49 protein-coding genes and 1 pseudogene (1 of these 50 running past the window's edge) are annotated in these 56,327 nt (G+C 67.5%); 29 read left to right on the forward strand and 21 right to left on the reverse strand.

What is annotated here, in order from left to right; all coding sequences use genetic code 11:
- From AC1DGD_RS17630 to AC1DGD_RS17645, 4 genes and pseudogenes are all read left to right on the forward strand, one after another.
- Nucleotides 1-282 (forward strand): annotated as a pseudogene (locus AC1DGD_RS17630) (3-oxoadipyl-CoA thiolase); the annotation flags it as partial.
- 18 nt (nucleotides 283-300) lie between these two features.
- Complete coding sequence (locus AC1DGD_RS17635) at nucleotides 301-960, forward strand: 3-oxoacid CoA-transferase subunit A (protein ID WP_476851417.1); 660 nt, start codon at nucleotides 301-303, stop codon at nucleotides 958-960.
- Nucleotide 961: 1 nt separating this feature from the next.
- A complete protein-coding gene (locus AC1DGD_RS17640) occupies nucleotides 962-1,669 on the forward strand; it encodes a 3-oxoacid CoA-transferase subunit B (RefSeq protein WP_230007404.1) in 708 nt (235 codons plus the stop codon).
- 62 nt (nucleotides 1,670-1,731) lie between these two features.
- Nucleotides 1,732-2,538: an IclR family transcriptional regulator domain-containing protein gene (locus tag AC1DGD_RS17645; protein ID WP_079555075.1), complete on the forward strand. Its 807-nt coding sequence runs from the start codon at nucleotides 1,732-1,734 to the stop codon at nucleotides 2,536-2,538.
- A gap of 84 nt (nucleotides 2,539-2,622) precedes the next feature.
- On the opposite strand, the gene AC1DGD_RS17650 is transcribed toward AC1DGD_RS17645, so the two are convergent.
- Nucleotides 2,623-2,859, reverse strand: coding sequence for a hypothetical protein (locus AC1DGD_RS17650; protein WP_476851420.1), 237 nt, complete (start codon nucleotides 2,857-2,859; stop codon nucleotides 2,623-2,625).
- 172 nt (nucleotides 2,860-3,031) lie between these two features.
- Between AC1DGD_RS17650 and AC1DGD_RS17655 the strand changes: the two genes are divergently transcribed.
- On the forward strand, nucleotides 3,032-3,991 hold the full coding sequence (locus tag AC1DGD_RS17655; RefSeq protein ID WP_476857682.1) for a diacylglycerol/lipid kinase family protein: 960 nt from the start codon (nucleotides 3,032-3,034) through the stop codon (nucleotides 3,989-3,991).
- Nucleotides 3,992-4,054: 63 nt separating this feature from the next.
- Here the strand turns inward: AC1DGD_RS17655 and AC1DGD_RS17660 are convergent, their stop codons facing one another.
- The 3 genes from AC1DGD_RS17660 to mscL form a co-directional block, all read right to left on the reverse strand.
- The gene (locus tag AC1DGD_RS17660) at nucleotides 4,055-4,936 is read right to left on the reverse strand and encodes an ACT domain-containing protein (protein ID WP_476857683.1); all 882 of its coding nucleotides are present in this window, start codon (nucleotides 4,934-4,936) and stop codon (nucleotides 4,055-4,057) included.
- Between the two features lie 90 nt (nucleotides 4,937-5,026).
- Entirely contained in the window at nucleotides 5,027-5,620 is a 594-nt protein-coding gene (locus AC1DGD_RS17665; protein WP_476857684.1) for a DinB family protein, read from the reverse strand.
- 94 nt (nucleotides 5,621-5,714) lie between these two features.
- Entirely contained in the window at nucleotides 5,715-6,245 is a 531-nt protein-coding gene (mscL, locus tag AC1DGD_RS17670) for a large conductance mechanosensitive channel protein MscL (RefSeq protein WP_476857685.1), read from the reverse strand.
- Between the two features lie 243 nt (nucleotides 6,246-6,488).
- On the opposite strand from mscL, the gene AC1DGD_RS17675 reads away from it, so the two are divergent.
- Nucleotides 6,489-7,571 (forward strand): FUSC family protein, encoded by a 1,083-nt coding sequence (locus AC1DGD_RS17675; protein WP_476857686.1) that lies wholly within the window; start codon nucleotides 6,489-6,491, stop codon nucleotides 7,569-7,571.
- A gap of 13 nt (nucleotides 7,572-7,584) precedes the next feature.
- On the opposite strand, the gene AC1DGD_RS17680 is transcribed toward AC1DGD_RS17675, so the two are convergent.
- Nucleotides 7,585-8,886 (reverse strand): MFS transporter, encoded by a 1,302-nt coding sequence (locus tag AC1DGD_RS17680; protein ID WP_476857687.1) that lies wholly within the window; start codon nucleotides 8,884-8,886, stop codon nucleotides 7,585-7,587.
- A gap of 133 nt (nucleotides 8,887-9,019) precedes the next feature.
- On the opposite strand from AC1DGD_RS17680, the gene AC1DGD_RS17685 reads away from it, so the two are divergent.
- From AC1DGD_RS17685 to AC1DGD_RS17700, 4 genes are all read left to right on the forward strand, one after another.
- Nucleotides 9,020-9,799, forward strand: a complete 780-nt coding sequence (locus AC1DGD_RS17685; RefSeq protein WP_476857688.1) for an IclR family transcriptional regulator — start codon at nucleotides 9,020-9,022, stop codon at nucleotides 9,797-9,799.
- A gap of 93 nt (nucleotides 9,800-9,892) precedes the next feature.
- Nucleotides 9,893-11,083, forward strand: coding sequence for a 4-hydroxybenzoate 3-monooxygenase (locus AC1DGD_RS17690; protein WP_476857689.1), 1,191 nt, complete (start codon nucleotides 9,893-9,895; stop codon nucleotides 11,081-11,083).
- Between the two features lie 109 nt (nucleotides 11,084-11,192).
- Nucleotides 11,193-11,585: a nuclear transport factor 2 family protein gene (locus AC1DGD_RS17695; RefSeq protein ID WP_230008143.1), complete on the forward strand. Its 393-nt coding sequence runs from the start codon at nucleotides 11,193-11,195 to the stop codon at nucleotides 11,583-11,585.
- A 44-nt stretch (nucleotides 11,586-11,629) separates the two neighbouring features.
- On the forward strand, nucleotides 11,630-12,682 hold the full coding sequence (locus AC1DGD_RS17700; RefSeq protein WP_476857716.1) for an FAD-dependent monooxygenase: 1,053 nt from the start codon (nucleotides 11,630-11,632) through the stop codon (nucleotides 12,680-12,682).
- Here the strand turns inward: AC1DGD_RS17700 and AC1DGD_RS17705 are convergent.
- The 5 genes from AC1DGD_RS17705 to purB form a co-directional block, all read right to left on the reverse strand.
- The gene (locus tag AC1DGD_RS17705; RefSeq protein ID WP_079555099.1) at nucleotides 12,621-13,055 is read right to left on the reverse strand and encodes an acyl-CoA thioesterase; all 435 of its coding nucleotides are present in this window, start codon (nucleotides 13,053-13,055) and stop codon (nucleotides 12,621-12,623) included. The genes AC1DGD_RS17700 and AC1DGD_RS17705 overlap by 62 nt on opposite strands.
- Nucleotides 13,056-13,125: 70 nt before the next feature.
- A complete protein-coding gene (locus AC1DGD_RS17710; RefSeq protein ID WP_043436378.1) occupies nucleotides 13,126-13,629 on the reverse strand; it encodes a GNAT family N-acetyltransferase in 504 nt (167 codons plus the stop codon).
- A 160-nt stretch (nucleotides 13,630-13,789) separates the two neighbouring features.
- Nucleotides 13,790-18,646 (reverse strand): NAD-glutamate dehydrogenase, encoded by a 4,857-nt coding sequence (locus AC1DGD_RS17715; protein ID WP_476857690.1) that lies wholly within the window; start codon nucleotides 18,644-18,646, stop codon nucleotides 13,790-13,792.
- A gap of 156 nt (nucleotides 18,647-18,802) precedes the next feature.
- A complete protein-coding gene (locus AC1DGD_RS17720) occupies nucleotides 18,803-19,474 on the reverse strand; it encodes a histidine phosphatase family protein (RefSeq protein WP_476857691.1) in 672 nt (223 codons plus the stop codon).
- Nucleotides 19,471-20,913, reverse strand: coding sequence for an adenylosuccinate lyase (gene purB, locus AC1DGD_RS17725; RefSeq protein WP_476857692.1), 1,443 nt, complete (start codon nucleotides 20,911-20,913; stop codon nucleotides 19,471-19,473). The genes AC1DGD_RS17720 and purB overlap by 4 nt, the downstream gene beginning before the upstream one ends.
- Before the next feature lie 272 nt (nucleotides 20,914-21,185).
- Here purB and AC1DGD_RS17730 point away from each other — a divergent pair, with 272 nt between their 5' ends.
- Together AC1DGD_RS17730 and AC1DGD_RS17735 are read left to right on the forward strand one after the other, a co-directional pair.
- The gene (locus AC1DGD_RS17730) at nucleotides 21,186-21,485 is read left to right on the forward strand and encodes a hypothetical protein (protein WP_476857693.1); all 300 of its coding nucleotides are present in this window, start codon (nucleotides 21,186-21,188) and stop codon (nucleotides 21,483-21,485) included.
- Nucleotides 21,485-22,939, forward strand: coding sequence for a hypothetical protein (locus AC1DGD_RS17735; RefSeq protein ID WP_476857694.1), 1,455 nt, complete (start codon nucleotides 21,485-21,487; stop codon nucleotides 22,937-22,939). Before AC1DGD_RS17730 ends, AC1DGD_RS17735 begins: the two co-directional genes overlap by 1 nt.
- On the opposite strand, the gene AC1DGD_RS17740 is transcribed toward AC1DGD_RS17735, so the two are convergent.
- Nucleotides 22,890-23,276, reverse strand: a complete 387-nt coding sequence (locus tag AC1DGD_RS17740) for a phage holin family protein (protein ID WP_028277592.1) — start codon at nucleotides 23,274-23,276, stop codon at nucleotides 22,890-22,892. The two genes, AC1DGD_RS17735 and AC1DGD_RS17740, sit on opposite strands and share 50 nt — an antisense overlap.
- 128 nt (nucleotides 23,277-23,404) lie before the next feature.
- On the opposite strand from AC1DGD_RS17740, the gene AC1DGD_RS17745 reads away from it, so the two are divergent.
- From AC1DGD_RS17745 to AC1DGD_RS17760, 4 genes are all read left to right on the forward strand, one after another.
- Nucleotides 23,405-24,523 carry a histidinol-phosphate transaminase gene (locus AC1DGD_RS17745; RefSeq protein ID WP_476857695.1) on the forward strand — a complete coding sequence of 373 codons (1,119 nt, stop codon included), beginning with the start codon at nucleotides 23,405-23,407 and terminating at the stop codon, nucleotides 24,521-24,523.
- Between the two features lie 147 nt (nucleotides 24,524-24,670).
- Nucleotides 24,671-25,936: a pyruvate dehydrogenase (acetyl-transferring) E1 component subunit alpha gene (gene pdhA / locus AC1DGD_RS17750; RefSeq protein WP_476857696.1), complete on the forward strand. Its 1,266-nt coding sequence runs from the start codon at nucleotides 24,671-24,673 to the stop codon at nucleotides 25,934-25,936.
- Nucleotides 25,936-26,916 carry an alpha-ketoacid dehydrogenase subunit beta gene (locus tag AC1DGD_RS17755; protein ID WP_090582226.1) on the forward strand — a complete coding sequence of 327 codons (981 nt, stop codon included), beginning with the start codon at nucleotides 25,936-25,938 and terminating at the stop codon, nucleotides 26,914-26,916. Before pdhA ends, AC1DGD_RS17755 begins: the two co-directional genes overlap by 1 nt.
- A gap of 9 nt (nucleotides 26,917-26,925) precedes the next feature.
- Entirely contained in the window at nucleotides 26,926-28,467 is a 1,542-nt protein-coding gene (locus tag AC1DGD_RS17760) for a dihydrolipoamide acetyltransferase family protein (protein WP_476857697.1), read from the forward strand.
- Nucleotides 28,468-28,583: 116 nt separating this feature from the next.
- Here AC1DGD_RS17760 and AC1DGD_RS17765 read toward each other — a convergent pair whose 3' ends face one another.
- Entirely contained in the window at nucleotides 28,584-28,922 is a 339-nt protein-coding gene (locus AC1DGD_RS17765) for a hypothetical protein (protein ID WP_476851437.1), read from the reverse strand.
- 256 nt (nucleotides 28,923-29,178) lie between these two features.
- Here AC1DGD_RS17765 and AC1DGD_RS17770 point away from each other — a divergent pair, with 256 nt between their 5' ends.
- On the forward strand, nucleotides 29,179-30,822 hold the full coding sequence (locus AC1DGD_RS17770) for an AMP-binding protein (RefSeq protein WP_476857698.1): 1,644 nt from the start codon (nucleotides 29,179-29,181) through the stop codon (nucleotides 30,820-30,822).
- Nucleotides 30,823-30,826: 4 nt separating this feature from the next.
- Here the strand turns inward: AC1DGD_RS17770 and AC1DGD_RS17775 are convergent, their stop codons facing one another.
- From AC1DGD_RS17775 to AC1DGD_RS17785, 3 genes are all read right to left on the reverse strand, one after another.
- Nucleotides 30,827-31,255 carry a universal stress protein gene (locus AC1DGD_RS17775; RefSeq protein ID WP_223914942.1) on the reverse strand — a complete coding sequence of 143 codons (429 nt, stop codon included), beginning with the start codon at nucleotides 31,253-31,255 and terminating at the stop codon, nucleotides 30,827-30,829.
- 106 nt (nucleotides 31,256-31,361) lie between these two features.
- Nucleotides 31,362-32,654: an aminotransferase-like domain-containing protein gene (locus AC1DGD_RS17780; RefSeq protein ID WP_476857699.1), complete on the reverse strand. Its 1,293-nt coding sequence runs from the start codon at nucleotides 32,652-32,654 to the stop codon at nucleotides 31,362-31,364.
- A 163-nt stretch (nucleotides 32,655-32,817) separates the two neighbouring features.
- The gene (locus tag AC1DGD_RS17785; RefSeq protein ID WP_018775397.1) at nucleotides 32,818-33,381 is read right to left on the reverse strand and encodes an NAD(P)H-dependent oxidoreductase; all 564 of its coding nucleotides are present in this window, start codon (nucleotides 33,379-33,381) and stop codon (nucleotides 32,818-32,820) included.
- Nucleotides 33,382-33,507: 126 nt separating this feature from the next.
- On the opposite strand from AC1DGD_RS17785, the gene AC1DGD_RS17790 reads away from it, so the two are divergent.
- The 6 genes from AC1DGD_RS17790 to AC1DGD_RS17815 all read left to right on the forward strand — a co-directional run bounded on the left by AC1DGD_RS17790 (nucleotide 33,508) and on the right by AC1DGD_RS17815 (nucleotide 41,623).
- Nucleotides 33,508-34,140 carry a TetR/AcrR family transcriptional regulator gene (locus AC1DGD_RS17790; protein WP_476851440.1) on the forward strand — a complete coding sequence of 211 codons (633 nt, stop codon included), beginning with the start codon at nucleotides 33,508-33,510 and terminating at the stop codon, nucleotides 34,138-34,140.
- A gap of 357 nt (nucleotides 34,141-34,497) precedes the next feature.
- Nucleotides 34,498-35,484 carry an ABC transporter permease gene (locus AC1DGD_RS17795; protein WP_028277582.1) on the forward strand — a complete coding sequence of 329 codons (987 nt, stop codon included), beginning with the start codon at nucleotides 34,498-34,500 and terminating at the stop codon, nucleotides 35,482-35,484.
- Between the two features lie 2 nt (nucleotides 35,485-35,486).
- Entirely contained in the window at nucleotides 35,487-36,497 is a 1,011-nt protein-coding gene (locus tag AC1DGD_RS17800; RefSeq protein WP_476857700.1) for an ABC transporter permease, read from the forward strand.
- Nucleotides 36,494-38,662: a dipeptide ABC transporter ATP-binding protein gene (locus AC1DGD_RS17805; protein WP_476857701.1), complete on the forward strand. Its 2,169-nt coding sequence runs from the start codon at nucleotides 36,494-36,496 to the stop codon at nucleotides 38,660-38,662. The genes AC1DGD_RS17800 and AC1DGD_RS17805 overlap by 4 nt, the downstream gene beginning before the upstream one ends.
- Before the next feature lie 68 nt (nucleotides 38,663-38,730).
- Entirely contained in the window at nucleotides 38,731-40,428 is a 1,698-nt protein-coding gene (locus tag AC1DGD_RS17810) for an ABC transporter family substrate-binding protein (protein WP_230006921.1), read from the forward strand.
- 139 nt (nucleotides 40,429-40,567) lie between these two features.
- The gene (locus AC1DGD_RS17815) at nucleotides 40,568-41,623 is read left to right on the forward strand and encodes a Gfo/Idh/MocA family protein (RefSeq protein WP_476857702.1); all 1,056 of its coding nucleotides are present in this window, start codon (nucleotides 40,568-40,570) and stop codon (nucleotides 41,621-41,623) included.
- Nucleotides 41,624-41,801: 178 nt separating this feature from the next.
- On the opposite strand, the gene ald is transcribed toward AC1DGD_RS17815, so the two are convergent.
- Entirely contained in the window at nucleotides 41,802-42,920 is a 1,119-nt protein-coding gene (ald, locus tag AC1DGD_RS17820; RefSeq protein ID WP_476857703.1) for an alanine dehydrogenase, read from the reverse strand.
- A 244-nt stretch (nucleotides 42,921-43,164) separates the two neighbouring features.
- On the opposite strand from ald, the gene AC1DGD_RS17825 reads away from it, so the two are divergent.
- On the forward strand, nucleotides 43,165-44,385 hold the full coding sequence (locus tag AC1DGD_RS17825) for a PucR family transcriptional regulator (RefSeq protein ID WP_223914951.1): 1,221 nt from the start codon (nucleotides 43,165-43,167) through the stop codon (nucleotides 44,383-44,385).
- An 8-nt stretch (nucleotides 44,386-44,393) separates the two neighbouring features.
- Here the strand turns inward: AC1DGD_RS17825 and AC1DGD_RS17830 are convergent, their stop codons facing one another.
- The 3 genes from AC1DGD_RS17830 to ptsP all read right to left on the reverse strand — a co-directional run bounded on the left by AC1DGD_RS17830 (nucleotide 44,394) and on the right by ptsP (nucleotide 46,880).
- On the reverse strand, nucleotides 44,394-44,675 hold the full coding sequence (locus tag AC1DGD_RS17830) for a hypothetical protein (RefSeq protein WP_476857704.1): 282 nt from the start codon (nucleotides 44,673-44,675) through the stop codon (nucleotides 44,394-44,396).
- Nucleotides 44,676-44,749: 74 nt separating this feature from the next.
- Nucleotides 44,750-45,172, reverse strand: coding sequence for a helix-turn-helix domain-containing protein (locus AC1DGD_RS17835; RefSeq protein ID WP_476857705.1), 423 nt, complete (start codon nucleotides 45,170-45,172; stop codon nucleotides 44,750-44,752).
- A gap of 22 nt (nucleotides 45,173-45,194) precedes the next feature.
- Nucleotides 45,195-46,880: a phosphoenolpyruvate--protein phosphotransferase gene (gene ptsP / locus AC1DGD_RS17840; RefSeq protein WP_476857706.1), complete on the reverse strand. Its 1,686-nt coding sequence runs from the start codon at nucleotides 46,878-46,880 to the stop codon at nucleotides 45,195-45,197.
- A gap of 184 nt (nucleotides 46,881-47,064) precedes the next feature.
- Between ptsP and AC1DGD_RS17845 the strand changes: the two genes are divergently transcribed.
- The 5 genes from AC1DGD_RS17845 to AC1DGD_RS17865 all read left to right on the forward strand — a co-directional run bounded on the left by AC1DGD_RS17845 (nucleotide 47,065) and on the right by AC1DGD_RS17865 (nucleotide 52,885).
- Nucleotides 47,065-47,793, forward strand: coding sequence for a TetR/AcrR family transcriptional regulator (locus tag AC1DGD_RS17845; protein ID WP_028277575.1), 729 nt, complete (start codon nucleotides 47,065-47,067; stop codon nucleotides 47,791-47,793).
- Between the two features lie 58 nt (nucleotides 47,794-47,851).
- A complete protein-coding gene (locus tag AC1DGD_RS17850) occupies nucleotides 47,852-49,822 on the forward strand; it encodes a PTS mannitol transporter subunit IICBA (RefSeq protein WP_476857707.1) in 1,971 nt (656 codons plus the stop codon).
- The gene (locus tag AC1DGD_RS17855; protein WP_476857708.1) at nucleotides 49,822-50,970 is read left to right on the forward strand and encodes a mannitol-1-phosphate 5-dehydrogenase; all 1,149 of its coding nucleotides are present in this window, start codon (nucleotides 49,822-49,824) and stop codon (nucleotides 50,968-50,970) included. The genes AC1DGD_RS17850 and AC1DGD_RS17855 overlap by 1 nt, the downstream gene beginning before the upstream one ends.
- A 184-nt stretch (nucleotides 50,971-51,154) precedes the next feature.
- A complete protein-coding gene (locus tag AC1DGD_RS17860) occupies nucleotides 51,155-51,619 on the forward strand; it encodes a MarR family winged helix-turn-helix transcriptional regulator (RefSeq protein ID WP_223914957.1) in 465 nt (154 codons plus the stop codon).
- Nucleotides 51,620-51,658: 39 nt separating this feature from the next.
- Complete coding sequence (locus tag AC1DGD_RS17865) at nucleotides 51,659-52,885, forward strand: MFS transporter (protein ID WP_476857709.1); 1,227 nt, start codon at nucleotides 51,659-51,661, stop codon at nucleotides 52,883-52,885.
- Between the two features lie 119 nt (nucleotides 52,886-53,004).
- Here the strand turns inward: AC1DGD_RS17865 and AC1DGD_RS17870 are convergent, their stop codons facing one another.
- Nucleotides 53,005-54,480, reverse strand: a complete 1,476-nt coding sequence (locus AC1DGD_RS17870; RefSeq protein WP_223914958.1) for a sugar porter family MFS transporter — start codon at nucleotides 54,478-54,480, stop codon at nucleotides 53,005-53,007.
- Nucleotides 54,481-54,681: 201 nt separating this feature from the next.
- A protein-coding gene (locus AC1DGD_RS17875) for an MDR family MFS transporter (RefSeq protein WP_476851446.1) crosses the window boundary here: on the reverse strand, nucleotides 54,682-56,327 show its 3' portion. It continues 13 nt past the right edge of the window; the window shows 1,646 of its 1,659 coding nt (coding positions 14-1,659); its start codon lies off the right edge, out of view — the gene reads right to left on this strand; its stop codon occupies nucleotides 54,682-54,684.

Consider the following 56,327-nt stretch of genomic DNA (forward strand, 5'->3'; position numbering starts at 1 on the left):
GGCTGGGACCAGGTCGGCGCCGTCGAACTGAACGAGGCGTTCGCCGCGCAGTCCCTGGCCTGCATCAACGCCTGGGACATCGACGCGGGAATCGTGAACCGGCACGGCGGCGCGATCGCCATGGGCCACCCGCTCGGCGCCTCCGGCGGCCGCATCCTCGGCACCCTGGCCCGTTCCCTGCAGGCCTCCGGGCAGCGCTGGGGCGTCGCCGCGATCTGCATCGGCGTCGGCCAGGGCCTCGCCGTCGTGCTCGAAAACGTAACTTCCCGCGATGCGGCATAGAGGACAGGGCTAAGACAGATGCTGAATTTCATCGACACCGTCGGCGAGGCCGTCGCCGGCATCAAGGATGGTTCCACCGTGATGATCGGCGGCTTCGGCAACGCCGGGCAGCCGTTCGAGCTCATCGACGCGCTGCTGGAGTGCGGCGCCACCGGCCTGACCGTGGTGAACAACAACGCCGGCCAGGGCGACCAGGGCCTGGCCCTGCTGATCAAGGAAGGCCGGGTGAAGAAGATGATCTGCTCCTTCCCGCGGCAGTCCGACTCCTGGCATTTCGACGCCAGGTACCGCGCCGGCGAGGTTGAGCTCGAACTGGTCCCGCAGGGAAACCTCGCCGAGCGGATCCGTGCCGCCGGCGCCGGGATCGGCGGTTTCTTCACGCCCACCGGCTACGGCACCATGCTCGCCGAAGGCAAAGAAACCCGCTTCCTGGACGGCAAGTGGCAGGTGTTCGAGACCCCCATCCACGCCGACGTCGCCCTGATCAAGGCCCTCACGGCGGACGGCCGGGGCAATCTGGTCTACCGTAAAACCGCGCGGAACTTCGGCCCCATCATGGCCGCCGCCGCGAAACACACCATCGCCCAGGTGTCCGGGATCGTCCCCACCGGCGGCCTGGACCCGGAAAACATCGTGACCCCCGGCATCTACGTCAACAGCATTGTGAAGGTGGCCTGAGATGAGCATCCCAACCAATGACCAGAGTCTGCGGACCGGCAACCAGGCTGATCTCCAGACGTCCGGCAAGCCGCTGGGCCGTGACGATCTCGCGCGCCTCGTGGCCCGCGACATCGTCCCCGGATCGTTCGTGAACCTCGGCATCGGCCAGCCCACCCTGGTCTCGAACTACCTCGAGCCGGAGCAGAACATTACGCTCCACACCGAGAACGGCATGCTCGGCATGGGCCCGGAGGCCACCGGGGACCAGATCGACGGCGACCTCATCAACGCAGGGAAGATCCCCGTGACCGAACTGCCGGGGGCGTCCTACTTCCACCACGCTGACTCCTTCGCGATCATGCGCGGCGGACACCTGGACATCTGCGTCCTGGGCGCCTTCCAGGTTTCCGCCACCGGCGACCTCGCCAACTGGCACACCGGGGCCCCGGACGCGATCCCCGCCGTCGGCGGCGCCATGGACCTCGCCACCGGCGCCAAGGACGTCTTCGTCATGATGACGCTCCTGACCCGCGACGGCGTGTCCAAACTCGTGGAGACCTGCACGTACCCGCTCACCGGGATCGGCTGCGTGACCCGCGTCTACACCGACAAGGCCGTCTTCCTGACCGGACCCGACGGCGTCCAGGTGCGGGAGACCTTCGGCTGCACGCTCGAGGAACTCCAGGCCATGGTCCCGATGCCGCTCCGGGCGGCGGACCCAAGCTGACGGGCCTGCGGCCGGACAAGCTGTGGGCACCGCTAAAGTGATGCGGGACCGAGAGGCGGAAAATGACTGAGCCAGCCAAGAGCGGCGGCGCGCCCGCGGCCAGCGACCAGTACGTGCAGTCGCTGGCGCGCGGGCTCGCAGTGATCCGTGCCTTCGACACGGAACACCCCAAGATGACGCTGACCGAGGTGGCGGCCCGGACCGAGCTGACCCGGGCCACCGCCCGGCGGTTCCTGCACACGCTCGCGGAGCTGGGCTATGTCCGCACGGACGGCAAGATCTTCGCCCTGACTGCCAAAGTGCTGCAGCTCGGCTACGCCTACCTGTCCGGGCTCTCCCTGCCGCAGCTCGCCCAGCCGCACCTGGAAGAGCTCTCCCTCGAACTGGGGGAGTCGACGTCGGCCGCGGTGCTCGAAGGCACCGACATCGCCTACATCGCCCGGGTGTCCACCCGGCGGATCATGACGGTCGGCATCACGGTGGGCACCCGCTTCCCCGCCTACGCCACCTCCATGGGCAGGGTGCTGCTCGCGGCCCTCCCGCCGGCGAAGCTGGAAGAGTACCTCGCGGCCGCCGAGATCCGGCCCCTCACTCCCGGAGCCATCGGAACGCGGGCCGCCCTCCTGGCGGAGCTGGATACTGTTCGCGCCCAGGGCTGGTGCCTGCTGAACCAGGAGCTGGAGCTGGGCCTGATGTCCATCGCGGCGCCCGTCCACGACGGGCCGAAAGTGGTGGCGGCCATCAACGTCTCGCTGCAGGCCCAGACGGTGTCCGCGCAGCCCGACCCGGACGCCTACCTCAAGGCCGTGCGTGAGGCGGCGCTGGCCACGGCGGAAATTATCTCCGAGGACCTGACCTCGGGCCGGTGAACCGCGTCTCAGACGGGACGTCTGGGAAGGCGTACGTCTGGAAAGAAGTACGTCCGGGAAGGGGTACGTCTGGAAAGAGAACCGTCAGGCAGCGGGATCCGGGATGGGCTCTGTTGAAACCGTGATCGTCACGCCACCGGGTTCGTCACCGATTTTCAAGTGCAGGTCCCTGCCCACCAGCAGGGCATGGATGTCTTCGCTGCCTCCGGGCGCGATCTGCTCGGCCAGCCGTGTGAGCGCCAGCGCCATCGCCCGGCCCCAGTCGTGCGGATCGACGCTGGACGATTCTGCCGTCGCTGAGTAATTCTCTGTTTCAGTCATCTGCCCCCGCTTTCGGCGTCCGGAGCGCAGCCTCCGGCACATCACGAAACCCAGTCTAGTGAGCCTGCGGAGCGCGCGTCCACGATTCGCGCCGGCCCTGCGCAGGTTACGCGGGCACTGCGGCTAGGATTTTAGTTCGGGAACCCTCCGCCGAATTGCCCCTAAGGACGCCATGACAGAGAACAGCACCGCGACGTCGGAGACCCTGGAAACCGGGGACAATACAGCGTCCCGGCGCGCCGCCGTGGTTATCAACCCCATGAAGTCTCCCGGTGAGAGCTTCCGCGCCTCCTTCTTCCGCCTGTGCGAGACCCAGGGCTGGGCGGAGCCGCTGTGGCTGGAAACCACGAAGGAGGACACCGGGCTGGGCCAGGCCCGCGAGGCACTGGAGGCCGGAGTCGACGTTGTGATCGCCGCAGGCGGCGACGGAACGGTCCGCTGCGTGGCGGAAGTCCTCGCAGGCACCGGAACGCCGATGGGCCTGGTGCCCCTGGGGACCGGGAACCTGCTGGCCCGCAATCTCGGCATCGACATCACCGACCCCGTGGCGGCCAGCTACGACGTCCTGAGCGGCACGGACACCAAGGTGGACGTGGTGAAGGCCACGCTGGACCACGCCGAGACGGAATCCACCTTCCTGGTGATGGCCGGACTTGGCTACGACGCCGCCATCATGGCCAACACCGTCGACGAACTCAAGGACCGCGTGGGCTGGCTCGCGTACGTTGAGGCGGGCATCCGGCACCTGCCGGGCAAGCCCATCAGGGCGAAAATCAGCATTGACGGTGAGCACCCGGTACGGCGCCGCATCCGCAGCGTGATGGTGGGTAACTGCGGCAAGATCATGGGTGGCGTGGAGATCTTTCCCGACGCCAAGATCGACGACGGCATCCTGGACGTCGTGATTTTGGCCCCCATCGGCCGGTTCGGCTGGCTGGATGTGCTGGCCGGCGTCTTCGGCCGGAGGAACTCCAAGAACGCGTCGGTGGAATATTTCGCCGGAAAGTCAGCCGAGATCGAACTCGCCCACGAGCAGGAATTCCAGCTCGACGGCGACCCGCTCGGCAAGGCCAAGCACCTCAAGGTCACGGTCGAGCAGGATGCCCTCACCATCCGGATGACAGGCATCTGACCCCGCGCCAACCATCGGGCGGCTATTTCACCGGCCAGCCGGGCCACCGGCCAGCCGGGCCGGCTAACGCGCCGCCGGCCGGTGCGCCAGGATCTCCGCGAGTTCGGCCAAACGGTGTGCGCGGGCGGACTCGGCTGGCGTAAACGGCTCGCCGGGCCGGGAAAACGTAATGGGCCCGTGCCACGCCGTAGGGATTTTCAGGACCGTCCCGTCACCGCCCGTGGAGGGCGGGCCCTCGGTGATGCCGGCGGCCGTTCCGGGGATGATCCGTGCCCGCAGCAGTTCCGCGACCGCCAGCGGCAGCTCCTCCGGGCTGGCGGCGATCCGGGCGGCCAGGCTCAGTGCGCCGGTTTGCCCGTCGGCCATGGCAAGGGCGGTGGTCGGCCAGACGTGCGGGTCCGCTCCGCCGCCGGCCCGCAGCGCCCGGAGCAGCTCGGCTTCGCGGACTTCGCCCGGGGCCGAGAGCACAAACTCGTCCAGCACACCGCCGGCCACGGGATGAACATGAATGCTGAGGATGTTCGTGTTCAGGCCGGCCAGGGCCTGCGTCAGTTTCTGCAGCGACCCGGGCTTGTCTTTCAGGACGGTCCGCGCCCGCCACAGGGCGGGTGCGGCGCCGAGCCGTTTGCGGTGCCGCAGGGCCGGGGCATGCAGCCAGCCCCTGAGCATCCGGGCCGCCGAGGGTTCGGCCACCCAGATCACCAGGATGGTCGCGGTCATGGTCAGCACCAGGACCTTGGCAACGTATGGCAGGTGGGTTTGCACCACCGCCGCGTGCACCAGCAGTTCGATCGGGAGCATCACGGCGACATTGGCCAGGGTCAGCCGTGCCTTGGTCGGTTCGGGCATCTGGCCGCACACTTCGCAGCTCAACTCGGAGGTGGCCGGGGACTGGGCTTTGCCGGTGGTTTTGGCAGGGTTTTTGCCTGTAGCGTTGCGCGTCATGCTCCCATGATTCCGGCCGGCTGTTTCGGCCGGGTTGCCGCCGGGTGACGGTTTCGCGCCGGGACCGGGCCAGGCCGAGTGATCGTGCTGTTACAGGTCCGGTCCACCCTCCGGGCCGCGCTGGAGCAGGTGGCGGTGGGCGTAAAGGTCGCGGAGCAGGGCGACCTCGGCCAGGTGGTGGATCATCTCACGGTTGATGTGCAGGACCAGTGCTGCCATGGGGGCATCGGCGTACGGGCCCTCGGCCGGCCCGCAGGGTGCCGCCAATCCCGATTCGTGGAGGCCCTTCACGCCGTGGACCCACCGGCCGTAGTACTCGTCCAGCTGGGCCAGTGCCCCGGCCGCGGTGCCGGGGTAGGCGAAGCTCTGGTAGTCCAACGGTGGGCCGCCAAAGTGCCATGCCGTGCGTGCGCCGAGGACGCCGACCAGAATGTGGCACAGGCGCCACGCAATGGTTGTCACCGGAGCAGGAACGGGCTCCGGGTAGCTGAAATCTATGGTGAATTCGCCCGAACCCGGCGCGGCCGGCGGCGTTGAGGCGTCTTTGCGGCGGACATTCCAGCCCGGTACCGGCTCCCAAAAGTACTCGTGGTCAGTCAAGCCCTCCAGCCGCGGCCGGGCCTGATTGGCAAAATGCCAGTCCAGTTGGTCCACCAGCTCGTGGTTCCAACTAAGGTCCGGCATGGTGTTCCTCCTTGGCAGCCAGGCTCGCGCGGCGGGGCCCCTACATCAAAGCACCCGGGTCCGGCCGCCCGCCAGAGGGCCCGGCAAGGACGGGTCAGACGTGAGTTCGGCTTGCGGTTCCGGCCGGCTCGGACGAGTGTGCCTTCCCGTCTGGGTACTCCCCGTCCCGGTGTTCCCCGTCCGGGTGTTCCCCGACGCGGGCACGGGTGGCCGCGGAGTCCGGGCCGGCCAGATTGGCCAGCAGGTCGCGGATCTCGGCCAGCAGCGCGGTGTCGGCCGGGATCGGTTTCTCCTCGGGCTCGGCTGCCTTGAGCCGGTTCTTGACCATTCGGTTGATCCGGTTCATGGGGGCCACGAAAATGAAGTACACCACCGCGGCGGTGATGAGGAAGGTCAGGAAGGCCGTCACCACGGCGCCGATGTTGACGAAGGTCTTGTCGTTGCCAGGCCAGACGTAGAAGCCCAGGCCGTGGGTCTCGACTCCGCCGGCGGCAGCCAGGATCGGGTTGACGATGTTTGCGGTGAACGCGCTGACCAGGGCGGTGAAAGCGGTGCCGACCACGACGGCGATGGACAGTTCGATCACGTTGCCACGCAGGATGAAATCCTTGAATCCTTTGAGCATGGGGAACCTCCGGTGTGCGTTGCGGGCTTGATTCAACCGATAGACGCTACCACTTCGCGGTGCAGCCGGCCGATCCCGATCAACGGATTCCGATGCCGCCGCCGCGCCGTTCCGGCGTAAACTCCCTCTTGGATGCCAGCGCCGCCGTCGTAACACTCCGGCTGCAACGAAAGGCGCCTGAACTCATGAACAAATGCGTGAGAACCCGCCCATGAAGAGCTTTTTCGCTGTGAGGCCGGCGCTATGAAGGTGTTCGCCGAGATGTTCACCATCGCGCCGGGCAACAAGGACCACCAGGTTGCCTTCCGCTGCGCCGTGGGAGTCTTTGTTCCGCTGATCACGCTGGTGCTGCTGGACCGCCTGGATCTGGCAATCTTCGCTTCCTTCGGCGCCTTCACCGGCATCTACGGCCGCAACGAGCCGCACGCCAGGCGTCTGACCCTGCAGGTCCGCGGCGGCGGGCTGATGCTGCTGGTGATGTTCCTGGCCGCCCTCACCGCGCGGGTGGACACCCTGGCCGGGCTGTCGGCGGCAGGCACCACCTGGGTCCTGGTCGTGGCCACCACCGTGATCGCGTGGGGCTGCTCCCTGGTTGTCGCGTGGTGGCGCCTGCGCCCCTCCGGTTCGCTGTTCCATATCTTCGCGTTCGCGGCCATCGCGTCAATCCCCAATCAGCCGCCGCTGTGGCAGGCCATGCTGGTGGCGGTCCTCACGGTGGCTTTCTCCCTGCTGCTCGGCCTGTCCTCGCGGGTGGCCCGGAGCCACCGGACCCCGTGGGTGAATCCGAGACCGGCGGCCCTCACTCCGCGGGAGACACGCACCGCGTGGCATGAAAGCTGGGGCTACCTCGTGGCGGCAGGCTTGGCGGGAACGCTGGGAACCCTGGCCGGGGAATGGCTGGGCATTGGCCACAACTACTGGGCGATGGTGGCCGCCGTCGTTCCGCTGGTGGGCCACACAACCCGGCACCGCGTCAGCCGCGGCCTGCAGCGAATCGCGGGCACAGCCCTGGGGCTGGTGCTGCTCGCCGGCATCCTGCTCCTGCAGCCGACGCCCTGGCAGACGGTGCTGGTCATTGCCGCGTGCCAGTTCGGCGCCGAGATGTTCATCGCCCGCCAGTACATGCTGGCGCAGGTTTTCGTCACGCCGCTGGCCCTGACCTCGACGCTTCTCGTGGCGCCCGTGCCGCCCGGCCTCCTGCTCCGCGACAGAATCGTCGAGACCATCATCGGCGCCGCCGTCGGCATCGCCGTCGTGCTGGCGCCCGGCGCGTGGCGCAAACTCAGGGGCCGCCGCGAGGCGCGGACCCCGGAGCGCTTCTCCTAGGCGCGACTGACGGCTACGAGTGCCCGACGCTGGCGCCGGCGCGGGACACTGCCGGAACGGTTTGCGGGACAAAGGCGAGGGCGAGCACCGCCAGGACGGCGGCCGCGGCGAAAACATAGAAGCCCCACGGGTAGGCGATGCCGGCGGCCACCAGCGCGCCGGTGACGGCCGGGCCCATAATTGCCCCCAGCCGGCCCACGCCGGCGGCAAAGCCCAAAGCGGTGCCGCGCAGGCGGACGGGGAAGAGCTGGGTGACCCAGGCGTAGACCAGAACCTGGGAGCTGAAGACGAACACGCCGGTGACGAAGACGGCGGCATAGAGCACCACTTCGTTCTGGATCTGGACGCTGAGCGCGGCCAGGAACACGGCGGAGAGGCCAAACCAGAGCAGGACGATCTTCTTGGTCCCGTGCCGGTCGGCCAGGACGCCGGCGATCAGCAGGCCCACCACGGCGCCCACGTTCAGGACCAGGAGCAAGGCGAGGCCGGCGTTCAGGCTGTAACCGGCGGAGGCCATGAGCTGCGGCAGCCAGGTGTTCAGGCCGTAGACCAGCAGCAACCCCATGAAGGACGCCACGGCCACACCGGCCGCAATCAGCGGGTAGGGCTTGCGGCCCAAATCCCGGAAGCTGGCGCGTTCTTCCGCGGGCGCGGCCCCGGCCTGTGTGCGGGCCTGGCTGCCGGCCGGGGACTTGGCGGCCGCGGGGATGTGGTGGACCGGCGGGAGGGTCTCCGGAAGCTTGAACCACAGGAAGGGGACCAGGGCGAAGCCGGCCAGGCCGCCGGCCACGAACATGGTCCGCCAGCTTGGAATGACCATGAGGGCCAGGAACGCGGTGGCCACGGCGCCGACGTGGTACCCGGTCATGGTCCGGGTGGTGGACTTTCCGGCCGTTCCGGCGGGTGCGTAGTCGTTCATGTACGCCAGCGCGGCGGGCAGGCAGGCGCCCAGGCCGAGGCCCGCCAGCAGCCGGAACGTGCTGAACCACGCAACGTTGGGTGCGAAGACGACGGCGATCGTAAAGAGGGAGAACCACGCCACACAGGCCACCAGCAGGTTCCGCCGGCCAAAGCGGTCCGAGAGCGGGGCGATGAAGAGCGCGCCGAGCCCCACACCCACCAGGGAGACGGTTGCCGCGAACGTCGCCCCAACGGCGTCGAAGCCAAGTTCCTGCGACTTGATGAGGGTCGGGATGACCGTGCCGAGCACCACCAGGTCAAAGCCGTCCAGCACCATGGCCAGCCAGCAGAGCCACACGGGCCACCGTGATTTCTCCCCCGATGACGACGACTTGTCCAATGACGACGTTGACATTGTTACCCCAGCGCTAGTGTTTAGGTGATTCCGTGCCCCGGCCGGCGTTCGCCGGGCCTCTTTCCATTGTGAGAGTTCTATCACCGCACCGTGTTGCATGGGACACTTAAAACCATTCAACGGAAGGGATCTGGTGGCCAACTCGAACTCCGGCGACTCGGTGGTGGACCGGGTCCTGCGGTTGATTGCCGCGTTCCCTGAAGGCGTCACGGCGCTGCCGCTCTCGGAGCTTGCCGCGAGGGCGGAGCTCCCCCTGACCACCGCGCACAGGCTCGTCCGGCAGTTGGCCGGGCATGGCCTGCTCGACGTCGGCCCCGGCGGCTCCGTCAGCCTGGGCCTGCGGCTCTGGGAGCTCGCCAACCGCAATTCCCCCACGCTCGAACTCCGCCAGGCAGCCCTGCCCTTCATGGAGGACATCCAGCAGGTGCTGCATCAAAACGTGAACCTCGCCGTGCTGGACGGGCAGGAAGCGCTCTTTGTGGAGCGGCTGTCCCGCCGCGGCTCCGTCGCCAACCGGGCGCAGGTGGCCGGCCGGATGCCCGTGCACGTGTCCTCCGCCGGGCTGGTGCTCATGGCCAACCAGCCCCGCCCCGTCCAGGCCGAGTACCTCGAGGGATTCAGTGATCCGACCGGCCGGCTGGCACTGGAGGATCTCCGCGCCCTCCTTGGCGAGGCCGCCCACCGGGGCTATGCCCAGCTGGCCGGCGTCGTGGACCCTGACACGTGGGGGATCGCGGTTCCGGTGCTGGACCGCAGGAAGCACGCTGTGGCGGCCCTCGGCGTCGTTGTTCCCCTTCGCGAGGTGCGCCTGCAGGCGCTTGTTCCCGCCCTCCAGACGGCGGCGCGGGGGATCGGACGGCGGCTGGGAGAACCCCGCGAGAATCCAGTATTCCATTCAGCGGAATCCATGTAACGCGCATCACCCCCGGGGGAGCACACTGTTAGCCGGAAGACGAAAACGGCCCCGGCCCCGACCGCCCGGACCCCGCAACGAAGCGAGACTCACATGGCACAGCGAAAAGTCATCACCACCCAGGTAGCCATCATCGGGGCCGGCCCGGCCGGACTCATGCTGTCCCACCTGCTGGCCAAGGCCGGCATCGAATCCACCGTGCTGGAGATCCGCAGCCACCAGGAGATCTCCGAGACGGTCCGTGCCGGCATCCTTGAGCACGGCTCGGTCAACATGCTCGTCGACAGCGGTGTCTCCGACCGCGTGCTGCGTGACGGCGACCGGCACGACGGAATCGAACTGCGTTTCAACGGCGAAAGCCACCGGATCGACTTCCAGGACCTCGTCGGGGAATCGGTGTGGCTGTACCCGCAGACGGACGTGTTCCTGGACCTCGCCGCACGCCGGAAGGCCGACGGTGGCGATGTCCGCTACGGCGTCACGGACACCACCATCCACGACATCGAAGCCAAGCCCAAGGTCTGGTTCACGGACGCGGACGGCGTCGAGTACGAGCTCCAGGCCGACTTCATCGCCGGCGCGGACGGCTCGCGCAGCCACTGCCGGTTCCAGATTCCCGAGGCGCACCGCAAGTGGTACTTCCACGAGTACCCCTTCGCCTGGTTCGGCATCCTGGCCGAGGCGCCGCGCAGCTCCGACGAGCTGATCTACGCCAACTCGGAGAACGGCTTCGCCCTGATCAGCCAGCGCACGGAGACGGTCCAGCGGATGTACTTCCAGTGCGACCCCAACGAGGACGTCAACAACTGGGATGAGGACCGCATCTGGGAGGCCTTCCGCAGCCGCGTCAACGGCAACGGATTCGAGGTCAAGGAAGGGCCCGTGATCGACAAGACGGTCCTGAAATTCCGCAGCTTCGTCCACGCCCCCATGCGGCACGGCAACCTGTTCCTCGCCGGAGACGCCGCGCACACGGTGCCGCCCACCGGGGCCAAGGGCCTGAACCTGGCGCTGCATGACGTCAAGGTCCTCTTCGAGGGATTCGACAGCTTCTACGCCACCGGCTCCGCCGCGCTCCTGGACGCCTACAGCGACCGCGCCCTGAACAGGGTGTGGAAGGCCCAGCAGTTCTCCTACTGGATGACTTCAATGCTGCACACCCCGGCCGGCGCCGATGATTTCTCCCGCGCCCGCCAGCTGGGCGAGCTCCAGTCCGTGGTGTCCTCCCGCCACGGCAGCGCCTACCTCGCGGAGGCCTACACCGGCTGGCCGGGGGCCCGCTAGACCGGCGGCCCGGCGGGGCTCATATTTTCCGTCGACAGGCACCGGGGCCAGGACTAGCCTTGAACCGTCCCAGCACGACCCGACAAGGACGATGGAGAGGTGTCCGATCATGGGAACCGAAGAGAATGTTGAACTGGTACGGCGGGGTTACACGGCCTTCAACGCAGGGGATATGGCGACCCTCAGCGACCTGTTCGCGGAGGACGCAGTCTGGCACGTTGCCGGAAGCGGCGTGCTATCCGGAACCAAACAGGGCCGCGACGCGATTCTGGCGTACTTCGGTGAACTGGGCGCGCGCACCCAAGGTCACTTCCAAGCCAACGTCGAGGACATCGTCGGCGGGGAAAACCACACGGTCGCGATCCAGCAAACCCACGGGGAAGCCAACGGCAAAACCCTGGACATGCCTACCGTCATCACGTTCGTGGTTCGCGACGGACAGATCGCGGAAGGGCGGGAGTTCTTCGAGGACACGGCCAAGGCAGACGACTTCTGGACCTGACCGAACAACCGCCTGATCGGCCCCGCCCGCAGGCTGTTTCCATCATCGGCGGCGGCATCGCCGGGCTGGCTCTTGCAGCCCGGCTGGATCCCGCGCGTTTCGAGGTCACGGTCACAGAACAGCGGTGCGGGCTCCCGACCGTGGGGACATCCTTGGCCATGTGGCCCGCGGCCCAGCGCGCCCTCGGCGATTTGGGCATCCTGGACGCCGTCAGGAAGGCCAGCCCGGTGATCGACGGCATGACCGTCCGGGCGGCCTCCGGCAGGGCATGGACATCAGCGCAGGCGACGGGGCTGATCGGCGTCTCCCGGGTTGATCTCGTCCGGCTCCTCGACGGTGCAGTCCCGGCCAGCGTGCGCCGGGTGTCCGGCCGCCTCGACGTCGTCCGTCCCGGTCCTGCCGGCCTCGTGGTGGGCGCTGACGGTGTCCACAGCGCGGTGCGCCGCAGCTGCTGGGGTGCCCGCTCCGGTGCCCGGTACACCCGCTACCTCGCGGTCCGCGGCGTGGTTCCCGGATCGCTGTGGCGGGGGCACACGGGCGAATACTGGGGCCGCGGGCAGCTCTTCGGGATTGGTCCCGCGGCGGCCGGGACCAACTGGTACGCGGCGTTCCGCTCCGGGGCGGGACACGGAAGCCTCGACGTCGCCGCGGTCCTGGCGGAAACCCGCGCCCGCTACGCAGGCTACGCCCCGGGCATCCGCGACGTCCTGGCCGCTGCGGAACCGGAAACAACCCTGGTGCAGCGGATCTGGACGACGCCGCCGCTTGGCAGCTATGTCCGCGCCCGGGTGGCACTGCTCGGGGATGCCGCCCACGCGATGACACCCAACCTTGGCCGGGGTGCCTGCGAGGCGCTGCTCGATGCCGTGACCCTCGCGGCGCTGCTCAATACCCGGCCCGTGGACGAGGCGCTGGGCGCCTACAACCGGGCGCGCCACCTCCGCACGCAGGCGTTGCGGTGGGCGTCGTCGGCCGTGATGCGGCTGGCCCTGGCGGAGCGGGGCCAGCCTGTGCGGGACGCGCTGCTGGGCTTGGCTAGTCCTGGTCCAGGGTCTCGGTCAGATGGTGCGTTGGAATCCGGTCCCGGTCGTAGGTGATCTCGGTATAGCCGTGCGGCTCTGGCTTGCCGGACGGGCTCAGGTTCACGAAGACGATCTCATCAATGGTGAGGATGCTGCGGCGCGTGATCATGTTCCGGACTTCGGCCCGCATGGTCAGCGATGTCCGGCCGAAACGGGTCGCGGTCAGGCCCATTTCGATCAGGTCGCCCTGGACCGCGGAGCTGACAAAGTTGATTTCGGAGATGTATTTGGTGACGGCCCGGCCGTTGCCCAGCTGCAGGATGGCGTAGATGGCCGCCTCCTCGTCGATCCACTTCAGCAGGCTCCCGCCGAACAGGGTGCCGTTGGCGTTGAGGTCCTCGGGCCGCACCCATTTGCGGGTACGGAAGGTGATGTCGGCCGATTCCATAGTGCGAGGTTAGCCGACTCCGTGACCGGCGGCGTTGTGTGACGCAGCCGGCCCGGGGAGGCGCGCGGCCTCACGCCATGGCGGTGTGCGCGGCGCTGTGCGAATCGATCGGCTTCGCGTAGCAGTACGAGTGCACCAGGCCGACATAAGGCCCAAAGTTCGGCACGGAAACGAAGCCCGAGTTCTCGTAGAACTGCCGGCCGTCGGTCTGCACCGAGCCGGCCTCCGCAGTCAGGGTGGTGATTCCCAGCGCGTGGGCGTGGGCTTCGAGGGCCGCGAGGATGGAGCTCGCCACTCCTGAGCCACGGGTGTAGGGCAGTACGTAGAGGCGTTTGATTTCAGCGGTGGTGGCGTCCAGCATGCGAAGGCCGCCGCAGCCCACCGGCTGGCCTGAGGCTTTGTCGTGCGCCACCAGGAACACCGCCGTGTCCGCTTCCGACGGCGGCGGGCCGGGTTCGTGGTCGGGCCGGCCGAAGCGGGCCTCGAGTTCCGCCTGCTGGGCTGCCCTCAGGTCCGCGCCGACGGGGTTCGCCCAAGTGACCTGACGGATGTTGAGCCGCGGGTTGGTCTGCATCACTGCCTCGATTCGCCGAAGTGTTATGCAGTCCAAGGCTAGGCACCAGCGGTTTCGGCTGTGTTTCCTGCCGGTAAGCGTCGCGAGAACTGTGGGCGGATGGCAGTGCAGTTGCGGCTTCCGGCTCGACTTTCCGGGTCGCCGTGGCGACGGCCACAGCCTAGCGGCGCACCAGTGTCCGCAGGAGTTTCAGCGCCACGGAGATCGAGGCGATATCCACTTGGCCCGGTTTGGTCACTTCCGCGAAGGTGTCCTTGATCCGTGCCAGCTGCTCCTGGTGCCCGCGTTCCCAGGCCACGATGCGCTCCACGGCATCGGACGTGCCGGCGTCGGTGGCATTCAGGCCCTGGGTTGTCGCCATTACCGAGACGGTCATGTCGGCTACGGCGGAATACACATCGTCGCGCAGGGCTGCCCGCGCGAGAGACTCCCAGCGGCTCTGCCGGGGCAGGTCGGTGATGCTGAGCAGCAGGTTCGCGGCACCGATGCGCTGGAACACCGCGTAGTACAGGTCAGCAATAGTGGGGATGGGTTCGCGCACCTGCTCGGAGATCAGGGAGATGTCCAGCAACCCGAAACTCTCCAACAGGTCCGAGGCGCGCAGGCCCAACTCCCGGGGCATCCCCACGGCGGCCCAGTGCGCGACTCTGTCTTCCACGCGGTCCAGGTCGGAGCCGCGGAGGTAGTCCAATGTTCGGGTCCGCAGCAGTTCCAGGGTGGGCATGATCCTGTCCACGGCCGCGGCCACGGGCTGGTCGCGATGGTCATGCGTCACGTACCATCGCGTGGCCCGGTCGAGGATCCGGCGCATGTGCAGCGTCGCCTCGGCGACGTGTTCGGTGGGATATCCGGCGGGGAGTGCGGCCAGCCGGGTGACGATCCACGGCAGGTCGTAGGCCTCGCGCGCCACCACAAAGGCCCTGGCAACGGCGGCGGCGGTGGCAGTGGTTTCCTCGATGGCACGGAAGGCGAAGGTGATTCCGCCGAGATTGATCATGTCGTTGGCCACCACTGTGCACACGATCTGGCGGCGCAGCGGGTGGTCCGCCAGCTCTGCTTCAAAGCGTTCGGACAGCTGGCGTGGAAAATAGCCGCGGAGCACGCGCCGGAACCACGGGTCATCGGCAAGGTCACTGGCGTTGAGCTCCGCTGCCAGTTCGATCTTTGCGTAGGCGGCCAGCACCGACAGTTCCGGCGCGGTCAGGCCCTCACCTGACCGCAGCCGTTCCCTGAGTTGTTCGTTGCTTGGCAGGCCCTCCAGCTTGCGGTCAAGGTCCGTTGCGTTCTCGAGCCAGTCCATGGTCCGTTCGAAGCCCGGGCTCCATTCCCGCACCAGGTGCCGGTCGTTGAAGAGCAGGACATTCTGGTCCGCGTTGTTGGCCAGCACAAGGCGGGCCACCTCGTCCGTGAGGGAATGCAGGAAGCCGGCACGTTCCGGCGACGGCATCTTTCCCGCCGCGATCATCCGGTCCACGAAGATCTTGATGTTTACTTCATGATCAGAGCAGTCCACGCCGGCTGAATTATCGATGGCGTCGGTATTGAGCAGGACGCCGGACAGGGCGGCCTCGATCCGCCCGAGCTGCGTGATTCCGAGGTTCCCGCCCTCGGCGATGATCTTCGCCCGCACCTCATTGCCGTTGACCCTGACGGGGTCGTTCGCCTTGTCGCCAACCCCGGTGTTGGCCTCTGATGAGGCCTTGATGTAAGTTCCGATGCCGCCGTTGTACAGCAGGTCCACGGGCGCCCGGAGGATGGCCTGAAGCAGAGCGTGTGGCGGCAGGGACACGGTGCCCGGTTCCAGGCCCAGAGAGCTCCTGACCTGTTCAGTGATGCCGATGGACTTGGCCCGGCGGGAATGGACACCACCGCCCTCGCTGATCAGTGCTGGATCGTAGTCCGCCCAAGATGAGCGGGGGAGGGCAAAGAGCCGCCGCCGTTCCTCGAACGAGGCCCCCGCATCCGGCGCCGGGTCAAGAAAGATGTGGCGGTGATCGAAAGCCGCCACCAGCCGGATGTGGCGGGAGAGGAGCATCCCGTTCCCAAAGACGTCGCCGCCCATATCGCCGATGCCGGCAACTGTGAAGTCCTCTGCCTGGCAGTCCATCCCGAGTTCGCGGAAATGCTGTTTCACCGATTCCCAGGCCCCGCGGGCCGTGATGCCCATCTGCTTATGGTCATAGCCCACGGTCCCGCCGGACGCGAAGGCATCGCCCAGCCAGAAGCCGTACTCCGCTGCCACCGCGTTCGCAGCGTCGGAAAATGACGCTGTTCCCTTGTCCGCCGCCACCACGAGGTAATAGTCGTCGACGTCGTGCCGCACCACTCGCGCCGGAGGCACCACTGTTTCGCCGTGGGCGGTGGTGACCAGGTTGTCGGTGATGTCCAGCAGCCCGCGGACGAAGGTCCGGTAGCATTCCAGGCCCTCCGTCAGCCAGGCGTCGCGGTCCATGGCCGGGTCCGGCAACTGTTTGGGATAGAAACCGCCCTTAGCGCCGGTTGGCACTATCACCGAGTTCTTCACGTTCTGCGCCTTGACCAGGCCAAGGACCTCGGTGCGGAAATCCTCGCTCCGGTCGGACCAGCGCAGCCCGCCCCTGGCCAGTGCCCCGAAGCGCAGGTGGACGCCTTCCACGCGGGGCGAGTACACCCAGATTTCGTATTTGGGACGGGGAAGCGGGGCACCCGCGATCGCGGAAGGGTTCAGTTTGAAACTCAGGTGGGGCTTCGCCTGGAAGTAGTTAGTACGGAGCGTGGATTCCACCAGGTTCATGAAGGTGCGCAGCAGCCGGTCGGCGTCGAGGACGGGAATGTCGTCGATCGCGGCCAGCAGATCCTTCCGAGCCGCGTCGGTGTCCCCGAACCGGCGTGCCGCCTCCAGCTCGGGATCGAACTTGGCCCTGAACAATGCCAGGAGCGCGTGGGTTGCCCGGACATTGACCAGCAGGGTATCGGCCATGAAGCCGTAGGAGGTCGTTGTGCCCAATTGCTGCAGGTACTTGGCATAGCTGCGCAGGATTGCCGCCTGGCGCCATTCGATGCCCTCCCGGAGGACGAGGCCGTCAAAGCGGTCCGATTCTGAGTCCCCACGCATGGCAGCTCCGAAGGCATCCCCCAGCAGCCCGCTGGTGCGGGACGGATCCACGCCGGCCGGGTAGCGGACGCCAAGGTCATAGAGGAACAAGGCCCGGTCCCTCCCGCGCACCACATCGAAGGGCCGTTGGTTCAGCACCTCCAGTCCGAGGTTGTGGAAGAACGGCAGGATCCGCGTCAGGCTGTGGGCGGTGGTCAGGTAAAGCCGGATCCGTGCGTCTTCGGCCAGCGTCGGGGAGGCGTCGGTGCGGACATAAACGGCCAGCTGAGGATCGTTCAGCGGTCGCCCGCCCGTGCCGTCGAGATCGAACCGCTCGAACGTATTGATGTCCTCGACCGCGTCCTCGACCTCGAAATCAGCCCGGTAGCTGGCCGGGAAGGCGGCGGACCACAGCGCCGACAACCGGCTGGCCTCCGCCGACGGCAACCTGTCACGGAGCGCTTCGTCCAGGCCCTGGGCCCAGGTCCGCGTTGCGCTGACAATGCTCCGCTCCACTTCAGCGGGATCGACGTCGGGCATCCCGCCGGCGGGCAACAGTATCCGGAAGAACACGCGGGCCATCGGGGATTCACTAAGCCTGACTTCGAACTCGAGCGAGGAGGACCCGAAAGCCTGTTTAAGCTCGTGTTCAATCCGGAGGCGGACGGCCGTGCTGTACCTGGGCCGGGGGAGGAACACCAGCGCGGTCATGAAGCGCCCGTAGCTGTCAGCGCGCAGGAACACCCGTGTCTGGTGGTGGGCCTGCAGGCGCAGAATCTCTCGGGCAAGCCCGGAAAGTTCATCCAGGTCCCGGTGGAACAGCTCGTCCAGGGGGAAGGACTCGAGGACGGTGAGGAGCTGCTTGCCAGGGTGGGAGGCCTCGGTGAAGCCGAAACGCTCCTGGATGGCGCGTACCTTGTCCCGGATGACCGGGATGCGCCGCACGGACCGGCCCGTGGCGCCCGGGGCGAAAAGGCCCACAAACCTGACTTCTCCCGTGGCCTTCCCGGCGCTGCCGAAGGTCCGGACGAGGATTTCATCCAAGTAAGCCGGGCGGGGGACGGATGATCTCAGATCCGAAATGGAGATGGTGAGGACCTGCGAATGGGGCAGCCCCGTAACAGGCTGGCGGGCCTCCGGCCGCCCGTCCCTGAGCAGGCCCAGCCCCGCGCCGGGCAGCAACGACACAACATCCGGGCCCTCCGCCGTCGAGTACTGATATTCGCTGTATCCCAGAAACATGAAGTTGCCGCGGTCCAGCCAGCCCAGGAGCTCACCGAGCTGCTCCGGAGCCGGAACTGTGCCGGCGGGCAGCAGGTCCAGGGAGTTGATGGTGCGGGCGAGACGGGCGTGGATGGCTGGGGTGTCATCAGCGACCAACTGGACGTCCGCCAGGACACGCCGCACGTTGGCGGTGAGCTCCACAGTGGCCCGTGACCCCGGCAGGCGGCCTATCTCTGCCGCCACCCACGTTTCGGATCTCCACCCCGGCGGGTCCTGAACGGTGCCGGCCGCCGCGGCGCCCGGGACGCCAGCAATTGGGCCCGTCGGTCCGGACTGCGAGGACCCATGCCGTACTTCCACCAACCGATCAGTCCGCGGATCCCGCCGCACCAGAAAATTGGGATGCACCAGTAACCGAATGGACTCGTTTTGGCGGGCCAGCTCCGCAGTAAGCGAATGGATCAGGTGCGGAATGGCGTCGGCAACCACCAGCAGGACGCTGGCGTCGCTTTCGTTCAGGATGTCGACGGCCGCCGTGCCTGCCGGACGGCCGTCCGCTAGTTCCGCATGGTGCCTGGCGCGCTGCTCCAGGTTTTCGGGACTGTAGCCTTGGAGGTCCTCCGGCGCAGCGTGTTCGTAGTACGCCGCGAGGAACTGGTCATCGAAGCCGGGGAAAACGTGGCCGGGCGCATGCCCCGGGTGTACCGATTTGCGTGACATGCCCCTGCGCCTCCACTGCGCGGGCTCAACCGCATGCCGCGGCCGACCATCCTGTCCCCACGCCTGTCTTCATCATCGCCGCGTTCCCGTGAGCAGTCCAGACCCGGTACGCCCCGCCGGGACGGCCTGTTCGCCCGCCGGGGACGGACGGGCCCGCTACGCCGGACGGCCGGTGGGATCCTCCGACGTCGGATCCGCCAGTGCCAGTCCGCCCACGGGACTGTCGTCCCAGTGGATGAGTTCCCAGCCGTTGGCGGGATCGCCTTCCAGCGCCACGATTCCGGTGTTGTCCAGCACGTGCCTGATGGCAAAGTCCGGTTCGATGTTGTCCGCCCGCAGGCCGGCCCACACCCGGATGGCTGCGCCGTGGCTGACCACGGCCACGGATCCTGAGCCCCCCGCCCCGTTTGTCCGTCCCGCTATTTTGGCGATCGCGGCGTCGTAACGCTCAAAGAAGTCCCGGCCGCTGGGACCGGCAGGCATCCGGCGGTCCAGCTCGCCGTCCGCCCACGAAAAAATGGTGCCGATGTACTGCTTGTGCGATTCGTGGTCCGTGCGCTTTTCCAGCGACCCGGCCTCGATCTCGTGAAGGCCCTCCAGCACCTCGGTTTCCAGCCCGTGCACCCGGGCGAGCGGTGCCGCTGTGATCTGCGTCCGAACCAGGGTGGAGGCGTACAGGGCAAGGATCCGCTCGTTCGCCAAGGCGCGGGACAACGTCTCGGCCTGACGCTCGCCGAGTTCGGTCAGCCCGGGCCCCGGGTGCGCCGTGTCCAGCTGGCCCAGCACATTGCCGGGCGTCTGGCCGTGCCGGATGAGCAGAAGCCTCATTTGAGGTGGTCCACCAGCTGGTCCGCGATGCCCGTGTACTTGCCCGGGGTCAGCGTCAGCAGGCGGGCTTCGGCGTCGGCGGACAGGCCGAGGCTCTGAACGAATTCCTGCATCCGGGCGGCATCCACGCGCTGTCCGCGGGTCAGGTCCTTGAGCCGCTCGTACGGGTTTTCCATGCCGTCGACGCCGGCGATGGCCTCGGCGCGCATGACCATCTGGATGGCCTCGCCGAGGACTTCCCAGTTGGTGTCCAGGTCCGCGGCCAGCACGTCCTCGGCAACCTTGAGCCGGTCCAGGCCCTTGGCAACGTTCGAGATGGCGAGCAGCGAGTGGCCGAACGCCACACCGATGTTGCGCTGCGAGGAGGAGTCGGTGAGATCGCGCTGCCAGCGGGAGGTGACCAGGGTGGAGCCGAGGACGTCCAGCAGGCCGGAGGAGATCTCGAGGTTGGCCTCGGCGTTTTCGAAACGGATCGGGTTCACCTTGTGCGGCATGGTTGAGGAGCCCGTGGCGCCTGCCACCGGGATCTGCACAAAGTACCCGATCGAGATGTAGCTCCAGATGTCGGTGCAGACGTTGTGCAGGATGCGGTTGAAACGCGCGACGTCGGCATAGAGTTCGGCCTGCCAGTCATGGCTTTCGATCTGCGTGGTCAGCGGGTTCCAGGTCAGGCCGAGGCCTTCGACGAAGCCCTTGGCGACGTGCTCCCAGTCGGCGCCCGGGACGGACGCGACGTGGGCGGCGTAGGTGCCGGTGGCGCCGTTGATCTTGCCGAGGTATTCGGTGCGGGCGATCCGGTCCAGCTGCCGGTTGAGCCGGTGCGCGATGACTGCCAGTTCCTTGCCCAGCGTGGTGGGCGTGGCGGGCTGGCCGTGGGTGCGGGAGAGCATCGGCACGGCGCGGTTGTCCCCGGCCATGGCGCTGATCTGGCCGACGAGGGCGCGGGCCGCAGGCAGCCACACGTCCTCCACGGCCCCCTTGATGCCCAGGGCGTAGGAGAGGTTGTTGATGTCTTCCGAGGTGCAGCCGAAGTGCACCATGGCGGTCAGGTGATCGATTCCGATGCCGGGCAGGCGGCGGCCGATGTAGTACTCCACGGCCTTGACATCGTGGACCGTAACGGCCTCGATCTCGGCGAGTTCGGTGACGGAGGCGGCGTCGAACTCCGTGACGATCGCACGCAGTTGCTCCTGTTGTTCCGCCGTGAGCGGTCCGGCCCCGGGCAGGACGCTGTTGCCGGTCAGGTGGATCAGCCACTCGACCTCCACAGCCACGCGGTCGCGGTTCAGGGCAGCCTCGGAAAGGTAGTCGACCAGCGGCGCGACGGCGGACTGGTAGCGGCCATCCAGCGGGCCGAGCGCGATCTGGTGGTCGGACGCGGCGAGGGCCAGGCGTCCGGACGGCGTGCGGGTATCAGCTGTGGCGGCAGTTTCAGGCATATGGCGATTCTTTCACGAAGTGCCGCCGGGCCTTAAGCGCCCCCGTCCTTATGACATTGCCGGATGACATTGCCGGCTGGCAGCGCATGGCGGTCCGGGACGTTGTCCACATAGCCGGGCGGCTCTCTTCAGCGGGCACAGGCCGCCCCGCTAGCGTCGGTTCATGGGCAGCTGGATGAGGCAGGTCACTGGGATGAGGCCGGGGTGAGGCCGGGATGAGGCCGGTCAACGGGATAGCACCGGGACCGGCGGGCAGTGTGGCGGTGCAGGATATGGCGGTTCTTGGCGTGACGGCCGCCGACGCCCTTGAGTGCGCTTCGCGCAGTTATGAAGTCCAGCAGTTTGCTGCGCGCGTTGCGCGGTGCGCCGATGAGGCTGATGCGGTGCTCGCCGCCCTCGCCCGCCTTGAGCTGCAGTCGTGGCAGTCACCGGCCGGCCGCGCCTACCGTGTGGCCTTGTCCCTGCACGCGGCGGCGCTGCACCGAAGCCGGGATGCGCTGCTCGATGCTGTTGCCGTGGTGCTCCGGCATGCCCGGAACGTGGCGCAGCCCACGGACCAGATGGGACCCTGATGGCCGAGTCGAGTCCGGCGGGCTCCGGCGGCGGCCCCGGGGTTTCCGCGCCGCCGCGCGACGGCAGCCTGCTCATCCGGGGCGGAATCGGCGGGGTGAGCTTCCAGTTTGAGGAGCTGCTGGCGGGTGCCGCGGCACTGGACGGGCTGGTGCGGCAGCTGCAATCGGTTGAGGTTGAGGCCGACACCGTCCGGCGCGCACTCTTTCCCTACCAGTCCGACTCCTACACCAGCGGCAGCAACGCCATCATCGCTGTGGGGGAGGCCGGCCGGGAGGTCGGACGCGTCCGGTCCCAGCTTCAGCGGATCGGCGACGACGTCCGCGCCAGTCACCGCGAATACGAATATGCCGAAGCCCGGAATGCCCTGCTGCTGCGGATGGGACTGCACGGCTCCGAGTACGGCGCAGCACCGGAGCCCTTCGCCCTGCCCGGGGTGCGCGGCACTGTTGAAGGCTGGGTCGCCATGGCGCCCCGGAATCTCGCCGTGCTGCTTGGCCTGCCCTGGCCTTTGGCCGCCGTGGCCAGCGCCCTGGCCGGGCCCGCTGACGTCCGCCGCCTGGTGCGGGACGCCTCGGAAGCGCCGGGGCTCGTGTTCCTCAAGCCCCGCCCCGTCAGCATCGTGGGCCGGGAGACGTTTACGGCCGACGTCGACCTCTCACCGGCCGGGCTGCTGCGGCGGGCCGGGGCAGTGGGAGAGCAAGGCGGCCGGATCGAGGTTATCGAGGTCGACGGCGGTTCCCGGCCCGCGTGGGTGGTGATCATCCCCGGAACCCAGCAGGGCGCCCTGCCGGAAGGAACCAACCCCTTTGACCCCGCCGGAATCGCCGAGGCCCTGGGCTATGACTCGGCGTCGACGGCGCAGGCCATCAGGGAGGCGTTGCGGCAGGCCGGGGCCGAGGCCGGGGATCAGCTCGTGGCCGTCGGCTACAGCCAGGGCGGGATCCACGCGATGAATCTCAGCAAGGACCGTGCTGTCCTAGCCGAGTACGACCTCAAGTTCGTGCTGACCGCGGGCTCGCCGGTGGGCGGGATCAGCCCCGCGCCGGGGATCCGCAGCCTGCACCTCGAACATGAGCAGGACTGGGTGCCGGGGGCGGACGGACTGGCGAACCCGGACACCAGGGACCGGGTGACCGTGACCCTCACCAACCCGCTGGCGGTGCCGCCGCCACAGGATTTCGGCCTGGGTCCCGGGCACCGGCTGGAGAATTACGCTGACGGGGCCGCGCTCGTCTCCGCGAGCCGGGACAACACCCTGCAGAACTCCACCGCGGCACTGGCCGCAGTGGTGGGGACCGGCGGGGCGGCGTCGGTGACCAGGTTCTCGCTCCGGCGTGAGGCCCGGCCGGAACCGCGGGCAACGCCCGCAACCACTTCGGGCACGCCGCGCGGCACGGGCGCTTCTAACGATCGAGGGCAGGAAGGAAGCTCGCCACGAGGGACACCAGACTGATGATGATGGCGGCGAACACGGCAGTCCAGAAGAACGAGTCGATGGTGAAGTGCACAGTGGTGTAGCTGCTGATCCAGGAGGTCAAGTAGAGCATCGCGGCGTTGATGACCACGGTGAACAGGCCCAGGGTGAGGATAGTGATCGGCAGCGAGAGGAGGCTGACAATGGGCTTGACGAAGGCATTGACCAGACCGAAGATCAAGCCGATGAACAGGTAGCCCAAGATGATGCTGATGGTGCCGTCACTCTGGGTGGAAATATCCAGCCCGGTGAGGATCCAGCAGGCGATTGCAAGGGCCAGCCCGTTGATGATGACTCGTACGATGATTGAGCGCATGGCCCCATGCTGTCATACGCCCGGCGGCGACGGCAGGGACCATATTCCCCATGTCAGCAACGGCTATCCCCTACGGACAGCAATCGGCTCCCGCAACTGCGGCAGCGACCCGAAGTAGGCTAGTTGGCATGACTTCATCAGAGAATCCGGCCGGGGGCATCAGGCCCCGTCCGGTGGTAGACCTCCTCCCCCGCTACGCGGCCGGAAAACCCCCCGTCCCCGTGGAAGGCCTGACCAGCTACAAGTTGTCCTCCAACGAGAACCCGTTGCCCCCGATCCCTGCAGTGCAGCAGGCCATCGCGGCGCAGACCGATTTCAACCGCTACCCCGATCCGCTCAGCAGCAGGCTGCGTGAAGCGCTCGCCCGCTTCCTGGATGTTCCCGCCGAGGACATCGTCACGGGCGCCGGCAGCCTGGGCGCCCTGAACCAGCTGCTGACCACCTTCGCCGGCCAGAACGACGACGGCAAGGCCGACGAGGTCATCTACGCCTGGCGCTCGTTCGAGGCCTACCCGATCTGCGTAGGACTGGCCGGCGCCGAGAGCGTCCGGATCCCGCTGACATCCGACGGGCGGCATGACCTGGACGCCATGGCCGCCGCAGTGACTGCGCGGACCCGGATGATCCTGCTGTGCACGCCCAACAACCCCACCGGACCCATCCTGACGGCCGAGGAAACGGAGCACTTCATCCAGGCCGTTCCGGCCGACGTCGTGGTGGTCATCGACGAGGCCTACCAGGAATTCGTGCGCGCCGGCGACGCCGTGGACGGCATCGCCATGTACCGCAAGTACCCCAACGTCGTCGTCCTGCGGACCTTCTCAAAAGCGCACGGCCTCGCCGGACTCCGCGTGGGCTACAGCGTCTCCAGGCCCGAACTGACGCAGCACCTGCGCGTCAGTGCCACCCCCTTCGCCGTGTCCCAGATCGCGGAAACGGCAGCCGTGACGTCGCTCGAGCACTTCGCCGATGTTGTAGAAAGGGTACAAAGCCTGGTGGACGAACGGGACAGGGTCACGGCGGGACTGCGTGAGCTCGGGTGGTTCGTCCCGGAGGCCCAGGGCAACTTTGTCTGGCTCAATCTGGGCGAAAACAGCGCGGAATTTGCCGCCCTGGCGGCGGAACGGGCGCTGTCCGTACGGGCCTTCGGCAACGAGGGCGTCCGGGTCAGCATCGGCGAAACGGAAGCCAACACCCGTTTCCTGGAGCTCTGTGCGATCTATACAAAACCGCCGCGGCGTTCCTAGCGCTTAACACTGCGCGCTCAGGCCGCCCCGTGCGGATAAAGTAAGGACCAGTAAGCCAAAATATATGCCGGACCTGGAATGTATTCCTGGTCCGGCATATATCCCAGCGATTGCGGCGCATTCGGATGCGGCAAGCAAGGAGACGGTATGGGCGCCACACATCTGCCCTCTACCGAGTTCGACGGAACCGGGATGGATGACCAGCTCGAAGCGGAGGCCGAGGCCCAACTGGGTGCCCCGGCCGAGCCGATGGTGCAGTTGCTGGACCCGGACGGCACCCTGGGCTCGGACCCGGTTTTCTCAAAATACGCCGAGAAGCTGGACCCGGGCACCCTGCGCGGCTTCTACGCGGATATGGCCAAGATCCGCCGCTTCGACGTGGAGGCCACCGCCCTGCAGCGGCAGGGCCAGCTGGCCCTGTGGGTCCCGCTCACCGGACAGGAAGCCGCCCAGATCGGCTCCGGACGGGCCAGCCAGCCGCAGGACTACATCTTCCCCACCTACCGCGAGCACGGCGTGGCCCTGACGCGGAACGTGGACCTGGCCGAGCTGCTGCGCCAGTTCCGGGGCGTCTCCAACGGCGGCTGGAACCCGAAGGACACGAACTTCCACCTCTACACGCTGGTCCTGGCCGCCCAGACCCCGCACGCCGTCGGGTACGCCATGGGCATCCAGCGGGACCAGAAACTGGCGGCCGCCAACGCCGTCGCCAGCGGTGAGGCGGGACAGGCCGTGGAGCCGAACGCCGCCGTCATGGTGTATTTCGGCGACGGCGCCAGCTCCGAAGGGGACGTCCATGAATCCATGGTGTTCGCCGCTTCCTACCAGGCGCCCGTGGTCTTCTTCTGCCAGAACAACCACTGGGCCATCTCCGTGCCAAGCTCCGTGCAGACCCGCATCCCGCTCGCCAACCGCGCCAAAGGTTACGGCTTCCCCGGCATCAGGGTGGACGGCAATGACGTGATCGCCGTCCACGCCGTCACGGAATGGGCGCTGGAGCGGGCCCGCGAGGGCCATGGTCCCGTACTGATCGAGGCGTTCACCTACCGGGTCGGGGCGCACACCACGGCCGATGACCCCACCAAATACCGCGCATCCGCCGAAGAAGGCCTCTGGCGTGCCAAGGACCCGCTGGCGCGGCTGGAGAAGTATCTCCGGGCCCAGGGCCTCGCGGATGACAGCTTCTTCGAGCAGGTCAAGGCCGACGGCGACGAGCTCGCCGCCTATGTCCGCAAGACCACCCACGACCTCGAAACCCCGGACATCCGGACCGCCTTCGCCAACACCTATGTGGAGGCCCACCCGCTGGTGGCCGAGGAACTGGCCTGGTTCGAGGAATACAGCGCAGGGTTCGCCGATGAGGCGTCCGCCGATGAGGCACGCACAGCCGAGACAGACAGGGCGGCCCGCTGATGACCACCATGACCATTGCGAAAGCCATCAATGAGGGTCTGCGGGCCACGTTGAACAACAACCCCCGCTCGCTGCTGATGGGCGAGGACATCGGGGCCCTTGGCGGCGTCTACCGGGTCACCGACGGGCTGATCGCCGAATTCGGCGCCGACCGCGTGGTGGATACCCCGCTGGCCGAATCCGGCATTATCGGCACCGCGATCGGCCTCTCCCTGCGCGGCTACCAGCCGGTCTGCGAGATCCAGTTCGACGGTTTCGTGTTCCCGGGGTTCAACCAGATCACCACCCAGCTGGCCAAGATGCACTCGCGCAGCAACGGCAACCTGACCGTTCCCGTCGTCATCCGGATTCCGTACGGCGGCGGCATCGGCTCCATTGAACACCACTCCGAATCGCCGGAGGCACTGTTCGCCCACACGGCCGGGCTGCGCATCATCACCCCCTCCAATCCGCACGATGCCTACTGGATGATCCAGCAGGCCGTTGACTGCCAGGATCCCGTGATCGTCTTCGAGCCCAAGCGCCGCTACTGGCTCAAGGGTGAGGTCGACACCGAGACCCCGGGTGCGTCCGCTGACCCCTTCAAGGCGCATGTGCTCCGCGAGGGCACCGACGCGACCGTCGTCGTTTACGGCCCGCTGGTGCCCGTGGCCCTCGCAGCGGCCGAGGCCGCCGCCGAGGACGGCCACAGCGTCGAGGTGATCGACCTCCGTTCCATCTCGCCGATCGACTTCGACACCGTCACGGCCTCGGTCCGGAAAACCGGCCGGCTGATCGTGGCCCACGAGGCCCCAACATTCGGCGGCATCGGCGGCGAAATCGCCGCGCGGATCAGCGAGCGGGCGTTCCATTCACTGGAGGCCCCCGTCATCCGCGTCGGGGGATTCCACATGCCCTATCCCGTGGCCAAGGTCGAAGAAGACTACCTGCCGGACATCGACCGCATCCTTGAGGCGCTCGACCGCGCCCTGGCGTACTGACGAGGACCCATGACGCTCAACAAGTTCAACCTTCCCGACGTCGGCGAAGGGCTGACGGAGGCCGAAATCGTCGCCTGGAAGGTCAAGGCCGGCGATACCGTGGCCGTCAACGACGTCCTGTGCGAGATCGAGACGGCCAAATCCCTGGTGGAACTGCCCTCACCGTTCGCCGGGACCGTCACGGAACTGCTGGTGCCCGAGGGAGTCACGGTGGATGTCGGCACGCCGATCATCAGCGTGAGCGACGCCGTCGACGCCCCGGCGCCGGCCGCCGCGGCGCCCGCCCCGGCGCCTGTAGCCCAGGAGCAGGCTGCCGCCGCGCCCATGTACGGCACGCTTCCGGCTGATGACTCCGACGCCGGCGAACCAGCCGGGCGCCCGGCCGGCGGGCCGCTCGTGGGCTCCGGTCCCAAGGCCGACGCAGTCAAGCGCCGGCGGCGGATTTCCGCCCCTGCGGCAGCCGGCCACGACGCCCCGTCCGCCGCGGCAGCCACCGGCGCTGCCGCCCCGGTGGTGGAGCAGGTGGGGGTGGAGGCCCACGACATATGGATCAACCCGGACGCGGCCAGCCGCCCTGCCGACGCGGCCACGGGCCCCGCCGGCTCCGTTGAGGCGCGCCCCACCTTCGGCGGTGCCATCAGCGGCCTGGTCGGCAAGGTGCTGGCCAAGCCGCCGGTCCGCAAGATCGCCCGGGACCTCGGGATCAACCTGGCCGATGTCGTTCCTACCGGCGCCCGCGGTGAAGTGACCCGCGAGGACCTGGTGAGCTACCAGGCCCAGCGGGACGCCGAGGTGGACAAGGCGGACTCGTTCTGGGGCAAGTCCGGCCGCCCGCAGGACCAGCGGATCGAGCGGATCCCGGTCAAGGGAGTCCGCAAAGCCACCGCGAAGGCCATGGTCGAATCCGCGTTTGCCGCGCCGCACGTCAGCATCTTTGTCGACGTCGATGCCAGCCGCACCATGGAATTCGTCAAACGCCTCAAGGCCTCCCGCGACTTCGAAGGCATCAAGGTCTCCCCGCTGCTGATCCTGGCCAAGGCGGTCATTTGGGCCGCGGCGCGAAACCCGAGTGTCAACGCAACGTGGGTGGACAACCCGGACGGCAGCGATTCCGCGGAGATCCACGTCAAGCACTTCATGAACCTGGGCATCGCGGCCGCCACGCCCCGCGGGCTGATGGTGCCGAACATCAAGAACGCCCAGGACCTCTCGCTCAAGCAACTGGCCCTGGCCCTGAACGAGCTCGCCACGACGGCGCGGGCCGGCAAGACCCAGCCTGCCCAGATGCGCGGCGGCACGCTCACCGTGACCAACATCGGCGCCCTCGGGATCGACACCGGAACGCCGATCATCAACCCGGGCGAGGTCGCCATCGTGGCGTTCGGCACCATCAAGCAAAAGCCCTGGGTCCTGGACGGCGAAGTCATTCCGCGCTGGATCACCACCCTCGGCGGCTCCTTCGACCACCGCGTGGTGGACGGCGACCTTTCGGCCCGCTTCATGGCCGACGTCGCCGCCATCCTGGAAGAGCCGGCCCTGCTGCTGGACTAGCCGGCGAAACCGGCCACGAAACCGGCCGCGAAACCGCAGAACCCCGCCGCTGAACCTTTCAGCGGCGGGGTTTCTCAGTGTTGGGGTTTCTCAGTGGCCAGCCTGGCCCGGGCCGCTCAGTTTCCCGAGTATGCGGTCAGGATCTGGACCAGCGCGGGATCGCCGCTCATGCCGGCGAGGGCGGCCGAGGCGGCAAACATCAGGCCCGCGAGCCCCGCGCAGCACGCGCTGATTCCCGTCAGGAACTTCCAGTCCTCCCGGAACACGCTGCGCAAGGTGTCGGGCATGCGCAGTCCCGGGGCAATCAGGTTGGGTGCGCTGTCCGTCGATCCGTCGTCCAGGAACGCGACAACGCGACCGGCACCGCGGTCCACGCGCATGGCGCTGATGTGGTTGCCGTGCCGGGCCAGCAGGATGTCGTGGCCAACCAGCTGGCGGCGCTGAAGAGTGATCATGGGGCTCCCTTGGTAGGTGGGTTCTCGGACGTCCGCACCATCGCAGGGCACCTCCCATTTTACTGAGCCGGTCCGCGCCGGGCGGCCCGCTGGGCGGTGAGGCTGCCCACGACAGAGGGTGATCCTCATCAAGTCCGGACACGGCCACGACCGGACACAGCCAAGTCCGCGCCCTCCTGTCCCGCGGCTACGCCCGGCACTAGAGTGGCACCAGCCGCCGACAGCCCGGGCGGAAGCGGATCAAAGGAGATGTTGCGTGTTTTCAAGCCCGTACCCCGACGTCGATGTTCCCAACCTCGGCATTTACGACTACCTCTTCGGCGCTCTGGCAGAGGAGGACCTGGACCGGATCGCCGTCGTCGATGGCGCCAGCGGTGCGGAGACCACCTACCGGGCGCTGCGCGGGCAGATCGACGCCCTCGCCGGTGCCGTCGCCGCCCAGGGCCTGGGCGTGCACGGCGTGGCCGCCATCCTGTGTCCCAACGTCCCCGCCTTTGCGACCGTCTTCCACGGCCTGCTCCGGGCAGGCGCAACGGTCACCACCATCAACGCCCTGTACACGGCCGACGAGATCGCCACCCAGCTCACCGACGCCGGCGCGGACTGGCTCTTCACCGTATCGGCGCTGCTGCCGGCCGCCCGGGAGGCCGCCGAAAGGACCGGGATCCCTGCCTCACGGCTCGTGGTGCTCGACGGCGCCGACGGCCACCCGTCGCTGGCCGACTTGCTCGCCACGGGCGCACCGGCACCCCGCGTCTCGTTCGATCCCGCCACGCATGTGGCCGTGCTGCCCTACTCCTCCGGCACCACCGGCCGGCCGAAGGGGGTCATGCTCAGCCACCGCAACCTGGTCGCCAACGTGGAACAGGCCAGGGGTCTGCTCGACGTCGGCCCCGAAGACCGGGTCCTGGCGCTGCTCCCGTTTTTCCACATCTACGGGCTGACCGTGCTGCTGAACCTCGCGCTGCGCCAGCGGGCCAGGCTTGTGACCATGCCCCGGTTCGACCTGCCCGAGTTCCTGCGGATCATCCAGGACCACCGGTGCAGCTACCTGTTCATCGCGCCTCCCGTGGCCGTGGCGCTGTCCAAGCACCCGCTCGTTGCCGAGTACGACCTCGGCTCGGTGCACACCACCCTTTCCGGTGCGGCGCCGCTGGACGGCGAACTTGGCAAGCGCCTGGCCGAACGCCTCGGCTGCCAGGTCCTGCAGGGCTACGGCATGACCGAGATGAGCCCGGTATCGCACCTCATTCCGCGCGTGGGCCGCGATGGGCTCAGGGTCCCCGTCAGTTCCGTGGGGTACACGGTGCCGAACATGCAGTGCCGCCTCGTGGACCCGGCCACGGGGGAGGAGATCCCGGTTCCCGCGGAAGGGACCAGCGCGCCGGGGCACCTGTTGTGCCGCGGGCCGAATGTGATGCTCGGCTACCTCAACCGGCCGCAGGAAACCGCGGACACCCTGGACGCGGACGGCTTCCTGCGCACCGGGGACATCGCCACGGTGCGGGCGGACGGGGTGGTGACGGTCGTGGACCGGCTCAAGGAACTGATCAAGTACAACGGCTACCAGATCGCCCCGGCGGAACTGGAGGCGCTGCTCCTCACCCACCCCGGCATCGCCGACTCCGCGGTGGTCGGCTCCCTCGACGCCGACGGCCAGGAAGTGCCCAAGGCGTTCGTGGTCCGCCAGCCGGGCGCGGACGGCGATGCCTTGGACCTGGCGGGCGTCATGGACTTCGTGGCGGCCCGGGTGGCGCCGTTCAAGAAAGTCCGACAGGTTGAGTTCATCGACGCCGTGCCGAAATCCGCCTCAGGAAAGATCCTGCGGCGGATGCTTGGGTCTGCAGGCTCAGATACCGGCCAAGCCGCCGTGCCGGCAGCGGCACCGAAGAAGCAGTAGCGCCTCAGTCGGCGTCGGTCTTGGCGATGTAGACGTCACAGGGGGCGTTGTGGGCCACGCTGTTCGCAACGCTCCCCAAGACCCGGCCGATTCCGCTCATGCGCCGGTTGCCGACCACGATCATCAAGGCACTGGTCCGTTCGGCTTCCCGGATCAGGGCCTCGGCCGGCTTGCCCCGCGCGGCGGCGTACGTGACGGTGATGTCCGGGCGGCGCAGGCCTTCCGCGACCGAGCGCGCAACCGTTTCCGCGTTGCCGGCGTCGGAAACGATCCACTGGTCACTGCCGCTGCCGAAGACCTGTGTCTTGTCGCTGTCAAAGGCGCTGACCACATGAAGTGTCGCCCCCACGGAAACTGCGAGGTCGCGCGCGGTGTGCGCCGCCCGCAGTGCAGTTTCACTGCCGTCGACGCCGACAACGATTATTCCGGTCATGGACCGCTCCTCTTTCAACGAGTAATGCTGTTTAGTGTGCCTGGCCGATCAACTTGCCCCAGCGCGCCCCAGTCGAGGCCCCGCATGGATCCTGCCGGTGTTCACGCTACAGGGCGGCCAGGGCTTCCCGCAGGACCGGCGCGAGCCGCCGCACACCCTCGCGGATCGATTCGGGCGGCACCGCGCTGAACGCCAGCCGGATCTTGTTCGACGGGTCGTCCGAGTTCGTAAAGGCCGCTCCCGGAATGAAGACGACGCCGGCGTCGATGGCCTTCCTCAGCAGCGGGTAAGTATCCACGCCGTCGGGCAGCGTAACCCACACGAAGAAGCCGCCCTCGGGGCGCGTCCAGGTCAGTCCCTCCGGCATGTAGTCGGCCAAGGCGGCCAGCATTGCCTCGCAACGTTCCTGGTACAGCCCCCGATACGTCTCGATCTGGCCGCGCCAGTCGTAGTCGCGCAGATAGGCCGACACCAGCATCTGGTTCAGCGTCGGCGGGCACAGGGTGACGGCCTCCGACGCCAGGTAGTACCTGCGCTGCAGGTGGGCCGGGACCAGGGCCCAGCCGATCCGCAGGCCCGGGGCGAAGATCTTGGAAAAGGACCCCATGTAGATGACGTCATCCGGGTTGGCCGCCCGCAGGGGGGTGAGCGGCTTGCCGTCGAAGCGGAGCAGGCCGTAGGGGTTGTCCTCCAGCACCAGAATATTCGCGCGACGGCATATATCCACCACGGATTGCCGGCGTTCCGCGGACAGGGTGATGCCGGACGGGTTGTTGAAGCTGGGAATGGTGTAGAGGAACTTGACGTTCTTGCCCGCGGTCTGGAGGGCGGCGATCTTTGCCTCCAGCAGATCAGGGATGATGCCGTCACCGTCCATCGGCACCGTTTCGACCTCCACCTGGTAGGCCTCGAAGGTGTTGAGGGCCCCGACATAGGTGGGGTCCTCCACGAGGACCACGTCGCCCGGATTGCAGAAAACCTTGGTGGCCACATCCTGCGCGGACTGCGAGCCGGCCGTAATGACGATGTTCGCGGGGTCGGCGTCCAGGATCCCCTCTGCCGCCATGACCTCGCAGATCTGGATGCGGAGCTCTTCAGTGCCTTGGCCGCCGCCGTACTGCAGGGCGGTCATCCCCTGCTCGGCGATGATCTTGGCGGCGGTCTGGCCCAGGCGTTCCAGCGGCAGGGACTGCAGGTAGGGGCTGCCCCCGGCGAGGGAAACGAGTCCGGGGCGCATCGAGATGTCGAAGACATCCCGGACCGCCGACTGCTTGATATTTGCTGCGCGCTCCGAGAACAGGATCTCGTGGCGGTGGGCGGACGTAGCCGCACGTTCGATTGCGTCAATGGCCTCGGCCGGAAGTACTGCTGCGGCGGCATCAAGTGTTTCGTGGGTCACAAACCCAAGGATACTACCCGTGTTGTCTTGGGGGAAACGATTGTTTCCAAATCATGCCCGGGCCGAAAGCGACCGGGCTGCTCCGGGCGGCCCGAGGCCCCCGGCAGCCGTGTGCTGCCGGGGGCCCGGGAGGTATCTGGAGCGGAGTGCGGGGTGCGGTAGCTTACGCCGCTTCCGCAGCGGGAGCCTCGGCCAGCGCGTCGAACACGCCCTTGATCTGCTCGACAACTTCGGCGTCGTCCTTGGGGTGAACCTCGGCGAAGCGGACCATCGAGCCCGGGACTGCCAGCTTGACGTTTTCGAGGACTTGGGCGCCGGCGATGCCGACGGCCTTGCGGGCCTCGTCCTGGGCCCATACGCCGCCGAACTGGCCAAAGGCGGTTCCGACAACCGCGGTGGGCTTGCCGGACAGGGCGCCTGCGCCGAAGGGGCGGGACAGCCAGTCGATGGCGTTCTTCAGCGATGCCGGGACGGTGCCGTTATGCTCCGGCGTGACCAGCAGGATGGTGTCGGCCTCGTTGGCGGCGGCCCGCAGGGCGGCGGCGGCCGCGGGCACCTGGCCTTCGACGTCGATGTCCTCGTTGTAGAAGGGGATGTTGCCCAGGCTCTCGTGAATGACCACGTCCACCTGTTCCGGGGCGTTGAGCGCGATGGCCTCGGCCAGCTGCAGGTTGGTGGAGCCGGCGCGAAGGCTGCCGACGAGAGTGAGGATGGTCTTCTTGGACATGTGTACTCCTGTGCATCACGCCGCGGGGTGATTCCGGCGGCTGGTGGATCGTGAGGCTTTGGGGGCCTTCACCCATCCTAAACGGACTGCGGTCCGGTTATATTCCGGGGCGCTAGAATCAGCGGTGTGAGCCTCATTCCGATCCGTCCCGGTGCCCAGTCCGGGGCAGGGCGCCCCGTCGCGCCCGCCGCAGAATCAGCGCGCAGCGACGCGATGCGCAACAGGGAGCTCCTGCTCTGCGCCGCCCGGGAAATCGTTGAGGAATCCAGCGCCGACGCCCTCACCATGGACCGGCTGGCGCAGCGCGCCGGAGTTGGAAAAGGGACGGTCTTCCGGCGGTTCGGCAGCCGTGCCGGGCTGATGATGGCGCTCCTTAGCGACGCCGAGGCCGAATTCCAAGGCCGGTTCATGTTTGGTCCGCCCCCGGTAGGTCCCGGCGCGCCGCCCCTGGAGCGGCTGATCGCCGTGGGCGCCGCCCGCATTGACTGGATCCTGGAATTCGGGGAGCTGGCGCGGGCCGCCGACGCCTCGGTCTACAACAGGTTCGATGTCCCGCCGGCCGTCCTCTGGCGCCGTCATCTCGAGATGCTGCTGCGCGAAGCCGGCGTGACGGCGGACCCGTGGGTCATGGCGTCGGCCCTCGGGGCGTCGCTGGAGCCGGAACTGCTGCTTCATTCCGTCGGCGTGCACGGGATTGCGCCGGAGCGCCTTGCGGACACCTGGCGGGAGCTTGTCACGCGCGTAGTGTGCGGCTCCTAGCGGCGCAGCCGGTTCCGTGGTCCAAATCCATTCCACGGAGTTATTCATAACGATCTGTAGCGAAGCCGCCGTGTCGCGGCCCGTGAGAGCCCGGCGGAGCCCGGCTAATGTGATAGCTTCCTCTGGAATGTGACCCGCAACATAGCCCACAAGGGCTCAGCCGCAAGGCATGCGGGCGGCCGGAAACCAGCTGGCCCATACTCCCGAACCGGCTGCGGAACCCGCTGCCGGATGGGGACGACGGAAGGATCGACGTTGTGAATAATCTTGTCCCTGGCACAGGCGGGCCCGCCCGTGCGGCCGCAGCCGTGACGCACGGATCTGCTCAGGCAACGGCGATCCAGAACTAGCCGCTCCATGCTTCGATATCTCGCCAAACGTGCGCTCACGTATGTCTTCATGATCTTCCTGACCACCAGTGCCGGCTATCTCCTGGCTGTGAGCACGCTGCAGCCGGCGCTGCTTGAGCAGGAGCGGATTCCGCGGCCCACGCCCGAGCAGGTGGTCAATTCCTTCCGGCTCAAGGGGCTCGATCCCACCCTCAACCCGTGGGAACGCTACGTCGACTGGCTCACCGCCATTCTCACCCGCTGGGACTGGGGACGGAGCCCCAACGGTGCCTTCATCAACGCCGAGTTCGGCGACCGGGTCTGGATCTCAACCCGGCTCTTCCTGGCCTCGATCATCCTGACCCTCGTGATCGGCGTCGCCCTCGGCGTCTTCACCGCGGCCCGGCAGTACAAGGCCTCGGACCGGGCCATCACCTCGTACAGCTACCTCATGTACATCGTCCCCGCACCGATCGCCTACTTCCTGGTGCAGCTGGGCGCCATCAACATCAACGAGTCGGTCGGGGAGCGGGTCTTCTTTGTCACCGGCATCTCCACCCCGGGCCTGGACGGCGACGGCTGGGCCCAGTTCGTCGACATGCTCGCCCACTACGCCGTGCCCACGTTCGCCATCACGATTGTGGGCTGGGGCGCGTACCAGATCGCCCAGCGCCAGTATCTGCTGGACAACGTCAACGCCGACTTCGTCAGGACGGCGCGGGCCAAGGGCCTGACCCGCAACCAGGCCATCAGCCGGCACGCCCTGCGGGTGTCCTTCATCCCCGTGGCGCAGAGCATTGCGTTCACCATCCCGGCCATCTTCGCCGGCGGCTTCTTCGCCGAGAAAATCTTCGCCTGGCACGGCGTCGGGTCCTGGTCCATCGACTCAATTGCCCTGCAGGACGTCAACGCGGCCACCGCGACCCTCGCCTACGGCTCCGTCATCTTCGCGGTCGGAGCGATCCTCGCCGACTTCGCCACCACGCTCGTGGACCCGAGAGTGCGGGTGCAGTAATCATGACCAACCTCAACACGATTGACCCAGCCGCCGTCCTGGACGAAGGAAAGTTCGGCGACGACGAGGTCGTGATCGGCAAGTCGCAGATCATCCTGCGGCGCTTCCTGCGCAACCGGACAGCGGTCGCCGGCCTCGCCATCTTCCTGGCCCTGACCCTCTTCTCCTTCATCGGCGGCTTCTTCGGCAGCTGGGACAAGGAGACCATCGACCCCTTCAACATCGGCATGCCGCCCTCCGCGGAGCACCTGCTGGGCACCTCCCAGGCCGGGATCGACCTCTACGCCCTTACCGTCGAGGGCACCAGGGTCTCCATCCTGATCGGCGTCGTCGTCGGCCTCGTTTCGGTGCTGATCGCCGCCGTCTACGGCTGCACCATGGCGTTCTTCGGCCGCAAGGTGGACAAGGTCATGCTGTTCATCCTCGAAGCCCTGATCATGATGCCGGCCCTGCTGGTTGTCGCGGTGGCCACGAGCGGCGGCGCCAACGGCCTGAAGAACACCGTCCCGAGCTGGCTGCTGCTCATCATCGTGCTGCTGGTCTTCAGCTGGATGGGGACCGCACGCCTCATCAGGTCCCTGTCGCTCTCCCTCATGCAGCGTGACTTCGTCAAAGCCTCCCAGTACATGGGCATCCCGCCGCGCCGGATCGTCTGGCGCCACCTCGTGCCGAACATCGGCTCCCTGCTGGTCCTGGAAGTCACCCGCGGCGTCACCGGCGCCATCCTCGCCGAGGTCGCGTTCTCCTTCATCGGCATCGGCATCAAGGTCCCCGACGTGAGCCTGGGCGTCCTGATCGGCCAGTCGACCTCCCAGGTTTCCACCTTTCCGTGGATGTTCTGGGCGCCCCTGATCGTGATGTTCCTGCTGACCGGCTCGCTCGCCATGATGAACGACGGCCTCCGCGACGCGTTCGACCCCAGCTCCAGCTCCGTTGGCCGCGCCAAGAGGAGCAAGGCCACTGGCCACGCCACCGGCGGCGCCACCGGCAAGACACAGAAGAAGAGCAAATGACCAGCAACACCACCGCACGGGACACCGCGCAAGGGACCGCCGAGCGCCTCCACGCCGCCGGGCTGCACGCCCCCACGAGCGCGGTCCTCTCCGTCCGGGACCTCAACGTCCGCTTCAACACGGAAAACGGCGTGGTGCACGCGGTCCGCGGCGTCGACTTCGACGTGATGCCCGGCAAGACGCTGGGCATTGTGGGCGAGTCCGGCTCCGGCAAATCCGTCACGTCCATGGCGATCATGGGCCTGCTGCCCGCGACGGCGGAAATCACCGGTTCGGTCCGGCTGCAGGGCAAGGAGCTCCTGGGGCTCAGCGACAAGGCCATGTGCCGCCACCGCGGCAGCGACCTCGCCATGGTGTTCCAGGACCCGCTGTCCTCCCTGACCCCGGTCTACACCGTCGGCACCCAGATCATCGAGGCCCTGACCGTCCACAACCCGACCATGAGCAAGCAGGCCAAGGAGGCACGCGCCGTCGAACTCCTGGGGTTGGTCGGCATCCCCAGCCCGAAGGACCGGCTCAAGGCCTTCCCGCACGAGTTCTCCGGCGGCATGCGCCAGCGCGTCATGATCGCCATCGCGATCGCCAACAACCCGCGGGTTCTGATCGCCGATGAGCCGACGACGGCGCTGGACGTCACCATCCAGGCGCAGGTCCTCGAGGTGCTCCACGCCGCCCAGGAGGAGACCGGCGCCGCGGTCGTCATGATCACGCACGACCTCGGCGTGGTCGCCGGCATGGCGGACGACATCATGGTGATGTACGCGGGCAGGCCGGTGGAGACCGGCAGCGTCGATGACATCTACTACAGCCCGCGGATGCCCTACACGATGGGCCTGCTCGGTGCGGTCCCGCGCGTGGACGTCGCGGAAAAATCGTCGCTGGTGCCGATCGACGGCATCCCCCCGAACCTCACCCAGCCGCCCACCGGCTGTTCGTTCGCGCCGCGGTGCCCGCTGGCCAGCGAGGCCTGCCTCGACGGCGAACCTGACCTTCGGGCGGTGGCGCCCGGCACCGGGCACAGCGCCGCGTGCATCAAGAGCGAGGCCCTCGCCGACGTCGATGTCCACACTGTTTTCGCCGTCCCGGCCGTGCCGGTATCCCGCTTTGACAGCCTTCCCCGGCACGAACGCAAGACTGTCCTGGAACTCCGCGACGTCAGGAAGCACTTTCCGCTGATGAAGGGCGCCCTGATCAAGCGCAGGATCGGCACGGTGAAGGCCGTGGACGGGCTGAGCTTCGATATCCGTGAGGGCGAGTGCTTCTCGATCGTGGGGGAGTCGGGCTGCGGAAAGACCACCACCCTGCTGGAAATCATGGAGTTCCACAAGGACCAGGACGGCGAGGTGGTGATCGGCGGGCTGAGCAACAAGCAGGCCGCGGACGCCCGGGCCAAGAGCGCCATGCGCAAGGAACTGCAGATGGTGTTCCAGGATCCCACCGGGGCACTGGATCCGCGCTTCACCGTCTACGAGGTCCTGGCCGAGCCGATGGAAAACCTGGGCATGCCCAAGGCTGCCATCCGGAAGCGGATCATGGAGCTCATGGAGCTGGTGGGCCTGCAGGCGGACCACGTCAACCGGTTCCCCAACCAGTTCTCCGGCGGCCAGCGCCAGCGCATCGGCATTGCCCGCGCCCTCGCGGTGAACCCCCGGCTGGTGGTCCTGGATGAGCCCGTCTCCGCCCTCGACGTATCGGTGCAGGCCGGCGTCATCAACCTCCTGGACAAGCTCCGTGCCGAACTCGGCCTCAGCTACCTCATGGTGGCCCATGACCTCTCCGTGGTCCGGCACATCTCCAACCGCGTTGCCGTCATGTACCTGGGCAAGATCGTGGAGATCGGCGACGTCGACGCCGTCTTCGACAACCCCCGCCACCCCTATACCCGTGCCCTGCTCTCCGCGATCCCGGTACCGGATCCGGAGCTGGAGCGCACCCGCGAGCGGATCATCCTCCAGGGCGACCTGCCCTCGCCGCTGGAAGCGCCGGCAGGCTGCAACTTCGCCACCCGCTGCCCCGTGTTCGCGGCCCTGCCGCCGGCCAAGCAGGAGAAGTGCCTGACCCTGGAGCCGGCCCTCGAAGCGTCCGCCACCGACCAGCAGTTCGCCTGCTTCTACCCGGACGGCGAACTGGACGCGGACATGCTGGTTGTCCACGAAAACCACTGAATCACCGGACCAGCACACCACCCGAGAACCCACGCATCACACTCGCATGAAAAAATGAAGGGGATCACATGAAAAATCGGACCAGGATCGGCGGCCTCACCGCCGTCGTGGCAGCCCTCGCGCTGACCGCTTGCGGCAGCGGTGGCGCCTCAACCACCGCCCAGAGCGCCAAGGCACAGGATGCCTCCGGCGACCTGAGCAAGCTGGTCAGCGTCAACGCCAAGAAGGCCGCCGACCTGCAGCAGGGCGGTACCGTGACGCTGCCCCTGGGCAACATCGGACCGGACTTCAACGGCTTCTCCAACGCGGGCAACTCAGCGGACAACACCGAACTGCACTACCCGATCGACGAGGCCGGCTACGTGGGCTGCTGGAAGCTGGACTTCGACGGCACCGCCAACCTCAACAAGAACTTCTGCGAAGACTTCAAGAGCGAGGTCAAAGACGGCAAGCAGACCATCACCATCAAGATCAACCCGAAGGCCGCCTACAACGACGGCACCCCGATCAACGCCGCCACGTTCGAGAACACGTGGAAGATGCTCAATGGCCAGAACAAGGACATCGACATCGTCAGCTCCGGGGCCTACGAGTTCATCGACTCCGTCAAGGCGGGAAGCAGCGACAAGGAAGTCGTTGTCACCACCACACAGCCGGTGTACCCGCTCAGTGACATGTTCGGCGGCTTCATCCCGCAGACCGTGAACACTCCCGAAATCTTCAACACCGGCTTCACGGGCGAACTGCACCCCGAGTGGATGGCAGGCCCGTTCAAGGTCGACAAGTTTGACTCCGCCGCGAAGACTGTCTCCCTCGTGCCGAATGACAAGTGGTGGGGCGAGAAGCCGGTCCTGGACAAGGTGATCTTCCGCCAGCTGGAGGCCAGCGCCGAGATCGCCGCCTTCAAGAACGGCGAAATCGACATGGCCGACGGCCGCACGCTGACGAAGTACAAGCAGCTTGAAGGCTCCAAGAACTCCGAGGTCCGCCGCGGCCAGCGCCTCTTCGCCGGCGGCCTGAACCTCAACGCCCTCAAGGCCCCGCTCACCGACGTCGCAGTCCGCAAGGCAATCTTCACCGCCGTGGACCGCCCCGCCATCCGCGCCGTCCGCTTTGGCGGACTGAACTGGGAAGAGAACAGCTCGGGCTCCATGATGCTGATGCCGTTCTCGAAGTACTACCAGGACAACTACCCGGTCAAGGAAACCGGCGCCGACGCGGCCAAGAAGGTCCTGACCGAGGCCGGCTACAAGGCCAACGCCAAGGGCATCATGGAAAAGGACGGCGTCCCGGCGTCGTTCAAGATCACCAACTTCGGTGACGACCCCACCGGCCTCGCCACCGTTCAGACGCTGCAGAAGCAGCTTCAGGCGGCTGGCATGGACGTTGGCATCGACCAGCGCGGTGACGCCGACTTCGGCAAGGTGGTTGGCAGCCGCGACTTCCAGCTCACCATCAGCGGCTACACGGTAGGCGCCGACGCCACCTCCGGCGTGAAGCAGTTCTACGATTCCAAGACCAACGAGAACGAACTCGGCGACGCCGAACTGGACAAGGCCATCAAGGACCTTGCCTCCATCCAGGATGACGCCCAGCGCAACAAGGCCGCCATGGACGTCGAGAAGAAGCACATGGAGAAGTACTTCTCCATGGGCGTGATCATGAACGGCCCGCAGATCTACTTCGCCCGCACGGGCCTGGCCAACTACGGTGCGGCCCTGTTCCAGACCCCGGACTGGAGCGTCGTCGGCTGGCAGAAGAGCTAGTCCCGGCAAGCACCACGCACTAACAAGCAGCACGGCCGAGGCCGGTGCCCCTGGAAGCTTCCGGGCGGCGCCGGCCTCGTTCGATTAAGCCCTGCCGGACAGGCGCCCCGGTGCATGCCCAGCCGGTAGCCTTGGCACCATGAGCAACGATTCAACCCGGCCCATCCGCACCGCCGTCGCCGGTTTCGGCCTTTCGGGCAGCGTCTTCCACGCCCCGTTCATCGCCGCAAACCCGGCCTATTCGCTCGATGCCATTGCCACCTCCGACGCCGCCAGGAGATCTGCCGCCGCACACAGCTATCCGGCGGCCAGGATCGTCGACACCCCGGCCGATATCCTGGAGCTCGCCGGCGAACTGGACCTGCTGGTGCTCGGCACGCCGCCCGCCACCCACTACCCACTCGCGAAAGCGGCGCTGGAAGCCGGCCTCGACGTCGTCGTCGACAAGCCCTTCGCTGTCAGCAGCGCCGAGGGGCAGGAGCTCATCGACCTGGCCGGGCGGCTGGGCCGGGTGCTCACGGTGTTCCAGAACCGGCGCTGGGACGGCGACTTCCTCACCGTTAAGGCCCTCATGGACACCGGAGCCTTCGGCACCGTGAGCCGCTTTGAGTCCCGCTTCGAGCGGTGGTCGCCCGACGTCCCCAAAGCATGGAAGGCGGCCGCAACGGCGGACGACGGCGGCGGGGTGCTGTTTGACCTCGGCACCCACCTGCTGGACCAGGCCGTGCAGCTTTTTGGGCCGGCCACGCTCATTCACGCGGAACTGGCGGCCCGGCGGCCCGGAGCCAAGGCGGACGACGACGTTTTCCTGGTCCTGCGGCACAGCTCCGGGGTGACCAGCCACCTGTGGATGAACATGCTGTGCGCCCAGCAGGGCCCGCGCTACCGCATCCTGGGCAGCGAGGGCGGTTTCACCAAGCACGGCGTGGACCCGCAGGAGCCGTACATCCTGGCCGGTGGAAGCCCGCTGGATGCCGACTACGGCGTGGAAGATCCGGACTGGGCCGGGCTGCTGGGGCGCGACGGGCACCTGGACCGGCTGCCCACCGAGCGCGGCGCCTACCCCGAGTTTTACCGGATCCTGGCCGCCAAGATCGCCGACGGCGGCGCAAGCTCGGCGCTGCCCGTCCCCGTCGACCCCGCGGGCCCGCTCCTGGTGCTGCAGCTGATCGAGCAAGCCCGGTCCCTGGCCTAGGTTCTCGGCACGGTGCGGGCTTAAACAGCCATCGGCTGCTCCGAAAACGCCCTTCTGGGTGTCCAAAAAGGGGCGGTTTGGACCCACACCGGCAGGGTTCCCTGGCCGAGCTTGCGAGGCGAGGGGGCCGGTGGGGAGGAGCAGCCGATGAAGTGCTGGCTACGCGGAGATGTGCTGGCTAAGCGGAGACCAGCTCGTGCCAGTCGGCGACGAGGGGCAGGTTGTGCGCCTCGGAGACCGAGCGGTGCGCAACCTTGCCGCCGGCGATGTTCAGGCCGGCGGCAAGGGCGGCGTCGCGCTCAAACGCAGTCTTGACACCCAGGTTCGCCAGCGAGACGGCGTAGCGCAGGGTGACGTTGGTCAGCGCGTACGTGGAGGTGTTCGGGACGGCGCCGGGCATGTTGGCGACGCAGTAGAAGATCGTGTTGTGGACCTTGTACGTCGGTTCCTGATGCGTGGTGGGGTGCGTGTCCTCGAAGCAGCCGCCCTGGTCCACGGCGATGTCCACCAGCACGGAGCCGGGCTTCATCCGGGACACGAGCTCGTTGGTGACGAGCTTCGGTGCCTTGGCGCCGGGGATCAGGACCGAACCGATCACGAGGTCGGCGTCGACCACGGACTTCTCGATCTCGTACTTGTTGGACGCGACAGTCTTCAGGCGGCCCTGGTACTGGGCGTCCAGCTCGCGCAGGCGGTTGATGTTGATGTCCAGGATGGTGACGTCGGCACCCAGGCCCAGGGCCATGGCGGCAGCGTTGGTGCCGGCAACACCGGCGCCGAGGACAACGACCTTGGCCGGACGGACGCCCGGGACGCCGCCGAGCAGCACGCCCTTGCCGCCAGCCGGCGCCATCAGGGACGTGGCGCCGACCTGCACGGACAGTCGGCCGGCAACCTCGGACATCGGGGCCAGCAGCGGCAGGGACCTGCCCTCCTGGACGGTCTCGTAGGCGATGGCGGTGACGCCGGAGTTGATCAGGGCCTGGGTCAGTTCCGGTTCGGCGGCCAGGTGCAGGTAGGTGAAGAGGATCAGGCCCTTGCGGAAGCGGTGGTATTCGGCCTTGACCGGTTCCTTGACCTTCAGCACCATGTCGGCGCGGCCCCAGACGTCGTCGGTTTCGGCGACGATCTCGGCACCGGCGATCGCGTATTCCTCATCCGTGATGCCGGAGCCCAGCCCCGCGCCGCGCTCGACGAGGACCTCGTGGCCGTGGGTCCGGAATTCATGGACGCCGGCCGCCGTGATGGCGACGCGGAACTCGTTGTTCTTGATCTCTTTGGGTACGCCGATGATCATTTGTTAGCTCCAGTAGGTGAGGCCTCGTGGGCCTGGATGAGTGGGGGATTCGTACTTCCAGAATAAATCCCGCTGTGAGGCACGCGACAGGTGCCGCCGCCGGGCATTGGGCGCCCGCCGCGTCATTCCGGGGTTTTTCAAAACCGGGGATAGACATTTGTCGATGGAGCGGGCGTCAGGTGTCGGCTGGTGTCCGTCCCGGCTGCATTCGCAGTGCGGCGGGCGGGGGCAGTAGTCTGGCAGGATGCAGCAGCAGGACGTGGAGCAGCTCGTGGAGCAGGTGGCGCAGCGGCTGGGCCGCGGCCTCTCCCTCGAGGACCTCGACGGTCTGCTCCTCGCCTACAGTTCCAACCAATCCCATGCGGACCGCGTCCGGGTGAACTTCCTGCTCAGTAAGCGTGTCCCCGTGGACGTCATCGCGTGGCAGCTCTCCCACGGGATCGCGACGGCGGTCCGGCCGGTCGTCGTGCCGGCCAACGCGGACCTCGGCATGCTCGGGCGCGTGTGCGTGCCGCTGCTGGTGCGGGGCTTCCGGGTGGGGTACCTGTGGGTCCAGCTCGACGCCGAGGAACCCAGCGCCGCGACCGTCCTCGCCCAGCTGCCGGACGTGGCCCCGGAGCTGGAACAACTGTCCACCCTGCTGCTGGATTCCAATACGGCCGAGTCCGAGTTCCGGCGCCGGCGCGAACAGGAGTTCCTGGCCGCGTGCGCCGGCGAGGCCAACGCGGCGGCGGCCGTCGCGGGCTGGAAAGAGGTCCAGGGCAAGGGACCCTGGCAACTGGTGACCGTCCTGGACGCGGATGGCTGGGCCGGGGGCTCGGATCCCATCGCCGACACGCTCATTCACCGCTCCGCGGCGCTGCAGGCGACCATCGGGGTGGATGCCGCACTGTTCAGCGCCGGCACGGAGACCCACGCGGTGGTGCTCTTCAAGGAATCCACGGGACGCGCCGACCACGCCCAGGTGCTGGTCCACTACCAACTCGAACTCGCCAAACGCTCCGGGCGCACGGTCCGGCGGATCATCCTGGGCACGTCCGAGGGATTCGCCAAGCCTCGGGAACTGGCCGAGGCCTACCGGCAGTCACGGCAGGCGGCCCAGGCCGCCGCGGTGGATCCCCAGTTGGGCGAGCTCGTCGACTGCCGGGCCACCGGCGTCTACCAGCTCCTGGCCTCGGCCGGCGGCGGCGCGGGAGCCTGGGCAGACGCGGGTTCCGTGTATTTCCGCCTCCTCGAGGACCATGACCGCAACCACGAGCTGCTGCCCGTGCTGGAGCTGTTCTACGACAACGACGGCTCGGTCCAGGAAGTCGCGGCCAAACTGCACCTGCACCGGAGCAGCATCTACAACCGGCTCGGCCGGATCCGCCAGCTGCTGGGCGTGGACCCGTTGAAGGGAATGGTGCGGCTGGAACTGCATGCCGGGCTCAAGGCGCGGCGCTGGGCTGGCCGGCCCAGAATCTAGCGGCGCGCTTAGCCCTCGCGCTTGGAGGGGTCGGCGTCGAGGGCCGGCTTCGCGTCGTGGCCAGCGTCGTGGCCAAGGTCCTGGCCAAGGTCCTGGCCGGGGCGGGCGATGCCGGCGGCACTGCGGCGGCGGGAAATCCGGCTGTCCACCCAGAGCGACACCGCTACGAAAGCGACGCCGCTGGCCAGATACGTGGCGGTGTTGTTCAGGCCCATCGCGGTTCCGAAGATGCCAGCGAGCAGCATGGCGGCGATCCCTGCCACGATGTGCCACCCTCTGAATTTACCCACATTCCAAGCTTAACCCGCGGGATATCAGTGCTTTCGCGCCGGACCGGGATCGTTGCTTGATCCTTATCACTGCTTCATGAAGCACCGGCAGCCTCGTCATCCTGGCCGGCCGGCGTCCCGGCGTCCGCACCGTTCTTCTTCTGCGTTTCAAGCCACGCCATGATGTCGGCCAGCCGGATCCGGCGGTGCGTTCCGCGGTATTCCACCGGGATCTCGCCGCGGTCGGTCATGTTCCGCAAATACGTGTGCGAGATCCCCGCAAGCTCCGCGGCCCGGGACGTCGTCAGCATTTCCTCGACGCTGCTGACCGTCACGGCCTCGCCGCGGCTGAAGCGGCCCAGCAGATCGACGACGGCGTCCCGCGCCGCGGGCGGCAGCCGGTGGACGGTGCCGTCCACGAACACCGTAATGTCGTGGCTGCCGTCGAGGGCATACCTGAGGTTCTGCGCATCCTCGGCCGGGAGGCCGGCCGTCACCCGGGGGGCTATCAGTGCCATGAGTGCATCCTAGCGGCAGCAGCTACAGCCCAAGGTCCTCCAGGACCGGCAGTTTTGCCCGCACCCAGGCCCGGGCCTCGGTAGCGCTCGGCGCGGACAAGGCCAGCTTGGCAAGCTCCCGGGCTTCAGCCAGGGTGACGGTCTTCAGCACGGCGGCGACGGCCGCGATGGAACGCGCCGTCATGGACAGCGTGGTGACGCCCAGCCCCGTGAGGACGACGGCGAGGGCAGGGTCCGCCGCGGCCTCGCCGCACACGCCCACCGGCTTGTTGTGGCCCTCGGCCGCGGAACCTTCCACGGTCAGGCCCACCAGCCGCAGTACGGCCGGCTGCCAGGGGGTGTTCAGGGCGGCCAGCGGGCCGAGCTGGCGGTCGGCCGCCATGGCGTACTGGGTGAGGTCATTGGTGCCCAGGCTGGCGAAGCCGACCTCGCGGAGGATGGCCTCGGCCGTCAGCGCCGCCGACGGGACCTCCACCATGACGCCGGGCGTCTTGATCCCTGCCGCGGCGCACAGCGAGGCAAAGCGGGCCGCCTCCTCAGCGGTGGAAATCATCGGGGCCATCACCCAGACGTCCGCCTCGGATGCCTTCTCCGCCAGGGCAATGGCCTGCAGTTGGCGCTCCAGGACCCCCGGCGTGGTGAAATCGGTCCGGTAGCCGCGGACGCCAAGGGCCGGGTTGGGCTCGGTGGCGTCGGTCAGGAACGGCAGCGGCTTGTCCGCGCCGGCGTCGAGCGTGCGGAGCACCACTTTCTTGCCCGGGAAGGCGTCGAAGACGCCCTGGTAGGCGGCGGCCTGTTCCTCCACGGTCGGTTCGGTGTCCCGCTCCAGGAAGCAGAACTCGGTCCGGAACAGTCCCACGCCCTGGGCGTTCAGGCCGGCCGCGGCCACGGCGTCCTTGGCGCCGCCGACGTTGGCCAGGAGCGGCACGAGGTGGCCGTCCGCCGTCGTGCCGGTCCCGTCGAAGGCGGCAAGCAGCGACGCGGTGGCGGCCCAGTGGGCTGCGGCCGCGCGCTGGGACTCGTCCGGGTTCGCGGTGATGAGGCCGGCCGCACCGTCCACGTACACCTCGGTGCCGTCGGCGAGCTCGTCGACCCCGACGGCGGCGACCACGGCCGGCAGACCCAGCGAGCGGGCGATGATCGCGGTGTGGGACTGCGGGCCGCCACCGGCGGTGACCAGCGCCAGGACCTTTTCCGGATCCAAGGTGGCGGTATCGGCCGGGGCCAGGTCCTCGGCGATGAGGATGAACGGGGTGGGGGACACGGGAATGCCCGGCGCGGGGACTCCGCGCAGTTCCGCCACGATCCGGGAGCGGACATCCAGGACGTCCGTGGCGCGCTCGGCCATGTAGCCGCCCAGGTTGTGCAGCATCTCCGAGACCGAGGCGCCGGCTTCCCAGATTGCACGCTGCCCGGAGGTGCCGCGGCCGATCAGTTTGGCGGCTGCTTTGAGCAGCATGGTGTCAGTGGCCATGAGGGCCGTGGCCTCGAGGACGGCCTTGCCGTCGCCCGAGACGGTCTCGGACCGGGCCTTCAGTTCGTCGTGGACGGATTTCGCCGCGGCCTTCAGCGCCGCCGTCGCGTCCTCCGCCGTGACGCCGGCGGGAAGCTGCTCTCCGGCAGGCGGTTCGCTGATCGGTTTGGGCATCTGCCGGACGGTACCGATGATGCGGCCGGGGCTAACGCCTACTCCTGGGAAGTTCTGCACTGAAGGTCCTCATTTTCTGTCGTAGGCCAGTGGCCACTAAGCCGGTAAACCAAGTGCCGCAGCGACCCTGCTGATCATCTGCGCCTGCGGCTGACGGCTGCGGCAGCGGGCGGGTCACGGCACCTGGAAAAATTGTATGTGATGCAGTTCATATAGCGTTGCTATAGGTGCTAGGGTAGCGGTTATGAGTATCGATGGCCAGCTACCACCCAAGGCCCGGCTGCTGCGTGCGGCCGCCGAGCTGCTGGCCAACTCCGGCGGATCCGCAGTCTCGACCCGCCAGATCACGCAGCTGGCCGGTGTCACGGCACCGACCCTCTACCACCACTTTGGTGACAAGGAAGGGCTGTTCGACGCCGTCGTCGCAGCAGGTTTCGACGAATATGTCGCGGGCGAACGTGACTTCGCGCCCTCTGGCCAACCTCTGGAGGACATCCGGAGGATGTGGGACAACCATGTCCAGTTCGGGCTGAAACAGCCGGAACTGTACCTCGTCATGTTCGGCAATATCCGCCCTGAGAGCCGCCCGGCCATCGTCGCCGATGCCGAGGCCCTCATGGAGGAAATGCTGAACAAGGCGGCTGTCTCCGGCCAGCTCAACGTCCCGCCCAAGGAGGCGGCCAGGTCCATTCTGGCGGCCAATGTGGGCATGACCCTCATGCTGATCGCGGAAAAGGTGCCGGAGCGGAACCTCGAGCTCTCCGCCATGACCCGCGACGCCATGATCTTTGCGGTTTCCACCGAGCAGGCCCGGGACAACGGTTCTGTGGACAGCGGAAAGTCCTCAGTGGTTGTGGCGGCCATCGCATTGAACGCAGCCCTCCAGGCGTCCCACTCGGACCAGCTCTCCAGCTCGGAACTCAAGCTCTTCCTCGAATGGCTCCACCGGATCTCCAACAGCTCCACCAGCTAGCTCGGCGAAATTATCGGACCATCCTGCAATGCAGCGGGAACGACGGTTAGGAACTCACATGGCAACAGAGACAGTTGCGAAACCACGCACCAGCATGCGCGTACACGTCCAGAAATTCGGGACGTTCCTGTCCGGAATGATCATGCCCAACATCGGCGCCTTCATCGCCTGGGGCTTCATCACGGCGCTCTTCATCCCGGCCGGCTTCTTCCCCAATGCGGAGCTCGGCAAGCTTGTCGGGCCCATGATCACGTACATGCTCCCGCTGCTGATCGGCTACACCGGCGGCCGGATGGTCTACGGCGTGCGCGGCGGCGTGGTGGGCGCGGTGGCCACCATGGGCGTCATCGTCGGTACCGACATCCCCATGTTCATCGGCGCCATGATCCTTGGCCCGCTCACTGCCTGGATCATGATGAAGCTGGACAAGATCTGGGAAGGCCGCGTCAAGCCCGGCTTCGAAATGCTGATCGACAACTTCTCGGCAGGCATCGTTGCCGCTGCCATGGCGGTCGTGGGCATGCTGGTGGTCGGCCCGATCGTGAAGGCCTTCAGCAATGGCGCCAGCGCCGTGGTCGAATTCCTGGTCACCAACGGCCTGCTGCCCTTCACCAGCATCTTCATCGAGCCCGCAAAGGTCCTGTTCCTCAACAACGCCGTTAACCACGGCATCCTCACCCCGCTGGGCACGCAGCAGGCGCTCGAGCAGGGCAAGTCCATCCTGTTCCTGCTCGAAGCCAACCCCGGTCCGGGCTTCGGCATCCTGCTCGCCTTTTCATTCTTCGGCAAGGGTCTGGCCAAGGCGTCCGCGCCGGGCGCAGCCGTGATCCAGTTCGTCGGCGGTATCCATGAGATCTACTTCCCGTACGTCCTGATGAAGCCGATGACGATCTTCGCCGCAATCGGCGGCGGCATGACCGGCATCTTCACGCTCGTGGTCACCGGCGCCGGACTCCGGTCCCCGGCAGCCCCGGGCAGCATCATTGCGGTCTACGCCTCAACGGCACGCGACAGCTACGTCGGCGTGACGCTCTCCGTCCTCTTTGCCACCACGGTGTCCTTCCTGATCGCCTCGGTGGTCCTGAAAGCCAGCAAGGCGCCCGCCGAAGACGACCTTGATCAGGCCACCCACCGGATGGAGGCCCTGAAGGGCAAGAAGAGCTCGGTGTCCGCAGCCCTGATCGGTGAGGGCGTGGGTGCCAGCGGCGTCGCCGTCCTCGCCACCCCGATCAAGAACATCGTCTTTGCCTGCGACGCCGGCATGGGTTCCAGCGCGATGGGCGCCTCGGTGCTCCGCAACAAGATCAAGGCCGCCGGCTTCTCGGACGTCAAGGTCACCAACTCCGCGATCGCCAACCTCACCGACACGTACGACGTCGTCATCACCCACCAGGACCTGACCGAACGGGCCAAGCCCGCGACCGCCAGCGCCGTGCATGTCTCTGTGGACAACTTCATGAACAGCCCGCGGTACGACGAGATCGTGGAACTGGTCGAGGCCAGCAACACGGAAGCCGGCACCACGGAAACGACCCCTGCCACGGCCGCCGTCGGCACCGCCCCCGCGGCTGCCGAGGCAGAAGCCGAGCAGGGTCCCGCCGGCATCCTGGTGGCCGAAAGCGTCGTCCTCAACGGCCATGCGACTACGCGGGACGCCGCGATCGACGAGGCCGGGCAGCTTCTGCTGGACCGCGGCGCCGTCGACTCCGGCTACGTGGACGCCATGCACGAACGCGAGGAATCCGTCTCCACGTACATGGGCAGCTTCCTGGCCATCCCGCACGGCACCAACGCCGCGAAGGACCACATCATGAAGTCGGCGGTCTCCGTTATCCGCTACCCGAACGGCATCGACTGGAACGGCAAGGAAGTGAAGTTCGTCGTCGGTGTGGCCGGCGTCAACAACGAACACCTGCACATCCTGTCCTCAATCGCCAAGGTCTTCACCAACAAGGCCCAGGTGGCCCAGCTCGAGGCGGCCACCACGGTTGACGAAGTGCTGGCCCTGTTCGGAAAGGTCAACTCCTAGTGAAGGCTGTTCATTTCGGAGCCGGAAACATCGGGCGCGGCTTCGTGGGCCTGCTGCTGCACGACGCAGGGTATGAGGTGGTGTTCGCCGACGTCGCGGACGCCCTCATCACCGAGCTGGCCGCCGCGGACAGCTACGAGGTCCACGAAGTCGGAGAGAACCCCGCCGTCCGTACCGTCAACAACTTCCGGGCGCTGAACTCCGGCACCCAGGAAGCCGACGTCGTCGCGGAAATCGCGACGGCGGACATCGTCACCACCGCCGTGGGGCCGCACATCCTGAAGTTCGTGGCGCCCGTGATCGCCAAGGGGATTGCCGCCCGTGCCGCCGGGCTGGCGCCGCTGCAGGTGATGGCGTGCGAGAACGCGATCAACGCCACGGACATCCTGAAGTCCGAGGTCGTTGCCCAGTGGGATCCGGCCGCGGGCGCCCTGGACGCGGCCGCCGTGTTTGCCAACACGGCGGTGGACCGGATTGTGCCGAACCAGGAGGCCGGGCAGGGCCTGGACGTCACGGTGGAGACGTTCTATGAGTGGGTAATCGACCGTACCCCGTTCGCCGGGAAGGAGCCGGTGGTCCCGGGCGCGACGTTCGTGGACGATCTCGCACCGTACATCGAGCGGAAGCTGTTCACCGTCAACACGGGGCACGCGGCGGCGGCCTACTTCGGATTCGAGGCCGGCCTGGGCAAGATCTCCGAGGCCATGGCCGACCAGGACGTCGCGGCCGATGTGCGCGCCGTCCTGGACGAAACCAAGGAGCTGCTGGTGGCCAAGCACGGCTTCAACCGGGCCGAGCAGGAGGCGTACGTGGAAAAAATCCTGGGCCGCTTCTCGAACCCGCACCTGCCGGACACCGTCACGCGGGTGGGCCGTGCCCCGCTGCGCAAACTCAGCCGGCACGAGCGCTTCATCGGTCCCGCTGCCGAGCTGGCCGAACGCGGAATTGTCCCCGAGGCGCTGCTCGGGGCCATCGCCGCCGCCCTGCGTTTCAATGATCCGGCCGACGCCGAGGCCGTGGAGCTGGCGAAAATCCTCTCCGCGTCCACGCCGGACGAGGCCACGGAGAAGATCACTGGCCTGCCGGCGGACCACCCGCTTTTTGCCGCCGTCTCCTCACTCATCGAGGAGGCCAAGGCGGTCGTCTAGCCGCCCCAGCCCAACGACGCTCCCTCAGATCGCGCGGGTTTTGGACGACGCTCCCTCAGATGATTGTCCGATACACAGACCCTCCCTCACTTCTGGTGAGGGAGGGTCTGTGTTTTTGACGCGAAAAGTGAGGGAGGGACTGACTGTTGACCATTAGGTTGCCTAACTGTTAGGCTACCTAACTATGAACGCCAGTGAACCGGCTGACCCCGGCCTCCTCGCTCTCGCCGAGGACTTCCGCGAGGCCCTCCGCCACAGCATCTACCTCGTCCGCCGCTTGGACGCCGACGGCGAACTCAGCGCCGCCCAGCTCAGCATGCTCAAGATGCTGTTGGACGCCGGGCCCGCCGCAGGCGGTGTGCGGGTGGGCGAAATCGCCCGGAATCTTGGCGTCAAGGTGCCCAGTGCCACCGAGCAGATCATTAAGCTCGAGCGCGCCGGCCTCGCCCGGCGCGAGCCGGACCCCGACGATTCCCGCGCCGTCCGGGTCACCCTCACGGACGCCGGCCTCGCCGCCGTCGCGTCCGCCAACGAGCGCCGCAACACCGTCATGGCCGGCGTCCTCTCGTCCCTTTCGGGCGAAGACCGCGCCGCCCTCGCGGCCGCCCTCCCGGTCATCGGCAGGATCAACGCGACGCTCCTGGCCTGATCTTCACCCAAACAATTCCAATCACTTAGGAGTGCCCCCATGCACGGCCAGCCCGCCGACACCCTGCCGGCAGCGGAAGTAACCCTCGAGGCCGAGAAGGCCTCACTGCTCAAACAGCCCAAGGCGGTGTGGGCCACGGCCCTCGCGGCGGTGTTCGCCTTCATGGGGATCGGGCTGGTGGACCCCATCCTGCCGGCGATCGCCAAGAACCTGGACGCCTCGCCGAGCCAGGTGTCGCTGCTCTTCACAAGCTATTTCCTGGTGACCGCAGTCGCCATGCTGATCACCGGCTACGTCTCCTCCCGGATCGGCGGGAAGCGGACGCTGCTGATCGGGCTGKCGGTCATCGTCGTGTTCGCCTCCCTGTCCGGCACGTCGGGCAGCGTGGCTGAGCTCATCGGCTTCCGCGCCGGCTGGGGGCTGGGCAACGCCCTGTTCGTGGCCACGGCGCTGGCCGTGATTGTCGGCGTCGCAAGCGGCGGAGCCGGCACGGCGATCATCCTTTACGAGGCCGCACTCGGCCTGGGCATTTCCCTCGGCCCGCTCCTGGGCGCACTGCTGGGCGGCTGGCAGTGGCGCGCCCCGTTCTTCGGTACGGCCGTGCTGATGGCCTCCGCGTTCATCGCGCTCATTGCCCTGCTGCCCAAGACGCCGCTGCCCGAGCGGAAAGTCCGGCTCCGGGATCCGCTGCTGGCACTGGGGCACAAGGGGCTGCGGACGACGGCGGCCAGCGGCCTGTTCTATAACTACGGCTTCTTCACCGTCCTCGCCTTCACGCCCTTCATCCTCGGCATGGACGCCTACGGGATCGGCGGGGTGTTCTTCGGCTGGGGTGTGGCCGTCGCGGTCTTCTCAGTGTTTGCCGCCCCCGTGCTGCAGAACCGCTTCGGAGCGGTCCGGGTCCTCACCGGCACGCTAGTCCTGCTGATGCTCGACCTTGTGGGACTGGGCCTGGCCGCCGGGCACTCGGTGCCGGCCGTCGTCGTCCTCGTGGTCATTTCCGGGGCGCTCCTGGGCATCAACAACACCATCTACACGGAGCTGGCCATGGGCGTCTCCGACTCGCCGCGGCCGGTGGCCTCGGCCGGCTACAACTTCGTGCGCTGGATGGGCGGCGCCTTGGCACCGTTTGCCGCCGCGCAGCTGGGCGAGCACTTCGGCCCGCAGGTGCCCTTCTTCGCCGGCGCGCTGGCCATGGTGGCCGCCATTGCCGTCGTCTTCGGCGGACGCCGCTACCTGGCGGCGCACGAGCCGCACGTGGTGTAGCAACACCCGGTGTTGTGCAGAACCCGCTGAGGTGACAAAGAACGCCCATGCTTCCTCGGAAGCATGGGCGTTCTTTGTCGGAACGCTGAAAGCGCGGCGGGCCTCACAGAAGCGCCGGCTCAGGCCCTGGCGGACTCTTTCGCGGATTCCTTGGCGGCTTCCTTTGCGGATCCCTTGGGCACGAACAGGGTTTCGGCCTGCTCCAGGGACATGCCGTTGGTCTCCGGGACCTTGAACATGACGAAGAAGAACGACGCCGCCGCGAACAGCGCGTACATGGCGTACGTCAGCGGCAGGGAGGCCGCGGCCATGACCGGGAAGCTCAGGGTGATGGCGAAGTTGGCGATCCACTGCGCGGCCGCGGCCAGGCCCAGGGCCCGGGCGCGGATCCGGGACGGGAAGATCTCCCCCAGCAGCACCCATACCAGCGGGCCCCAGGAGGCGCCGAAGCTGATGACGAACACGTTGGCGGCGACCAGCGCCGCCGGACCCCACGCCCCGGGCAGGGAGATCGCGTCGCCGGACCCGGTGGCCGAGCCGAAGGCCAGCGCCATGGTGCCCAGCGAGAGGGCCATGCCGATGGAGCCGGCCAGCATGATCGGACGACGCCCGATCCGGTCCACCAGGGCGATTGCCACGAGCGTGACGAGGATGTTGGTGACGGCGGTGGCCACGGAGATGGTGAGCGAATCCTTTTCCTGGAAACCCACGGCCTTCCACAGCGTGGTGGAGTAGTAGAAGATCACGTTGATGCCGACGAACTGCTGCAGCACGGACAGGATGATGCCGATCCAGACCACCGGCTGCAGGCCCAGGGCCTTGCCGCGCAGGGATCCCTTCTGGCCGGCAAGCTTGTCCTCGTCGATGGCCTTCTTGATGTCGCGCAGGTGCCGGTCCGAGTCCTCGTCCGGGGCGATCGACTTGAAGACCCTGAGGGCCTCCTCGTCCTTGCCCTGGAACACCAGGAACCGCGGCGATTCGGGCAGGGTGAAGGCGATCCAGCCGTAGACGACCGCGGGAACGGCGGCGGCCATGAACATCCAGCGCCACGCTTCCAAACCAAGCCACAGGGCCTGGTCCGCGCCGCCGGCCGACGTCGCGAACACGGCGTCGGAGAGCAGGGCGGCGAAGATGCCGGTGGTGATCGCCAGCTGCTGCAGCGAGGCCAGGCGGCCCCGGACGTGGCGGGGGGAAATTTCGGAAATGTAGGCCGGCGCGATCACCGAGGCCAGGCCGATGCCGAGCCCGCCCACCAGACGCCAGAAGATCAGGTCCCAGACGCCGAACGCGAACCCGGTGCCGATGGCGCTGACCAGGAACAGCAGCGCGCCCAGCTTCATGGCCGGGATCCGGCCGTAGCGGTCGGCGATCTTGCCGGCCAGGTAGGCCCCTGCCGCGCAGCCGAGGAGGGCCACGGCGACGGCGAAGCCGGTCACGGCCTCGCTGAGGGCGAACTCGTCCTTGATCGCGTCGACGGCGCCGTTGACGACGGAGGAGTCAAAGCCGAAGAGGAAGCCGCCGACGGCGCCCGCTACGGCCAGCCAAATGACCCTTTTTGGGATCTTGGCGGCGGTCTGGTCATGGGTGGTGGTCATACGGCTCCCTTGGCAGTTCGCGGTCCACGGCCTTCGCCGCAACTACCCAGTCTTACACCCGCCCCCGCGTGCCCCCTGTCACAACCACTGGAAAGTGAGACGAAACATACACTTTGCCGCTGCTGCGGCTGAGGACAGACGACGACGGCCGGCAGTCCACAAGACTGCCGGCCGTCGTCGTGTTCCAGACCTCGTGACCGCCTAGTGGGCGGCGGCCACGGCGCCCTCCCGGGCAACCGCCTTCGGGTCCGTGAGTTTCTTGTTCGGCAGGGCGAACGTGATCAGGAAGGCGATGCCGGTGAGCACGGCGGCCGTGAGCATGACCGCGTCGATCGACTGCGCGAAGCCCTCGACGATGGGACGGGTGAGCGTCGAGTTGGCCGTGTGCAGCCAGCTGGTGTCGTTCAGCGAGTCGTTGCTGGCGCCGTTCTTGAAGAAGTCGTAGAGCTGGGCGTTGGCCGGGTCGGCGGCCACGGCCGGATCCTTGAGCACCTTGAGGTAGTCAGCATTCTGCGCGGCGTCCTTCATGCCCGTGGCGATCTTGTCCGCCGCGAGGCTGAAAAGCATCGAGATGAACACTGCCGTGCCAACCGCGCCGCCCATGGAACGGAAGAACGCGGCGGAGGAAGTGCCCACGCCCATGTCCTTCGAGGGCACGGAGACCTGCATGGCCAGCGTCAGGGGCTGCATGCAGAAGCCCAGTCCCAGGCCGAAGAACACGGCGATGGCGCCGGGGACCCACAGCGGGGTGTCCACGCCGAGGGAGAGGCCCATGACGACGGCGGCCGCCGTCAGCGTTGCGGTGCCAAGGATCGGGAAGATCCGGTAGGTGCCCGAGGCCGAGATGGTCCGGCCCGCTGTGATGGAGCCGGTGAGGATGCCCACGGTGAAAGTGATCATCATGAGGCCGGCCTCGGTGGGGGTCAGGCCCTTGACCAGCTGCAGGTACATGGGCAGCATCGCGATGGCGCCGAACATGCCGATGCCGATGATGAAGTTCAGCAGCGAGGACAGGCCGAAGGTGATGTTCTGGAACAGCCGGAGCGGGATCAGCGCGTAGTCGGCGGCGTGCCGTTCGGCCAGCAGGAACGCGATGATGCCCACGACGCCGAGTGCGTAGCAGAGGTAGGAGTTCGCGGAGCTCCAGCCCCAGGTGCGGCCCTGTTCGGCCACGAGGAGGAGCGGCACAATGGCCAGCGTGATGGCCGCGGCGCCCCAGTAGTCGATCTTCTGCTTCACGTGCTTGGCGGGGAGGTGCAGGTACATGAACACCACCGTGAGGGCCGCGAGACCGATCGGGATGTTGATCAGGAACACCCAGCGCCAGCCGTCGATCCCGAGGATGGTTTCGGTGCCCGCGAAGGCGCCGCCGATCACCGGGCCCAGGACGGAGGAGATGCCGAAGACCGACATGAAGTAGCCCTGGTACTTGGCCCGGTCCTTGAGCGGCACGATGTCGCCGATGATGGTCAGGGCGAGGGCCAGGAGGCCGCCGGCGCCCATGCCCTGGATGCCGCGGGCAATGGCGAGCTCGGTCATCGAGTGGACCGAGCCGGCGTAGAGCGAACCGGCGAGGAAGATCACGATGGCGATGAGATACAGCGGGCGGCGCCCGAAGATGTCACTGAGCTTGCCGTAGAGCGGCGTGCTCACCGTGGAGGTGATGAGGTAGGCGGTGGTGGCCCAGGCCTGCAGGGAGAGGCCGTCGAGGTCGTTGGCGATCGTGTAGATCGAGGTGGACACGATCGTCTGGTCCAGCGAAGACAGGAACATGCCGAGCATGAGTCCCACCATGACGGTGATGGTCTGACGGTGGGTCAGGACCTCTCCCGCGGCGCGCACGGAGG

The sequence above is a fragment of the Arthrobacter sp. 05T45 genome, from assembly GCF_056395875.1.

Bases quoted from the DNA above. Each gene is read 5' to 3' on its own strand.
- AC1DGD_RS17635 (WP_476851417.1), top strand. From the start codon at position 301: ATGCTGAATTTCATCGACACCGTCGGCGAGGCCGTCGCCGGCATCAAG.
- AC1DGD_RS17640 (WP_230007404.1), top strand. From the start codon at position 962: ATGAGCATCCCAACCAATGACCAGAGTCTGCGGACCGGCAACCAGGCT.
- AC1DGD_RS17645 (WP_079555075.1), top strand. From the start codon at position 1,732: ATGACTGAGCCAGCCAAGAGCGGCGGCGCGCCCGCGGCCAGCGACCAG.
- AC1DGD_RS17650 (WP_476851420.1), bottom strand. From the start codon at position 2,859: ATGACTGAAACAGAGAATTACTCAGCGACGGCAGAATCGTCCAGCGTC.
- AC1DGD_RS17655 (WP_476857682.1), top strand. From the start codon at position 3,032: ATGACAGAGAACAGCACCGCGACGTCGGAGACCCTGGAAACCGGGGAC.
- AC1DGD_RS17660 (WP_476857683.1), bottom strand. From the start codon at position 4,936: ATGACGCGCAACGCTACAGGCAAAAACCCTGCCAAAACCACCGGCAAA.
- AC1DGD_RS17665 (WP_476857684.1), bottom strand. From the start codon at position 5,620: ATGCCGGACCTTAGTTGGAACCACGAGCTGGTGGACCAACTGGACTGG.
- mscL (WP_476857685.1), bottom strand. From the start codon at position 6,245: ATGCTCAAAGGATTCAAGGATTTCATCCTGCGTGGCAACGTGATCGAA.
- AC1DGD_RS17675 (WP_476857686.1), top strand. From the start codon at position 6,489: ATGAAGGTGTTCGCCGAGATGTTCACCATCGCGCCGGGCAACAAGGAC.
- AC1DGD_RS17680 (WP_476857687.1), bottom strand. From the start codon at position 8,886: ATGTCAACGTCGTCATTGGACAAGTCGTCGTCATCGGGGGAGAAATCA.
- AC1DGD_RS17690 (WP_476857689.1), top strand. From the start codon at position 9,893: ATGGCACAGCGAAAAGTCATCACCACCCAGGTAGCCATCATCGGGGCC.
- AC1DGD_RS17695 (WP_230008143.1), top strand. From the start codon at position 11,193: ATGGGAACCGAAGAGAATGTTGAACTGGTACGGCGGGGTTACACGGCC.
- AC1DGD_RS17705 (WP_079555099.1), bottom strand. From the start codon at position 13,055: ATGGAATCGGCCGACATCACCTTCCGTACCCGCAAATGGGTGCGGCCC.
- AC1DGD_RS17710 (WP_043436378.1), bottom strand. From the start codon at position 13,629: ATGCAGACCAACCCGCGGCTCAACATCCGTCAGGTCACTTGGGCGAAC.
- AC1DGD_RS17715 (WP_476857690.1), bottom strand. From the start codon at position 18,646: ATGTCACGCAAATCGGTACACCCGGGGCATGCGCCCGGCCACGTTTTC.
- AC1DGD_RS17720 (WP_476857691.1), bottom strand. From the start codon at position 19,474: ATGAGGCTTCTGCTCATCCGGCACGGCCAGACGCCCGGCAATGTGCTG.
- purB (WP_476857692.1), bottom strand. From the start codon at position 20,913: ATGCCTGAAACTGCCGCCACAGCTGATACCCGCACGCCGTCCGGACGC.
- AC1DGD_RS17730 (WP_476857693.1), top strand. From the start codon at position 21,186: ATGGCGGTTCTTGGCGTGACGGCCGCCGACGCCCTTGAGTGCGCTTCG.
- AC1DGD_RS17735 (WP_476857694.1), top strand. From the start codon at position 21,485: ATGGCCGAGTCGAGTCCGGCGGGCTCCGGCGGCGGCCCCGGGGTTTCC.
- AC1DGD_RS17740 (WP_028277592.1), bottom strand. From the start codon at position 23,276: ATGCGCTCAATCATCGTACGAGTCATCATCAACGGGCTGGCCCTTGCA.
- AC1DGD_RS17745 (WP_476857695.1), top strand. From the start codon at position 23,405: ATGACTTCATCAGAGAATCCGGCCGGGGGCATCAGGCCCCGTCCGGTG.
- pdhA (WP_476857696.1), top strand. From the start codon at position 24,671: ATGGGCGCCACACATCTGCCCTCTACCGAGTTCGACGGAACCGGGATG.
- AC1DGD_RS17755 (WP_090582226.1), top strand. From the start codon at position 25,936: ATGACCACCATGACCATTGCGAAAGCCATCAATGAGGGTCTGCGGGCC.
- AC1DGD_RS17760 (WP_476857697.1), top strand. From the start codon at position 26,926: ATGACGCTCAACAAGTTCAACCTTCCCGACGTCGGCGAAGGGCTGACG.
- AC1DGD_RS17765 (WP_476851437.1), bottom strand. From the start codon at position 28,922: ATGATCACTCTTCAGCGCCGCCAGCTGGTTGGCCACGACATCCTGCTG.
- AC1DGD_RS17775 (WP_223914942.1), bottom strand. From the start codon at position 31,255: ATGACCGGAATAATCGTTGTCGGCGTCGACGGCAGTGAAACTGCACTG.
- AC1DGD_RS17785 (WP_018775397.1), bottom strand. From the start codon at position 33,381: ATGTCCAAGAAGACCATCCTCACTCTCGTCGGCAGCCTTCGCGCCGGC.
- AC1DGD_RS17795 (WP_028277582.1), top strand. From the start codon at position 34,498: ATGCTTCGATATCTCGCCAAACGTGCGCTCACGTATGTCTTCATGATC.
- AC1DGD_RS17800 (WP_476857700.1), top strand. From the start codon at position 35,487: ATGACCAACCTCAACACGATTGACCCAGCCGCCGTCCTGGACGAAGGA.
- AC1DGD_RS17805 (WP_476857701.1), top strand. From the start codon at position 36,494: ATGACCAGCAACACCACCGCACGGGACACCGCGCAAGGGACCGCCGAG.
- AC1DGD_RS17810 (WP_230006921.1), top strand. From the start codon at position 38,731: ATGAAAAATCGGACCAGGATCGGCGGCCTCACCGCCGTCGTGGCAGCC.
- AC1DGD_RS17815 (WP_476857702.1), top strand. From the start codon at position 40,568: ATGAGCAACGATTCAACCCGGCCCATCCGCACCGCCGTCGCCGGTTTC.
- ald (WP_476857703.1), bottom strand. From the start codon at position 42,920: ATGATCATCGGCGTACCCAAAGAGATCAAGAACAACGAGTTCCGCGTC.
- AC1DGD_RS17825 (WP_223914951.1), top strand. From the start codon at position 43,165: ATGCAGCAGCAGGACGTGGAGCAGCTCGTGGAGCAGGTGGCGCAGCGG.
- AC1DGD_RS17835 (WP_476857705.1), bottom strand. From the start codon at position 45,172: ATGGCACTGATAGCCCCCCGGGTGACGGCCGGCCTCCCGGCCGAGGAT.
- AC1DGD_RS17845 (WP_028277575.1), top strand. From the start codon at position 47,065: ATGAGTATCGATGGCCAGCTACCACCCAAGGCCCGGCTGCTGCGTGCG.
- AC1DGD_RS17850 (WP_476857707.1), top strand. From the start codon at position 47,852: ATGGCAACAGAGACAGTTGCGAAACCACGCACCAGCATGCGCGTACAC.
- AC1DGD_RS17860 (WP_223914957.1), top strand. From the start codon at position 51,155: ATGAACGCCAGTGAACCGGCTGACCCCGGCCTCCTCGCTCTCGCCGAG.
- AC1DGD_RS17870 (WP_223914958.1), bottom strand. From the start codon at position 54,480: ATGACCACCACCCATGACCAGACCGCCGCCAAGATCCCAAAAAGGGTC.